The 57,671-nt window shown below is 70.8% G+C and carries 45 protein-coding genes, 3 tRNA genes and 1 pseudogene; 14 read left to right on the plus strand and 35 right to left on the minus strand.

What is annotated here, in order from left to right:
- Positions 1-321: 321 nt before the first annotated feature.
- Positions 322-397, minus strand: a tRNA-Ala gene (locus tag AB0B72_RS32340).
- A 112-nt stretch (positions 398-509) separates the two neighbouring features.
- On the minus strand, positions 510-983 hold the full coding sequence (locus AB0B72_RS32345) for a rhodanese-like domain-containing protein (protein WP_367743168.1): 474 nt from the start codon (positions 981-983) through the stop codon (positions 510-512).
- A 231-nt stretch (positions 984-1,214) separates the two neighbouring features.
- Between AB0B72_RS32345 and ftrA the strand changes: the two genes are divergently transcribed.
- Entirely contained in the window at positions 1,215-2,390 is a 1,176-nt protein-coding gene (gene ftrA, locus AB0B72_RS32350) for a transcriptional regulator FtrA (RefSeq protein WP_367743087.1), read from the plus strand.
- On the opposite strand, the gene AB0B72_RS32355 is transcribed toward ftrA, so the two are convergent.
- Positions 2,380-3,816 carry an MFS transporter gene (locus tag AB0B72_RS32355; RefSeq protein ID WP_367743088.1) on the minus strand — a complete coding sequence of 479 codons (1,437 nt, stop codon included), beginning with the start codon at positions 3,814-3,816 and terminating at the stop codon, positions 2,380-2,382. The genes ftrA and AB0B72_RS32355 overlap by 11 nt on opposite strands.
- A 124-nt stretch (positions 3,817-3,940) precedes the next feature.
- Between AB0B72_RS32355 and AB0B72_RS32360 the strand changes: the two genes are divergently transcribed.
- Positions 3,941-4,651 (plus strand): TetR/AcrR family transcriptional regulator, encoded by a 711-nt coding sequence (locus AB0B72_RS32360; protein WP_367743089.1) that lies wholly within the window; start codon positions 3,941-3,943, stop codon positions 4,649-4,651.
- A gap of 7 nt (positions 4,652-4,658) precedes the next feature.
- On the opposite strand, the gene AB0B72_RS32365 is transcribed toward AB0B72_RS32360, so the two are convergent.
- A complete protein-coding gene (locus AB0B72_RS32365; protein WP_367743090.1) occupies positions 4,659-5,459 on the minus strand; it encodes an SDR family oxidoreductase in 801 nt (266 codons plus the stop codon).
- Positions 5,460-5,647: 188 nt separating this feature from the next.
- Positions 5,648-6,313 carry a class I SAM-dependent methyltransferase gene (locus AB0B72_RS32370; protein WP_367743092.1) on the minus strand — a complete coding sequence of 222 codons (666 nt, stop codon included), beginning with the start codon at positions 6,311-6,313 and terminating at the stop codon, positions 5,648-5,650.
- Positions 6,314-6,516: 203 nt separating this feature from the next.
- On the opposite strand from AB0B72_RS32370, the gene AB0B72_RS32375 reads away from it, so the two are divergent.
- Positions 6,517-7,410 (plus strand): dihydrodipicolinate synthase family protein, encoded by an 894-nt coding sequence (locus tag AB0B72_RS32375; protein ID WP_367743093.1) that lies wholly within the window; start codon positions 6,517-6,519, stop codon positions 7,408-7,410.
- Between the two features lie 96 nt (positions 7,411-7,506).
- On the opposite strand, the gene AB0B72_RS32380 is transcribed toward AB0B72_RS32375, so the two are convergent.
- Positions 7,507-9,204: an IlvD/Edd family dehydratase gene (locus AB0B72_RS32380; RefSeq protein ID WP_367743095.1), complete on the minus strand. Its 1,698-nt coding sequence runs from the start codon at positions 9,202-9,204 to the stop codon at positions 7,507-7,509.
- A gap of 81 nt (positions 9,205-9,285) precedes the next feature.
- Here AB0B72_RS32380 and AB0B72_RS32385 point away from each other — a divergent pair, with 81 nt between their 5' ends.
- The gene (locus tag AB0B72_RS32385) at positions 9,286-10,464 is read left to right on the plus strand and encodes a low temperature requirement protein A (RefSeq protein ID WP_367743097.1); all 1,179 of its coding nucleotides are present in this window, start codon (positions 9,286-9,288) and stop codon (positions 10,462-10,464) included.
- A 32-nt stretch (positions 10,465-10,496) separates the two neighbouring features.
- On the opposite strand, the gene AB0B72_RS32390 is transcribed toward AB0B72_RS32385, so the two are convergent.
- Together AB0B72_RS32390 and AB0B72_RS32395 are read right to left on the minus strand one after the other, a co-directional pair.
- Positions 10,497-12,110: an ABC transporter permease gene (locus AB0B72_RS32390; RefSeq protein ID WP_367743098.1), complete on the minus strand. Its 1,614-nt coding sequence runs from the start codon at positions 12,108-12,110 to the stop codon at positions 10,497-10,499.
- Positions 12,107-13,009: an ATP-binding cassette domain-containing protein gene (locus AB0B72_RS32395; RefSeq protein WP_367743099.1), complete on the minus strand. Its 903-nt coding sequence runs from the start codon at positions 13,007-13,009 to the stop codon at positions 12,107-12,109. Before AB0B72_RS32395 ends, AB0B72_RS32390 begins: the two co-directional genes overlap by 4 nt.
- Positions 13,010-13,094: 85 nt before the next feature.
- Here AB0B72_RS32395 and AB0B72_RS32400 point away from each other — a divergent pair, with 85 nt between their 5' ends.
- The 3 genes from AB0B72_RS32400 to AB0B72_RS32410 all read left to right on the plus strand — a co-directional run bounded on the left by AB0B72_RS32400 (position 13,095) and on the right by AB0B72_RS32410 (position 14,621).
- Positions 13,095-13,583: a GbsR/MarR family transcriptional regulator gene (locus AB0B72_RS32400; RefSeq protein WP_367743100.1), complete on the plus strand. Its 489-nt coding sequence runs from the start codon at positions 13,095-13,097 to the stop codon at positions 13,581-13,583.
- A 190-nt stretch (positions 13,584-13,773) separates the two neighbouring features.
- Entirely contained in the window at positions 13,774-14,139 is a 366-nt protein-coding gene (locus tag AB0B72_RS32405) for a PadR family transcriptional regulator (RefSeq protein WP_367743101.1), read from the plus strand.
- Positions 14,136-14,621: a hypothetical protein gene (locus AB0B72_RS32410; RefSeq protein WP_367743102.1), complete on the plus strand. Its 486-nt coding sequence runs from the start codon at positions 14,136-14,138 to the stop codon at positions 14,619-14,621. Before AB0B72_RS32405 ends, AB0B72_RS32410 begins: the two co-directional genes overlap by 4 nt.
- Before the next feature lie 92 nt (positions 14,622-14,713).
- Here AB0B72_RS32410 and AB0B72_RS32415 read toward each other — a convergent pair.
- Positions 14,714-14,789, minus strand: a tRNA-Ala gene (locus AB0B72_RS32415).
- A 93-nt stretch (positions 14,790-14,882) separates the two neighbouring features.
- On the opposite strand from AB0B72_RS32415, the gene AB0B72_RS32420 reads away from it, so the two are divergent.
- Complete coding sequence (locus AB0B72_RS32420) at positions 14,883-15,797, plus strand: RNA polymerase sigma-70 factor (protein WP_367743104.1); 915 nt, start codon at positions 14,883-14,885, stop codon at positions 15,795-15,797.
- Positions 15,798-15,966: 169 nt separating this feature from the next.
- Here the strand turns inward: AB0B72_RS32420 and araA are convergent, their stop codons facing one another.
- The 12 genes from araA to AB0B72_RS32480 form a co-directional block, all read right to left on the minus strand.
- Positions 15,967-17,448, minus strand: a complete 1,482-nt coding sequence (gene araA, locus AB0B72_RS32425) for an L-arabinose isomerase (protein WP_367743105.1) — start codon at positions 17,446-17,448, stop codon at positions 15,967-15,969.
- Positions 17,445-18,104 carry an L-ribulose-5-phosphate 4-epimerase gene (locus tag AB0B72_RS32430; protein WP_367743106.1) on the minus strand — a complete coding sequence of 220 codons (660 nt, stop codon included), beginning with the start codon at positions 18,102-18,104 and terminating at the stop codon, positions 17,445-17,447. The genes araA and AB0B72_RS32430 overlap by 4 nt, the downstream gene beginning before the upstream one ends.
- Complete coding sequence (gene araB, locus AB0B72_RS32435; RefSeq protein WP_367743107.1) at positions 18,101-19,750, minus strand: ribulokinase; 1,650 nt, start codon at positions 19,748-19,750, stop codon at positions 18,101-18,103. The genes AB0B72_RS32430 and araB overlap by 4 nt, the downstream gene beginning before the upstream one ends.
- Before the next feature lie 123 nt (positions 19,751-19,873).
- Entirely contained in the window at positions 19,874-21,133 is a 1,260-nt protein-coding gene (gene mmsB / locus AB0B72_RS32440) for a multiple monosaccharide ABC transporter permease (protein ID WP_367743108.1), read from the minus strand.
- Between the two features lie 5 nt (positions 21,134-21,138).
- On the minus strand, positions 21,139-22,668 hold the full coding sequence (gene mmsA, locus AB0B72_RS32445) for a multiple monosaccharide ABC transporter ATP-binding protein (protein ID WP_367743109.1): 1,530 nt from the start codon (positions 22,666-22,668) through the stop codon (positions 21,139-21,141).
- A gap of 50 nt (positions 22,669-22,718) precedes the next feature.
- Complete coding sequence (chvE, locus tag AB0B72_RS32450) at positions 22,719-23,834, minus strand: multiple monosaccharide ABC transporter substrate-binding protein (protein WP_367743110.1); 1,116 nt, start codon at positions 23,832-23,834, stop codon at positions 22,719-22,721.
- A 188-nt stretch (positions 23,835-24,022) separates the two neighbouring features.
- A complete protein-coding gene (gene yjfF, locus AB0B72_RS32455) occupies positions 24,023-25,102 on the minus strand; it encodes a galactofuranose ABC transporter, permease protein YjfF (protein WP_367743111.1) in 1,080 nt (359 codons plus the stop codon).
- Positions 25,099-26,142 (minus strand): ABC transporter permease, encoded by a 1,044-nt coding sequence (locus AB0B72_RS32460; RefSeq protein WP_367743113.1) that lies wholly within the window; start codon positions 26,140-26,142, stop codon positions 25,099-25,101. The genes yjfF and AB0B72_RS32460 overlap by 4 nt, the downstream gene beginning before the upstream one ends.
- Positions 26,139-27,650, minus strand: a complete 1,512-nt coding sequence (locus tag AB0B72_RS32465; RefSeq protein ID WP_367743114.1) for a sugar ABC transporter ATP-binding protein — start codon at positions 27,648-27,650, stop codon at positions 26,139-26,141. Before AB0B72_RS32465 ends, AB0B72_RS32460 begins: the two co-directional genes overlap by 4 nt.
- Before the next feature lie 173 nt (positions 27,651-27,823).
- Positions 27,824-28,816, minus strand: a complete 993-nt coding sequence (locus AB0B72_RS32470) for an ABC transporter substrate-binding protein (RefSeq protein ID WP_367743116.1) — start codon at positions 28,814-28,816, stop codon at positions 27,824-27,826.
- A 73-nt stretch (positions 28,817-28,889) separates the two neighbouring features.
- Positions 28,890-29,879 carry a LacI family DNA-binding transcriptional regulator gene (locus tag AB0B72_RS32475; RefSeq protein WP_367743169.1) on the minus strand — a complete coding sequence of 330 codons (990 nt, stop codon included), beginning with the start codon at positions 29,877-29,879 and terminating at the stop codon, positions 28,890-28,892.
- A gap of 265 nt (positions 29,880-30,144) precedes the next feature.
- On the minus strand, positions 30,145-31,191 hold the full coding sequence (locus tag AB0B72_RS32480; RefSeq protein WP_367743117.1) for a LacI family DNA-binding transcriptional regulator: 1,047 nt from the start codon (positions 31,189-31,191) through the stop codon (positions 30,145-30,147).
- A gap of 217 nt (positions 31,192-31,408) precedes the next feature.
- Here AB0B72_RS32480 and AB0B72_RS32485 point away from each other — a divergent pair, with 217 nt between their 5' ends.
- A complete protein-coding gene (locus AB0B72_RS32485; RefSeq protein WP_367743170.1) occupies positions 31,409-32,923 on the plus strand; it encodes an alpha-N-arabinofuranosidase in 1,515 nt (504 codons plus the stop codon).
- Here AB0B72_RS32485 and AB0B72_RS32490 read toward each other — a convergent pair.
- The 5 genes from AB0B72_RS32490 to AB0B72_RS32510 form a co-directional block, all read right to left on the minus strand.
- Positions 32,904-34,010 (minus strand): DMT family transporter, encoded by a 1,107-nt coding sequence (locus AB0B72_RS32490; RefSeq protein ID WP_367743119.1) that lies wholly within the window; start codon positions 34,008-34,010, stop codon positions 32,904-32,906. The genes AB0B72_RS32485 and AB0B72_RS32490 overlap by 20 nt on opposite strands.
- Before the next feature lie 296 nt (positions 34,011-34,306).
- Entirely contained in the window at positions 34,307-35,101 is a 795-nt protein-coding gene (locus AB0B72_RS32495) for a dienelactone hydrolase family protein (RefSeq protein ID WP_367743120.1), read from the minus strand.
- Positions 35,102-35,364: 263 nt separating this feature from the next.
- Positions 35,365-36,051, minus strand: a complete 687-nt coding sequence (locus tag AB0B72_RS32500) for an SRPBCC family protein (RefSeq protein WP_367743121.1) — start codon at positions 36,049-36,051, stop codon at positions 35,365-35,367.
- A gap of 83 nt (positions 36,052-36,134) precedes the next feature.
- Complete coding sequence (locus AB0B72_RS32505) at positions 36,135-37,604, minus strand: CynX/NimT family MFS transporter (protein WP_367743123.1); 1,470 nt, start codon at positions 37,602-37,604, stop codon at positions 36,135-36,137.
- Between the two features lie 94 nt (positions 37,605-37,698).
- Positions 37,699-41,391 (minus strand): tetratricopeptide repeat protein, encoded by a 3,693-nt coding sequence (locus AB0B72_RS32510; RefSeq protein ID WP_367743124.1) that lies wholly within the window; start codon positions 41,389-41,391, stop codon positions 37,699-37,701.
- Between the two features lie 311 nt (positions 41,392-41,702).
- Here AB0B72_RS32510 and AB0B72_RS32515 point away from each other — a divergent pair.
- Positions 41,703-42,629: pseudogene (locus AB0B72_RS32515) on the plus strand (helix-turn-helix domain-containing protein); the annotation flags it as partial.
- A 78-nt stretch (positions 42,630-42,707) separates the two neighbouring features.
- On the opposite strand, the gene AB0B72_RS32520 reads toward AB0B72_RS32515, so the two are convergent.
- From AB0B72_RS32520 to AB0B72_RS32535, 4 genes are all read right to left on the minus strand, one after another.
- Positions 42,708-43,949, minus strand: a complete 1,242-nt coding sequence (locus AB0B72_RS32520; RefSeq protein ID WP_367743125.1) for an MFS transporter — start codon at positions 43,947-43,949, stop codon at positions 42,708-42,710.
- Positions 43,950-44,574: 625 nt separating this feature from the next.
- Positions 44,575-44,970, minus strand: a complete 396-nt coding sequence (locus AB0B72_RS32525; protein ID WP_367743127.1) for a hypothetical protein — start codon at positions 44,968-44,970, stop codon at positions 44,575-44,577.
- Positions 44,967-45,320: a hypothetical protein gene (locus tag AB0B72_RS32530; RefSeq protein ID WP_367743128.1), complete on the minus strand. Its 354-nt coding sequence runs from the start codon at positions 45,318-45,320 to the stop codon at positions 44,967-44,969. The genes AB0B72_RS32525 and AB0B72_RS32530 overlap by 4 nt, the downstream gene beginning before the upstream one ends.
- Before the next feature lie 84 nt (positions 45,321-45,404).
- Positions 45,405-46,499 (minus strand): glutamate--cysteine ligase, encoded by a 1,095-nt coding sequence (locus AB0B72_RS32535; protein WP_367743129.1) that lies wholly within the window; start codon positions 46,497-46,499, stop codon positions 45,405-45,407.
- Positions 46,500-46,684: 185 nt separating this feature from the next.
- Here AB0B72_RS32535 and AB0B72_RS32540 point away from each other — a divergent pair, with 185 nt between their 5' ends.
- Positions 46,685-48,070, plus strand: coding sequence for a Dyp-type peroxidase (locus AB0B72_RS32540; RefSeq protein ID WP_367743131.1), 1,386 nt, complete (start codon positions 46,685-46,687; stop codon positions 48,068-48,070).
- Between the two features lie 93 nt (positions 48,071-48,163).
- Here AB0B72_RS32540 and AB0B72_RS32545 read toward each other — a convergent pair whose 3' ends face one another.
- Complete coding sequence (locus AB0B72_RS32545) at positions 48,164-52,207, minus strand: CHAT domain-containing protein (RefSeq protein WP_367743132.1); 4,044 nt, start codon at positions 52,205-52,207, stop codon at positions 48,164-48,166.
- Positions 52,208-52,311: 104 nt separating this feature from the next.
- Between AB0B72_RS32545 and AB0B72_RS32550 the strand changes: the two genes are divergently transcribed.
- Positions 52,312-52,794, plus strand: a complete 483-nt coding sequence (locus AB0B72_RS32550; RefSeq protein ID WP_367743133.1) for a hypothetical protein — start codon at positions 52,312-52,314, stop codon at positions 52,792-52,794.
- A complete protein-coding gene (locus AB0B72_RS32555) occupies positions 52,794-54,392 on the plus strand; it encodes a hypothetical protein (RefSeq protein WP_367743135.1) in 1,599 nt (532 codons plus the stop codon). Before AB0B72_RS32550 ends, AB0B72_RS32555 begins: the two co-directional genes overlap by 1 nt.
- Before the next feature lie 29 nt (positions 54,393-54,421).
- Here the strand turns inward: AB0B72_RS32555 and AB0B72_RS32560 are convergent.
- The 3 genes from AB0B72_RS32560 to rsfS all read right to left on the minus strand — a co-directional run bounded on the left by AB0B72_RS32560 (position 54,422) and on the right by rsfS (position 55,659).
- A tRNA-Ala gene (locus AB0B72_RS32560) sits at positions 54,422-54,494 on the minus strand.
- A 99-nt stretch (positions 54,495-54,593) separates the two neighbouring features.
- Complete coding sequence (locus AB0B72_RS32565; RefSeq protein ID WP_367743137.1) at positions 54,594-55,232, minus strand: histidine phosphatase family protein; 639 nt, start codon at positions 55,230-55,232, stop codon at positions 54,594-54,596.
- 22 nt (positions 55,233-55,254) lie between these two features.
- Positions 55,255-55,659, minus strand: coding sequence for a ribosome silencing factor (gene rsfS, locus AB0B72_RS32570; RefSeq protein WP_367743138.1), 405 nt, complete (start codon positions 55,657-55,659; stop codon positions 55,255-55,257).
- Positions 55,660-55,938: 279 nt separating this feature from the next.
- Between rsfS and AB0B72_RS32575 the strand changes: the two genes are divergently transcribed.
- On the plus strand, positions 55,939-56,577 hold the full coding sequence (locus tag AB0B72_RS32575; protein WP_367743139.1) for a hypothetical protein: 639 nt from the start codon (positions 55,939-55,941) through the stop codon (positions 56,575-56,577).
- A 189-nt stretch (positions 56,578-56,766) separates the two neighbouring features.
- On the opposite strand, the gene AB0B72_RS32580 is transcribed toward AB0B72_RS32575, so the two are convergent.
- A complete protein-coding gene (locus tag AB0B72_RS32580) occupies positions 56,767-57,498 on the minus strand; it encodes a dienelactone hydrolase family protein (protein WP_367743140.1) in 732 nt (243 codons plus the stop codon).
- Positions 57,499-57,671 lie beyond the last annotated feature (173 nt).

The following is a 57,671-nucleotide window of genomic DNA, read 5'->3' on the forward strand; positions in this document are numbered from 1 at the left end:
CCCCACCCCCAGATCACCACCCGACGATGGGACACGACCTTGACGTCCCCCCGTTCTGATCCAGCCGACGGATCTCCGGAAAGCGCCCTATGGGACCTCTGCCGAGCCGATGAATAACCATGAACACGGCGACAACACGGCGAGGCGCCACCAGGCGACCACAGCAGACTTGAAGATCCAAAAGGCTGAAGATCTAAGCACGACTCAAGTCGGCCCAATGCCGAGCGCGACCCGCCCAGGTGTGAGGCGCCGGGGCCATAACAAGCCGGGATGCCCACATAAAAGGAGCCCCGCCCACGAAACCGTGGACAGGGCTCCTGATGGTGGAGCTATGGGGATTCGAACCCCAGACCCCCTCCATGCCATGGAGGTGCGCTACCAGCTGCGCTATAGCCCCTTGGTGACACCGCGACATCGAAGGCTTCGCGGCGCCACGCCAGTGTATAGGACCTCCAGGGGATCGTCGTACCGGAACGCCGTAGGGCATCGATTGTGCTCGGGCCGCCTGATCAGCAGCCGCACATCACGCCGGCGGCCGATGGGGCGAGTGGGGCCGTGAGGGGATCAACTGGCCGTGTCTCGGCACCGGCTGCGGTCACGACGGGGAAGCCCTCGCGCGCCCAGTATTCGAAGCCGCCGATCATCTCCTTGACGTGGTAGCCCAGCTTGGCGAATTCCAGGGCCGCCCGGGTGGCGCCGTTGCAGCCCGGCCCCCAGCAGTAGGTGACCACGGTGACGTCCGGGGGGATCAGGGACGCCGCCCGCGAGGCGATCTCCGCCGTAGGCAGGTGGACGGCCCCCTCGATGTGACCTTGCCGCCAGCTCTCCTGGCTACGGGAGTCGACGACGGCGATGCCGGTCTCGCCTGCCAGCAGGTCGGCTCGTACGTCGGAGACGTCGGCCTCGAACGACAGGCGTCCCGCGAAGTGGGCGGCGGCCTCGGCGGGGTGGGCGGCGGGAGTACTGAGAACGGCGGACAACAGGCCTCCAAGTCTGGTTCGGACGGACAATGCCTCCGCCCGACGTGGTGTCCTCGGACGGCAGACAGTTCATGAAGACGGACAGGCAGGCGAATGCCTCCCGCTCGAGACGGACGGCTGGGCGTCCCGGCATGCGTTCCCCTGGTCAGATGTCCCGCCTTGCGCCCCAACAGTGCCCGCCGAAGGCATTCACCCAACAGTGGCAGGAATGCCTAATGACGCTAATATCCGGCCATGCTCCCGGGCCCCGCCGTCCACTCCGCCGTCCAGCCCGCCGTCCACTCCGCCGTCCAGCTCGGCATCCGCACGGACGCCCAGCCCGATACCCACCCCCATGTCCATCCCTATGCCCACCCCCAGATCCAGCCCGACACCCGATCGACCACTCTCGCCGATGTCCGCTTCGAAGGCCGCCGAGGCTCCGGCCGCGACGACAGCGACGACAGCGACGACAGCGACAACCGCCATACCGTGTCGGTGCTCGCCTTCGACGGCATGAGCCCGTTCGAGCTGGGGTGCGTCGTGGAGGTCTTCGGGCTGCCCCGCCCCGAACTGGAGGTGCCCTGGTACGACCTCGTCGTCTGCGCCGAGCGCGACCGTCCGCTCCGCGCGGTGGGCGGCTTCACCGTCCAGGCCGCCCACGGGCTGGACGCGTTCGCGGAGGCGGACACGGTCATCGTGCCGGGGGTGCCCGACGTCCGCGCGGAGGTCTCCCCCGCGCTCGTCTCCGCGTTGCGGCGCGCGAGCGACCGGGGCGCGCGGATCGTGTCGATCTGCTCGGGCGCCTTCGCGCTGGCCGCCGCCGGCCTGCTCGACGACCGGCCGGCGACGACCCACTGGAGGTACGCGGCGCTGCTGCGGCGGCGGTTCCCCCAGGTCCAGGTCGATCCCAGCGTGTTGTACGTGGACGGCGGCGACGTCCTCACCAGCGCCGGCAGCGCGGCGGGGCTCGACCTGCTCATCCATCTCGTACGGCGTGACCACGGCCCGAGCGTCGCCAACGCGGTGGCCCGGCGGCTGGTCGTCCCGCCCCACAGGGAGGGCGGACAGGCCCAGTACGTCGAGGCCCCCGTCCCGGCCCTCGACGACGACGACGCGGTGGGGAGGGCGATGGAGTGGGCGCTGGCCGGCCTGGCCCGCCCGATCACGGTCGCCGCGATGGCCCGGGTGGCCGGGATGTCCCCTCGCAGCTTCGTCCGGCACTTCAACCGGCGCACCGGGACGAGCCCGCTCCGCTGGGTGATCGCGCAGCGGGTCGCGGCGAGCCTGCCCCTGCTTGAGACGACGGCGGTGCCGATCGAGGAGATCGGGGCCGCCGTCGGGTTCGAGAGCCCGGTGACGTTCCGCCACCATTTCAGCCGTTCGATGCACACGTCGCCCTCGGCGTACCGGAGGACGTTCAGCCGGTGACCTCCTCGTGCCGTGCCCGCATCGGCAGCGCGAAGGCGGTGACGAATGTCACCAGCAGCATGCCGACCTCGATCCAGATGACGACCTGCATGGCATCGCCGAAACCGGTGCCGCCGTCCAGCAGGTGGAAGAAGACGGTGCCGAGGACGGCGGTGCCGAGGGCCGCGCCGAGCTGCTGAATCGCGGTGAGCGTCCCGGAGGCCGAGCCGGTCTCCTCCGGCGCGACCCCCGCGAGCACGATGTCGAAGAACGGCGCCATCAGCAGGCCCATGCCGATGCCCGCGACGGCGAGCGTGGGAGCCATCTGCCAGGGCGTGACCCCCACGCCTGCGGAGTGCAGCGTCACGCCGAAGCCGGCCACGCCGGCAGCCATGATCAGCGCGCCGGCGTGCAGGAGCCTGCGGCCGAGCTTCTCGGTGAGCCCGGCGCTCGCCACCACGAAACCGACCATCACACCGATGGCCTGGGGAAGCGCGGCCAGACCCGCCTTGAGGGGCGAGTAGTGCAGGCCCATCTGCGTGTAGAGGGTGAAGACCAGCGAGAAGCCGACCATGCCGGAGAAGAAGACGAGCCCGGCGACGAGACCGCCGGCGAAGGCCCGCTTGCGGAACAGGGTCGGCACCACCAGAGGGTCGCCGCCGGAACGGTGCTTGCGTGACTCGTACCACCCGAAGAACGCGAAAAGGGCGACGGAGGCGGCCATGGAGACGAAGGTCCACGCCGGCCAGCCGTACTCGCGTCCCTGCACGAGCGGGAAGATCAGCAGGGCCGCGGCCGCGGAGGCGAGCCCGGCCCCGGTGAGGTCGAGGCGGGCGGCGTGCTCGGACCGCGACCGAGGCAGGAAGCGGACGCCTCCGGCCAGCGCGAGCAGGCCCAGCGGGAGGTTGATCAGGAAGATCATTCGCCAGCCCGTGCCGAACAGGTCGGCCTCGACCAGCCACCCCGCCAGCACCGGCCCGCCCACGGAGGACAGAGCCATGATGGGCCCGAAGGCGCCGAAGGCGGTGCCCATCTCCTTGGGCGGGAACATCTCCTTGATCATACCGAGTCCCTGCGGTAGCAGGACGGCGCCGAACAGGCCCTGCAGCACTCGGGCCCCGACGAGCATCTCCGGCGACACGGCGAGCCCGCACAGCAGGGAGCCGAGCACGAAGCCGGAAGCCCCGAGGAGGAACATCGGCTTGCGGCCGTAGAGGTCGCCGAGCCGCCCTCCGGTGATCAGGCCGACGGCCATTGCGAGGGTGTAGCCGGCGCCGAGCCACTGGATCAGGCTGGAGCCGCCGCCGATGTCGGCGCGGATGGTCGGCGCGGCGATGTTGGTGACGAGGGCGTCGAGCAGGTCCATCACCTCGGCGGCGAGGATGACGAAGAGGGCGGCCCAGCGCGTGCGATACGCGGAAGGCGCTGCCGGAATTGCGGTGACCACGGGGGAACTCCATTCGTCGGGCGAACACCGTTCGTTGCTCGAACTCCGTTATAAGGTCTGGACTCGCAAGACGTCAAACGCTGTTCGTCGCACGAATGCCGTTCGGCCGGGATACGGTGTTCGCATGGAGGCCGTTCCCCTGCCGCCGTGGCGGACCCCGCCCAAGCACGCACCCCGGCGACCGCTGAGCCAGGAGCTGATCGTCGAGAAGGGGCTGGGCATCCTCGACGCGGAGGGCCTGGACGCCGTCAGCATGCGCCGGATCGCGCAGGAGCTCGGCACCGGCCCCGCCTCGCTGTACGCGCACGTGGCGAACAAGGAGGAGCTCCTGGAGCTCATCTTCGAGCAGGTCATCGGCGAGGTGGAGGTGCCGGCGCCCGAGCCTGAACGGGGGCTCGACCAGCTCAGGGAGATCGCCTGGCGGATGTACCGCGTCCTCCACGCGCACGCCGACATCGCCCGGGTCCCGATGGCCAACATCCCGAGGGGCCCGAACGCGCTGCGCCTCGCCGAGGGGATGCTCGCCATCATGCTGGCTGCCGGGCTGCCCCCACAGGTGGCGGCCTGGGCCCTCGACCGGCTGTACCTCTACGTGATGTCCGATGTCTACGAGGGCTCGCTCTACGCGGCCAAGCTGCGGGCGAGCGGCAAGGACCAGAGCGCGTTCTTCGAAGAGATCCTCCGCCCCCTCCAGGCGTACTACCTGAGCCTGCCCGGGGAGAGCTTCCCGGCGATCAGCGCCAACATCGACTCGCTGATGACCGGCAGCGGCGACGAGAGGTTCGAGTTCGGCCTGGAGATCTTCCTCCGCGGCCTGGAGACCTACCGGTCATAGGGAGCACTCAGGCGCCGCCGGCGTACATCGACTCCACGAATCGCGACATGCCGTCGAGCCAGCGGTCCGGCTCGGCGGCCTTCATGCGGACGAAGTCGGCCACCTCGGGGTGCGGAAGGATGTGGAACCGCTCCGCTTCGAGGCCCTCGACGACGTGGCCGGCGACGTCGGCCGGGTCGAGCACGGCCCCCGAGGCGGCGACCGCCCGTGCCGTGACGTGGTCCTCTCCCAGCCCAAGCGTCATCGGCGTACGAACGCCCTGGGGGCACAGCACGCTGACGCGCACACCCCTGGCCCGGTAGTGGATCGCCACCCACTCCGCGAACGAGATCGCGGCCGCCTTGCTCACGGCGTACGGCGCGTCGCCCGGGCAGCTCACCAGCCCGGCGGCCGAGCAGGTGTTTAGCAGGTAGCCGCCGCCACGTTCGACCATCCGGGGGAGGACGGCTCGCGCCGCGTACACGTGCGCGAGCGTGTTGACCGCGAGCGTCCGGCTCCAGTCGAGGTCGGACGCCTCATCAAGGCCGTGGCCGGTGATGATCCCGGCGTTGGAGCAGAACAGGCCGATCGGTCCCAGCGCCCGCTCGGCGGTGTCGGCCAGCGCCCGGACGTCGGCCTCCACCGACACGTCGGCGCGGACGGCGACCGCGCGGTCCCCGATCTCCTTGGCGACAGCCGACGCCCCGGCCTCGTCGAGGTCGGCCACGAGCACGCCCGCGGCCCCCTCGCCGGCGAAGCGGAGCGCCATGGCCCGGCCGATGCCGCTCGCGGCGCCGGTCACGACGACGACCTTGTCCCGAACCCGCATGAGACCTCCAGACCGACCAGTCGGTATCTGAACCTACGGGCGTGGGCGGCTCCCCGTCAATCCGGCCAAGGACCACCCACGCGACCGCTCCGCGTCACCGGCTCCGCGTCACCGGTCTGCGGCGAACCGGACCGCTTCACCTGACCGCGAGGAACCGGTCTGGAAGGAACCAATCCGGGAGGAACCGCTCAGACGTAATCGCGGCGGCAATTGAGGAAAAGCTGGATTTCGGGCGGCGCCAGAGTGGTCGCCGGGGCGTACGAAACACGGTTCTCCGACAGCACCGTGAAACCGGCGGCCTTCACGACCTCATGCAACTCGTCGCGGAGATATCCGGTGACCCGGACCGGAACGCCGAGAAACTGGAAAGGGATGTCGTCGAGGTCGAGCTCCACCATGCTCAGCGAGAACAGGCCGTCAGGGGCGAGGACGGCGTGCACCTTGGCGAGAGCCGTCACGATCTCGGCGCGCGGCAGCATGAGCAGGCTGAAGAACGCGGTGACCGCGTCGTAGATGCCGAGCGAGCCGTTCAGGTCGAGCACGTCGAGCTCGAAGAACGTGCCGACGGGGACGTTCTTCCTGGCCAGTTGCAGCATGACCGGCGAGATGTCGATGCCGGTGACCTCGCATCCCGCGTCGGCCAGCTGCTCGGCCGTGGGCGACCCGGTGCCGCAGCCCACGTCCAGCACCCGCGATCCCGGCTTGAGCTGCTTGATCATCCATTCGCCGGCGGCGATCTGTCCCTCCTTGCGGGGAAACGCCTCGTCATATCGGCCACCGATGCGATTGAACGCGTCAGCGTGGAGCGCACGGTACTCGCGCCGGAGATTGTCCGGCCCGGAGTCGGTCGTCATCTATGCCGCCATTGGTGATCAGCCGTCTATGCCTTCTCCTAGATAGGGGGCAGCGATCGTTTAAGTCAAGACATTTCGGTACTTATTTGGCATCTTGACGACAGTCAGTCAATGATCGATGTCAACCTCGCGAAGCCCCCTTCGCCGTGGGCCGCGGTCGACGCTGTGGTGTACTGATATACCACGTCACCGGAGGAGGCCCCATGATCGAGGACGTCAGGTGGGCTCTGCGGTCCGTCGTGGCGGTGACGGTCACCCCGTTCGGCGCGGACGACCGGATCGACGAGCGGGCCCTCGGCGCCGCCGTCGAGCGGCTCGTCGGCGGCGGCGTGACGGCCCTCACCCCGAACGGCAACACCGGCGAGTTCTACTCACTCGACGACGACGAGGCGGCCCGGGCGGTGGCGCTGACCCGGGAGGCCGCCCCCGGCGCCGTCCTGATCGCCGGGGTGGGGCACGACGTGCGCCGTGCCGTACGGCTCGCGCATGACGCGGAGCGGCTCGGCTGCCAGGGGGTGATGATCCACCAGCCGGTGCATCCGTACCGGTCCGAGGAGGGCTGGACGGCCTACCACCGCGCGATCGCCGAAGCCGTGCCCGATCTGGGCGTGGTCTGCTACGTCCGCTCCCCCGCCGTGACATCCCGGGCGCTGCGCGAGTTGGTGCGGCGCTGCCCCAACGTCGTGGGCGTGAAGTACGCCGTGGCCGACCCGGTGGCGTTCGCCACCCTGGCCGGCGAGGTGGACGGGCCGGTGTGGGTGTGCGGGCTCGCCGAGGGATGGGCCCCGTTCTTCTGGCCCGGCGGAGCGGAGGGGTTCACCTCGGGCCTGGCCGTGATCACACCACGGCTGTCACTGGAGCTCCTGCGCCTCCTGCGTGAGGGCGACCGGGCCGGCGCGATGGAGGTGTGGCGGCGGCTCAAGCCGATCGAGGACCTGCGGGCCAGGAACGGCGCGGAGCACAACGTCTCGGTCATCAAGGAAGCGCTGGCGCAGCTCGGCGTCTGCGGCCGGGCGGTCCGGCCGCCCATCTCCGAGCTGGCCCCCGACGACCAGAAGAAGGTGGCCGCGATTCTGAGCACCCTGGACGGCACCTGATCGAGGCGCGCCGTCCGCCGCGGCCCGAGCGGCAGGCCCCGCACCATGCCTCGGCCGCCGCCGCCCGCCGCCGGTCAGTCGCCGCTCAGTCGCCGCTCAGTCGACCTCGGGCTCCGGGACGCCGCTGGCTCCCCTCAGGAAGTCGAAGTCGCAGCCCTGATCGGCCTGGAGCACGTGGGCGTCGTAGAGCGCGCCGTACCCACGGGCCTGACGCGGCGCGGGCGGCTCCCACTCACGCCGCCTGCGGGCGAGCTCCTCCTCCGGCACGTCGAGCGTGAGCCTGCGCGCGGGCACGTCCAGCGTGATCAGGTCGCCGTCCCTGACCAGCGCCAGAGGCCCGCCGACGTGGGACTCGGGGGCGACGTGCAGCACGCACGCGCCGTAGCTGGTGCCGCTCATCCTGGCGTCGGAGATCCGCACCATGTCGCGTACGCCCTGCTTGAGCAGGCTTTCGGGGATGGGGAGCATCCCGTGCTCGGGCATCCCCGGGCCGCCTCTCGGGCCGGATCCCCGCAGCACGAGCACGCTGCCGGCGGTGGCGGGCACCTCGTCGATCCGGCGCAGCAGGTCGCGGTGATCCTCGAACACCACGGCCGGGCCCGTGTGCGTGAGCAGGCCCGGGTCCGCCGCGACATGCTTGATGACGGCGCCGTCCGGCGCCAGGTTGCCTCGCAGCACCGCGAGGCCGCCCTCCGCTGACAGCGGGTCGTCCCTGCGCCTGATCACCGCGTCGTCGTAAGGTTCCCGCGTCGCGATGCCCCTCCCGTTCACCGTTGGCCGGTCGAGGTGCAGCAGGTCGGGGATCCGGTGGAGCAGCGCGGGGAGGCCGCCCGCCCGGTGGAAGTCCTCCATCAGGTGCACCCCGCCCGGCCGTACGTCGGCCAGGACGGGCACGCGGCGCGAGACCGCGTCGAAGTCGTCCACCGTCAGCTCGACCCCGCTGCGGCGCGCCATCGCGATCAAATGGACGACCGCGTTGGTGGAGCCCCCGAGGGCCAGCACCGTGGTCAGCGCGTCCTGGTAGGCACGCCCGTCGAGCAACTGCGAGGGCCGCACGCCGTTCCAGGCGAGCCCGACGGCCAGCCGGCCGCTGGCCGCCGCCATCCGGTTGTGCGCGGACAGCACGGCGGGGATCGAGGCCGCGCCGGGCAGCGTCAGCCCGAGCACCTCGGCCACCGATGTCATGGTGGACGCCGTGCCCATCGTCATGCAGTGGCCGGGCGAGCGGGCGATCCCCTCCTCGATCTCGTCCATCTCCTCGCCGGTGACGAGACCCGCGCGCTTGTCCTCCCAGTACTTCCACATGTCGCTGCCGCTGCCGAGTCGCCGGCCCCGCCAGTCGCCCGGCAGCATCGGCCCGCACGGGACGAAGATCGCCGGGATGTCCGCGCTGATCGCGCCCATCACCAGCGCCGGGGTGGTCTTGTCGCACCCGCCCATCAGCACCGCGGCGTCGACCGGGTAGGAGCGCAGGACCTCCTCGGTCTCCATGGCGAGCAGGTTGCGGTAGAGCATCGCGGTCGGCTTCTGGAACGTCTCCCCCACCGCCATGACCGGCAGCTCCACCGGGTAGCCGCCGGCCTGCCACACCCCGCGCCTGACGTCCCCGGCCCGATCGCGCAGATGCATGTGGCAGGGGTTGAGCTCGCTCCAGGTGTTGAGGATCCCGATGACCGGCTTGCCCAGGTGCTCCTCGGCCGACAGGCCGAGCTGGCGGGTGCGCGCGCGGTGACTGAACGACCTCAGGCTGCCGGTGCCGTACCAGCGATGACTGCGCAGCTCTTCCGGCCTCATCTGCCCGAAGATACCAGCGAGTATTGGTATATCAAGATATATCCTTCCCTTCTGTCACGAAGATCCCTAGCGTGGACAGCCGTGACCACCCCGGCGGGGCCACTCCGCTCGCGTGCGGAGGGCCAGCGCGTCACGTTCACCGAGCTGTTCTTCGATCTCGTGTACGTGTTCGCGATCACCCAGCTCTCTCATCTGCTGCTCGGCCACCTGTCCTGGCACGGCGCGGCACAGACCCTGCTCCTGCTGCTCGCGGTGTGGTGGGCGTGGATCTACACGGCCTGGCACACCAACTGGTTCGACCCCGACCGGCCGACGGTCCGGCTCGTGCTGGTCGGGGTCATGCTGGCGAGCCTGATCATGTCCGCGGTGATCCCCGAGGCGTTCGGCGCGCACGGCCCGCTGTTCGCCGCGGCGTACGTCGCCATCCAGGTTGGCCGCACCACGCACTCGGTGCTCCAGGCCCCCGCCGGCCCCTTACGCCGTAACCTGCTGCGGGTGCTCGCCTGGGCCGTGCTGTCCGGCGTCTTCTGGGGCGCGGGCGCCCTCACCGGCGGCGGCGCTAGGGAGCTGCTCTGGGTGGCCGCCGTCGGCACCGACCTCCTGGCGCCCTGGGTCAGGTTCGCCACGCCGGGCCTCGGCCGTTCGGAGACCTCCGACTGGACGATCGACGGCGCCCACCTGGCCGAGCGCTGCCAGCTCTTTGTGATAATCGCGTTCGGCGAGTCCATCGTGGTCACCGGCGCGACCTTCGGGGAGCACCCCTCGGGAGCCCCGGCCGCCGCCTTCGTCGTGGCGTTCCTCGGCAGCGTCGCGCTGTGGTGGGTCTACTTCGGGCGCAGCGCGGAGGCGGGCAGCCGCGTGATCGCCGCCTCGCGGGACCCGGGGCGGCTCGCCCGCTCCGCGTACACCTTCCTGCACCTGCCGATGGTCGCCGGGATCGTGGTGTCGGCCGTGGGTGACGAGCTGGTCATCCACCATCCGCTCGGGCCCACTCCGGCCGAGGTCGCGCTCACCTGTCTCGGCGGCCCGGCGCTGTTCCTCGCCGGGCATGGTCTGTTCAAGCGCACGGTCTGGGGGCGCTTCCCCCTCTCCCACGGAGCGGGGCTGGCGGCGCTGGCCGCGTCCGCCCCGCTGGGGCTCGTCGCGCCGCCCCTGGTCCTGGCCGCCTGCGCGACCGCCGTCGCGGCGGCCGTGGCCGCCTGGGACGCCGTGATTCGTCACCGCCGTGACCCGTCACCGCCGTCGCCCGCTTCCCCCTGACGGCGACGGCGGCGACGGCGGCTGACGAGCCGTCATCCGGCCGGGATGTCACGCCTGCGGACGCCGGCGAGCCCCGCCAGCAGCAGGGCGGCGGCGATCCCGGTCAGCGCGAGCAGGGGCGTCGCGGAGACGGAGCCTCCGGGCACGTGCGGGACGTGCGTGAACGGCGACACGTCCAGGAGCGCGTCGTCCAGTCGTAGCGCCGCCCCGACCTGGCCGAGGAGCAGGCACACCGACAGCGCCACCCAGCCGACGGCGGGGGCGAGCCGGGGCAGCAGCCCGAACACGGCGACGGTGAGCGCGGCGAGCAGCCAGACCGCGGGAAGCTGCACCAGCGCTCCGCCGAGGACGCGTGGCAGCTGCGCGCCCATGTCGCCCGTGGACAGGCCGTACGTCAGCCCGGCCGCCAGGCCGGCGGCCGTCATGGCCACGGCCGGGCCGAGCAGGGCGAAGACCAGGTGACCGGCGGCCCATCGCGCCCGGCTCACCGGCGTCGCCAGCAGCGGCTCGGCGCGCTGACCGGCCTCCTCGCCGCGCATCCGCAGCGCCGCCGAGATCGCGTACGCCGAGACGGCGGTCGCGCCGAGGCCCAGCGTCCCGGCGATGAACACGTCGCTGACCGCGGAGCTGCCTCCCATCCGCTCCATGATCTCCTGGAGCTGCCGGTTGTCCGCCATCAGGTCGGCCGCCGACTTCGCGATGCCCCCGATCAGCAGGCCGTAGACGGCCAGGCCGGCGGTCCAGGCGTACAGCGTGCCCCGATGCAGCCGCCAGGCCAGCGCCAGCGGTGTGCGCAGGCCCGGCGCGGCGGCGGCGGGGCCGAGCCGGGAGGCCAGCAGGCCGGCGCCGATGTCACGGCGGGCCGACAGAGCGAAGGCCACGCGGGCCAGCGCCGCCACCAGCACGGCGATGAGCGCGAACATCCACCACCGGTCGGCCTCGTACGCCTGGACCTGGTAGATCCAGCCGAGCGGCGGCGTCCACGACAGCCATGCCAGGCCGTCGCCGCCGTTCCCGGCGGCGACGTCCCCGACGGCCCGCAGGGCGAAGGCGAGCGCGAGGACCACGATGCCGATGCCGCGGGCCGGGCCGGCGCCCGAGCTGAGCTGCGCGGTGATCGCCCCGACGGCCGCGAACACGATCCCGGCCGCCGCCCACGCCAGGCCCATGGCGAACGCTCCCGCGGCCGGCGTGTCCTGGCTGATCATGCCGAGGGCCACCAGCACGCCGGTGACCAGGCTCGCCCCGGAGGTGGCGGCCAGCGCCGCGGCGAGGCCGGCGTGGCGGCCGACGACGGCCGACCCGACGAGCTCGCGGCGGCCCGCCTCCTCCTCCACCCGTGTGTGGCGGATCACGGTCAGCAGCCCGACGAGCGCCATGACAATCATGCCGGTCGCGGAGCGCCAGAAGATCAGCGCGCCGAGGCTCGGCCCGGGTGTGCGGCCGTAGAACATGCTCAGCAGGGGGGTGCTGCTGAGGTCGTCGATGTATCCCTGGCGCGCCGCGTCGGTCGGGTACAGCCCGGCGGTGCCCGCCGCCATGGCGACGGGGATCAGGGCCAGGCACAGCACCCAGATCGGCATCAGCACCCGGTCACGGCGCAGGATGAGCCGGACCAGGGCCCCGGTCCCGGTGAAGGCGCTCATCGCGACGTCACCACCGGCGTCTCGTAGTGACGCAGGAACAGCTCCTCCAGCGTCGGAGGCCGGCTGGTCAGGCCGCGTACGCCGAACGTCGTGAGGTGGCGGAGCACGGCGTCGAGGTCGCCGGCCTCGACGTGGAACCGCACATGGGTGTCGTCCACGTCGAGGTCGTGCACCCCCGGCAGGCCCGCCAGGCCGTCCGGCGGGCGGGCGAGATCGGCGGAGACGAACGTGCGCGTCAGGTGGCGCAGCTCGGCCAGGCTGCCGGACTCGACGGTCCGGCCGGACCGGATGATGCTCACCCGGTCGCACAGCGCCTCCACCTCGGCGAGGATGTGGCTGGACAGCAGCACGGTCCGCCCGTCGCGCTTGGCCTCCTCCATGACGACCTGGCGAAAGACCTCCTCCATCAGCGGGTCGAGGCCGGAGGTCGGCTCGTCGAGCAGCAGCAGCTCCACGTCGGAGGCGAGCGCCGCGATCAGCCCGACCTTCTGCCGGTTGCCCTTGGAGTAGGCCCGGCCCTTCTTCCTCGGGTCGAGGTCGAACCGTTCGAGCAGCTCCTGGCGGCGCTTGGGGTTCAGCCCGCCCCGCAGCCGGCCGAGCAGGTCGATCGCCTCGCCGCCGGTCAGGTTGGGCCAGAGCGTCACGTCGCCCGGCACGTAGGCCAGACGGCGGTGCAGCGACACCGCGTCGCGCCAGGGATCGCCGCCCAGCAGGGTGACCGTGCCGGCGTCGGCGCGCAGCAGCCCGAGCAGGACACGGATGGTGGTGGTCTTGCCCGCGCCGTTCGGGCCGAGGAAGCCGTGCACCTCGCCCTGAGCGACGGTCAGGTCGAGACCGTCGAGCGCCTTGGTCTGGCCGAAAGTCTTCCTCAGGCCGGACACTGAGATGGCATGTTCCATGCTTCAGAAGCTACACTTGTTTCACATAGTTGTGAATATTCAGAAGCTGCGAATGTATGTGACGTCGACGGGTAGGGAGTGGCACATGTCTCAGGCACCACGGCGCGACGAGGAGGCGATCCGCGACTTCGTCGAGCGCATGGCCATGATGCTCGCCGACTGGGGCGTCCCGCGGATGGCCGCCCGCGTGCTCTTCGTGATCATGTGTGCGGACGAGCGTTCCCTCAGTGCGGGCGAGCTCGCCGAGCGGCTCGGGGTGAGCCCCGCGGCGATCTCCGGGGCCGTGCGCTACCTGATCCAGATCAACATGGTCGCGCGGGAGCCGGTCCCCGGGTCGCGCCGGGACCGCTACCGGCTGGTCGACGACTCGTGGTACGAGGTGACGATCGCCAAGATGACCCTGATCAAGGTGCTCGCCGAGGCCGCGGACCAGGGGGTCGCCGCCGCCGGGGGGCCGGACACCCCCTCAGGGGCACGCCTGGCCGGCATGCGGGACTTCTACGTCTTCGTCCAGGAGGCGATGCCCGACCTCCTCGACCAGTGGGCCAAGCGCAAGGCCGGCCTGGACGGCTGACCCTGACGCTCGCCGTGATGGGCCGCACCCAAGGAGATCGTTCTCGACGGGATACCGGCGACGATCCCGAGCCACCTCACCCCGGCCCTCCAATGGACGCTCCGAGATGCGAATCGAACCGCCTGGACCTGAACGAAGAGCTTACTCGGCAGGCCAGTGACCGCCTGATTGACTTAGGTAAGATAAGAGAATGGCCGAGATCCGACGGATCACGCAACCCACTCTCGACGTCATCGAGGCACTGGTCGACGCGCATCGCCGAGGCGAGGAGCTGCACGGCTGGGCGATCATCAAGGCCGTCGGCCGAACCGGTCCGACGGTCTACAACGTCCTGGACAGGCTTGAGGACGCCAAGTGGATTTCCGGCCGATGGGAGTCCGAGAACCCCGATCCCAGCAGGCCCCGCCGCCGTTTCTACTCCCTCACCGGCGAGGGGGCCCGCCGCGCTCCGGCTCTGCTCGCCGAGCGCCGGCCCGGCGCCGTGTCCGCGCGCCTGGCAGGGGGACACGCCTTCGACCGGCTCTTCGGCAGGCACGTCGCGGGTGAGGCCCGATGACATCGTTTGAGATCCTGATCGGGATCGGCACCGGCCTGCTGATCAACGAGGCGTGCGACGTCTCCCCCTGGGCCGCTCGGAAGCTGGTGCGGATCGCCGCCCGTCTCAGGTACACCGACCCTGTCCGCGCCGCCGTCCGCGCGGAAGAGCTCACCTCGGTGATCGAGGAGCGGCCCGGCAAACTTTTGAAGCTGGCCGGCGCGCTCGCCTTCTGGGCGGCCGCGTGCTGGGTCCGGGCACGCCGAGGCCGCATGTCCACCGTCCCTGGTCCGCTCCACAGAGCCTTATGGATGAGAGCCGCGCGCCACATCGGCTTCGCGATCGCCACCGGGCTCTTGATGGGGTCGTGGCGCGTGGGAGCCACCGCCTTCGTCGTGACGCTCGCCGTCTCATGGAGACGGAGGAGGCGGAAGAGCCGGAGGTGGCCGGCGACGGTTCTTGCCCGCGCCGCCACAGCTGCCGGTCCAGACCATCCGGCATGATGTCCGCAGTCGTCTCGGCGCCCGTCACCTGACTACCGCGACACGCCCTTTTCACCGGCACCTACTGAGCCGGTGGTTCACTGAACCGTCCCTGGTGGAGCTATGGGGACTCGAACCCCAGACCCCCTCCATGCCATGGAGGTGCGCTACCAGCTGCGCTATAGCCCCGTGCGATGCGAGCAAGTGTATAGGAGCCGGTGCGATCGGCGGTAACCGGAGCGGGATGTCACGGCGGGCGTCCCGTGATACGTCTTGTCGTCTATGACCGCCGATGTCTTCACCGAGCACCGGGGACTGCTGACCGGTGTGGCCTACCGCATCCTCGGCAGCGTCGCCGACGCCGAGGACGTGGTCCAGGAGGCCTGGCTGCGCTGGGCGGACGTGGACGCCTCGGCCGTGGCCGACCCCAAGGCGTACCTCGTACGCGTCACCACCAACCTGTCCATCGACCGGCTGCGGCGCGCGCAGGCCAGACGGGAGGCGTACGTCGGGCCGTGGCTGCCCGAGCCGATCGTCACCTCGCCGGACGCCGCCGAACGGGCCGAGCTCGCCGAGACCGTCGAGATGGCCCTCCTCGTCGTGCTGGAGACGCTCTCACCGCTGGAGCGGGCCGTGTTCGTCCTCCGGGAGGCGTTCGGCTTCACCCACGCCGAAATCGCGCAGATCCTGGGCCGGGGCGAGCCCGCCGTACGGCAGCTCGCCAGGCGGGCCCGCGACCACGTGCGGGAGGGCAGGCCGCGCTTCGACGTGGACCGCCGGGAGCGCCGCGAGGTCACCGAGCGGTTCGCCGCCGCCTGCGCCGAGGGCGACATGGAGGGCCTGACGGCCCTGCTGGCCGGGGACGTCCACCTCGTCGGCGACGGCGGGGGCAAGGTGCGGGCTCCGCTGCGCGAGCTGTCCGGGGCCGGGCCGGTCACACGGTTCCTCGCCGCGATCGCGAGCGACGAGGGCCGCCGCCGTTTCATGGTGTCACTGGGCGCGTCCCCGTCGCTGGAGATGGAACTGGAGATCGCCGAGCTGAACGGCGGCCCCGCGATCGTGGCATGGGCCGGAGGCCGGGCGATCACGGTCATCTCGCTCGTGGTCGTCGACGGGGTCATTCAGACGATCTATCTCATCGCCAATCCGGACAAGATGTCGCGGATCGCGGGCCCGGATCCGTCTGGGAGCGCATGAAGAAGCGGCTCCCAGCACTTGGGCCCTTCCCCCGGTCTCCCGGCCGGGGAAAGGGCCCATGCTCCAGGCGCCACACGGGCTCAGCCGAGCGCCGCCCGTGGCCGGCCGTACGGGACCGTGCCCCTCAGGACCCGATCACCACCTCCGCCGGCCGTTCACGCGCTCGGCGTCACATCCCCTTGGCGAGCCGGTAGTACGCCTGGTTCCAGCGCAGCTCCTTGGCGAACTGGCGGGAGGTGGTCTCCGCGTCGATGACGAGCAGCTCCACGCCGAGCATGTCCGACAGGTCGGTCAGCTCCTCCGCCCCGACGGCGGCCGACAGCACGGTGTGGTGCGGCGCGCCCGCCGTCAGCCACGACTCGGTCGAGGTGCGCATGTCCGGCCGCGGCTTCCACACGGCGCGGGCCACGGGCAGGTTGGGCAGCGGCTGGGGCGGCGCCACCACGTCGATCTCGTTGGCGACCAGGCGGAACCGCTCACCCATGTCGGCCAGGCCGATCACCACCGCGGGCCCCGGCTCGGCGTCGAACACCAGGCGCACCGGGTCCTCCCGGCCGCCGATGCCGAGCGGGTGGATCTCGCAGGACGGCGTGCCCGACGCGATCGTGGGGCAGACCTCCAGCATGTGGGCCCCGAGGATCAGCTCCTCGCCCGGCGTGAGGTTGTAGGTGTAGTCCTCCATGAAGGAGGTGCCGCCGGGGACGCCCTCCCCCATCACCTTGAGCGTGCGCAGCAGCACGGAGGTCTTCCAGTCGCCCTCACCGCCGAACCCGTAGCCGTCGGCCATCAGCCGCTGCACGGCGAGCCCGGGGAGCTGCCGCAGGCCGCCCAGATCCTCGAAGTTCGTGGTGAACGCCTTGAAGCCGCCGGCTTCGAGGAAGTGCCGAAGGCCCAGCTCGATGCGCGCGGCGTACCGCAGGGAGTCGTGCCGGTCGCCGCCGGCCTGCAGCTCGGGAGCGACGTGGTAGGCGTCCTCGTACTCCTTGACCAGGGCCGTCACGTCGGCGTCGGCGGCGGCGTCCACGGCCTCCACCAGGTCGTTCACGCCGTAGGTGTTGACCGACACCCCGAACCGCAGCTGCGCCTCGACCTTGTCGCCCTCGGTCACCGCGACGTCCCGCATGTTGTCGCCGAACCGGGCCAGGCGCAACGAGCCGACCTCGGCCCGCCCGGCCGCGGCGCGCGCCCAGGTGGAGATCCGCGCCGCCACCGACGGGTCGCTCACGTGCCCGGCCACGGTCTTGCGTGCCACGCCGAGCCGCGTCTGGACGTAGCCGAACTCACGGTCGCCGTGCGCGGCCTGGTTGAGGTTCATGAAGTCCATGTCGATGGAGCTCCACGGCAGTTCCCGGTTGGCCTGCGTGTGCAGGTGCAGCAGCGGCTTGCGCAGCGCGTCGAGCCCGGCGATCCACATCTTGGCCGGGGAGAACGTGTGCATCCACGCGATCAGGCCGACGCAGTCGTCGTCGCCGTTGGCCTCCAGGCACACCCGCCGGATGGCCCCGGCGTCGGTGAGCACCGGCTTCCACACCAGCTCGACCGGGAGCGCGGCACCCAGCTCCTCGGCGATCCGCCGGGACTGGTCGGCGACCTGCTGCAGCGTCTCGTCGCCGTACAGGCCCTGGCTGCCTGTCAGGAACCAAACCTTCACCGGGCACTCCTCTGTCCATAGACGTTCTGGTAGCGGTCGTACAGGCTGTCGATGTCATGCTGCGGGATCGGCAGCGGCTCGCCGAGCTGACGCGCGACGTGGACGGTGCGGGCGACGTCCTCGCACATCACGGCCGCCTTCACGGCCGCCTTGGGCGAATCGCCGATCGTGAACACCCCGTGGTTCTGCATGAGCACCGCCGGGGAGCGGTGGCCGGTCAGCGTCGCGACGATGCCCTTGCCGATGTCGTCGCCGCCGATCAGCGCGAACGGGCCCACGGGGATCTCGCCGCCGAACTCGTCGGCCATCGCGGTGAGCACGCACGGGATCGCCTCACCGCGCGCCGCCCACGCCGAGGCGTACGTCGAGTGGGTGTGGACGACGCCGCCCACCTCCGGCATGTGCCGGTAGACGTACGCGTGCGCGGCGGTGTCGCTGGACGGGGAGAGATCCCCCTCGACCAGGTTCCCGTCGAGATCGCACACCACGATCGACTCCGGCGTCAGGTCGTCGTACGACACCCCGCTCGGCTTGATGACGAACAGATCCTCTCCAGGCACCCGGCCGGAGACGTTGCCCGCCGTCCACGCCACCAGGTTGTACCGCACCAGCTCGGCGTGGAGCCGGCAGACGGTCTCCCTCAGTCCCGCGATCATGCACTGGCCTCGTTCCTGATCGAGCGGAGCCGGTGGTGCATCCCACCGTCCGCGAAGTGGTCGTGAAGCCGGCGGTACTCGGCGTACAGCCGGTCGTAGGCGTCGGCCCGCTCCTGGTCGGGCCGGTAGGCGGCCGTCTCGCGCTTGCCCATCGCCGCCGCCGCCTCGCCGAGGTCCGCGTACGCGCCCGCCGCGACGGCCGCGTGGATGGCCGATCCAAGAGCGGGGCCCTGGTCGGAGCCGATCACCGACAGCGGGCGGCGCAGGATGTCGGAGTAGACCTGCATGAGGAAGCGGTTCTTCAGCAGGCCGCCCGCGACCACGAACTCCTCGACTGGCACGCCGGCCGCTTCGAACGTCTCGACGATCAGCCGGGCGCCGAACGCGGTCGCCTCGATCAGGGCCCGGTAGACGTCCTCGGGCCGGGTGGCCAGCGTCTGGCCGACGATCACGCCGGAGAGGTTGTGGTCGACCAGCACCGAGCGGTTGCCGCCCTGCCAGTCGAGCGCCACCAGCCCGTGCGCGCCGACCTTCTGTGCCGAGGCCAGCTCGGTCAGGTGCTCGTGGAGGCTCAGCCCCCGCTCCGCGGCCCGCTCGGCGTACGACGCCGGGACCGAGGTGTCGACGAACCAGGCGAAGATGTCGCCGACGGCGGACTGGCCGGCCTCGTAGCCCCACAGGCCGGGCACGATGCCGTCCCGCACGACGCCACACATGCCGGGCACCTCGGCGAGCTGGTCGGAGCACATGACGTGGCAGGTGGAGGTGCCCATGATGGCGACCATCTGGCCGGGCCGGACGGCGTCGGCCGCGGCGACGGTGACGTGGGCGTCGACGTTGCCGACCGCGACGGCGATCCCCTCGGGCAGGCCGGTCCATCCGGCGGCCTCGGCGGTCAGCCGGCCGGCGAGGCCGCCGAGCGGCGCCAGTTCCTGGCCGAGCTTGCCGGTGAAGTCCGCGAAGGCGGGGTTGAGCGCCGCGAGGAAGTCCTTCGACGGGTAGCCGCCGTCCTGGTAGATCGCCTTGTAGCCGGCCGTGCAGACGTTGCGGGTCTCGGCGCCGCACAGCTGCCAGATGATCCAGTCGGCGGCCTCGATCCAGCGGTCGGCCCGGTCGTAGACCTCCGGGTCCTCCTCCAGGACCTGGAGCCCCTTGGCGAAGGCCCACTCGGAGGAGATCTTGCCGCCGTACCGGGGCAGCCACGGCTCGCCGCGCTCGGCGGCCAGCGCGTTGATGCGGTCGGCGTGCGGCTGCGCCGCATGGTGCTTCCACAACTTGGGCCAGGCGTGCGGGCGGTCGGGAAGGGTCTCGCACAACGGCGTGCCGTCGGCCGTGGCCGGGAGGATCGTGCAAGCGGTGAAGTCCGTGCCGATGCCGATCACCTGCTCGGCCGGGACCTGGGCCGCGGCCAGCGCCTTGGGCACGGCGTGGCGCAGCACGTCGACCCAGTCGCGCGGCGACTGCAACGCCCAGTCGGGTCCGAGATGCGTCCCGCCGCCCGGCAGCGCGGTCTCGATCACCCCCTCGGCGTACTCGTGGACGGCGGCGCCCAGCTCCTCGCCGTCACTCACGCGCACCACGACGGCGCGACCAGACAGCGTGCCGAAGTCGACGCCGATCACGTAGCGCTCGTTGTTAACGTTCACTTTGAACTCCAGTGATTCTTGGGGGCATGCACAGCATCCGCACACCGCAACCTCGCCGATCCCTGATCGGCGAGGTCGCGACGGCGTCGATCGGCTTCAGGCCACGACACTGTTGTCATCCGGTCAGCGCGCGGCACCCGCTCTGCGCTTGGTCCACACGTCGAACGCCACGGCGGCGAGCAGGACGGCGCCCTTCACGAGCATGACCCGCTCACTGGGGGAGCCGATCAGGGACATGCCGTTGTTGATGACCGCCATGATCAGGCCACCGGTGATCGCGCCGACCACCTTGCCGACACCGCCCTGCACGGCCGCGCCGCCGATGAAGGCCGCCGCGATGGCGTCCAGCTCGAAGGAGTTGCCCGCGGTGGGGCCCGCCTGGTTGAGGCGGCCGGCGAAGATGATGCCGGCGATGGCCGACAGCACACCCATGTTGACGAAGATCCAGAAGACGACCGACTTGACCTTCACACCGGACATCACCGCCGCCTGCAGGTTGCCGCCGATCGCGTAGATCTGCCGTCCGAACACGGTGCGGTTGGCCATCAGCGAGTACGCGAGCACGAGCACCGCGAGCAGCACCAGCACCCACGGCAGGTTCTTGAAACGCGCGAGCTGCACGACGACGAAGAGGATCAGCGCGGCTCCGGCCGCCATCTTCAGCGCGAACAGCGCGATGGGCTCGACCGCCTGGCCGTAGCCCTTGCGGGCGCCCCGGGTGCGCCACTGCGCGGTGACCATGCCGCCGATCGCGACGATGCCGACCAGCAGGCTGAACAGGTCGGCGCCGCCCAGCGGCCCGAGGCCGATGTTGCCCACATAGCCGTCGGTGAAGCCGTTGGCCAGCGTGCGGACCTGGTCGGGGAACGGGCCGATGCCCTGGTTGCCCAGCACGGTCATGGTCAGCGCCCGGAACAGCAGCATCCCGGCCAGCGTCACGATGAACGCGGGGATGCCGAAGTACGCGATCCAGTACCCCTGCCATGCCCCGACCAGCGCGCCCGCGATGATCGTGATCACGATGGCCAGCGGCCAGGCGATGCCCATGTTCACCATGAGCACGGCGGACAGCGCGCCGGTGACCGCGACCACCGAGCCGACCGACAGGTCGATGTGGCCGGCGATGATGACCAGGATCATCCCGATCGCGAGGATCAGGACGTATGAGTTCTGGACGATGATGTTCGAGATGTTCTGCGGCTCCAGCAGAGCCCCGTCGGTGAGCACCGAGAAGAGCACGATGATCAACGCGAAGGCGATGTAGATACCGCTGGAGCGCAGGTTGAGCGACAGACCGCCGAGCGACACCCGTCCCGGCTGCCGTGGCGCTCCCCCGTCGCCCTTGGCACCGACTTCGACGTCGGCGGGCGTGATGCTGCTCATTGGAGCTACTCCTGTCCCTTGGTCATGAGATGCATGAGGCGTTCCTGCGTGGCTTCCCGGCGCGGCACCTCGCCTGTGATGCGCCCCTCGGAGAGCGTGTAGATGCGGTCGCATATGCCAAGCAGCTCAGGCAGCTCAGAAGAGATCACCAGCACGGCCTTGCCCTGGTCGGCCAGGCGGTTGATGATCGTGTAGATCTCGTACTTGGCGCCGACGTCGATGCCTCTGGTCGGCTCGTCGAGGATGAGGACGTCCGGCTCAGTGAAGATCCACTTGGAGAGGACGACCTTCTGCTGGTTGCCGCCGCTCAGCTTCCCGACGACGCTGTTGACGCTGGGCGCCTTGATGTTCATGCTCCGGCGGAACTGCTCGGCGACCCGGTATTCCTCGTTCTCGTTGACCCACCCGCGCTTGGACAGGCCCTTGAGCCCTGCCGCACTGGTGTTGCGCTTGATGTCCTCGATGAGGTTGAGGCCGTATCTCTTGCGGTCCTCGGTGGCGTAGGCGATGCCGTGCCTGATCGCGTCCTGCACGTTGCGGATCTCGATCGGCTTGCCGTCCTTGAAGACCTTGCCGGAGATGTGCGTCCCGTAGGTCCGCCCGAACACGCTCATCGCCAGCTCGGTCCGCCCGGCGCCCATCAGCCCCGCGAGCCCCACGATCTCGCCGCGGCGCAGCGTCAGCGCGGCCCCGTCGACGACCTTCCTCCCGGGCTGGCTGGGGCTGTAGACCGTCCAGTCCTCGATGCGGAAGACCTCCTCGCCGATCGACTCCTCGTGCGCCGGGAAGCGGTTCTCGAGAGCGCGGCCGACCATGCCGGAGATGATGCGGTCCTCGGTCACATGGTCGGTGGCCATGTTCAGCGTCTCGATCGTGCGGCCGTCACGGATGATCGTGACGGCGTCCGCGATGGCGATCACCTCGTTGAGCTTGTGGGAGATGATCACGCAGGTGATGCCCTGGTCCCTGAGCCCGCGCAGCAGGTCGAGCAGGTGAGCCGAGTCATCGTCGTTGAGCGCCGCGGTCGGCTCGTCGAGGATGAGGAGCTTGACCTCCTTCGACAGGGCCTTGGCGATCTCCACGAGCTGCTGCTTGCCGACGCCGATGTCGAAGATCGGCGTCGTGGGGTTCTCCCGCAACCCGACCCGCTTCATCAGCTCGGCGGCGTCGTAGTTGGTCCGGTTCCAGTCGATGATGCCGCGCTTGGCCCGCTCGTTGCCGAGAAAGATGTTCTCGGCGATCGACAGCTGCGGGCTCAGGGCCAGCTCCTGGTGGATGATGACGATGCCGGCGTGCTCACTGTCGCGGATGCCGCCGAACTCGCAGCGCTTGCCCTCGAAGGTGATCTCGCCTTCGTAGTCGCCGTGCGGGTAGACCCCGGACAGCACCTTCATCAGCGTCGACTTGCCGGCGCCGTTCTCGCCGCAGATCGCGTGGATCTCGCCCCGCCGGACGGACAGGTTGACGTCCTGCAGCGCCTTCACGCCGGGGAACGTCTTGGTGATCCCGCTCATCCGCAAGATGTGCTCGGTCATATGCCCCTCGCTCAGGGAAGGCCCGGGGACACGTCCCCGGGCCTCATTCCCTACTTGAGCTGATCCTCGGTGTAGTAGTTGCTGCCGATGATGATTTCCTTGTAGTTGTCCTTGTCGACGACCACCGGGTCCAGAAGGTACGACGGGACGACCTTGTTGCCGTTGTTGTAGTCCTTGGTGTTGTTCACCTCGGGCTTCTGGCCCTTCAGCACCGCGTCGGCCATCTTCACGGTCTGCTCCGCGAGCTTGCGGGTGTCCTTGAAGATCGTGGAGTACTGCTCACCGGCGATGATCGACTTCACCGACGCGAGCTCGGCGTCCTGGCCGGTCACGACCGGGTACGGCTGGCCGCCGGTGCCGTAGCCGGAGCTCTTGAGCGCCGACAGGATGCCGATGGACAGGCCGTCGTACGGGGAGAGCACGCCGTCGACCTTGGCGCTGCCGTAGGTCTTGGTGAGGATGTCCTCCATGCGCTTCTGCGCGGTGGCGGGGTCCCACCGCAGGATGGCGGCCTGCTTGAAGTCGGTCTGGCCGCTCTTGACCTTCAGCGTGCCGTCGTCGATCTTCGGCTGGAGCACCGACATGGCGCCGTTGAAGAAGAACGTGGCGTTGTTGTCGTCGGGCGAGCCGGCGAACAGCTCGACGTTGAACGGGCCCTTCTTGCCGCTGTCGACGCCGAGGCCCTTCAGCAGCGAGGTCGCCTGCTGCACGCCGACCTTGAAGTTGTCGAACGTGGCGTAGTAGTCGACGTTCGGGCTGTTGCGGATGAGCCGGTCGTAGGCGATGACCGGGATCTTGTTGTCCGCGGCCTCCTGCAGCTGCGAGGTGATCGCGGTGCCGTCGATCGAGGCGATGATCAGAAGCTTGGCGTGCTTGGTGATCTGGTTCTCGATCTGGTTGACCTGGGTGGGGATGTCGTTCTCCGCGTACTGGAGGTCGACCTTGTAGCCCAGGCCCTCGAGCTGCTGCTTCAGGTTGTCGCCGTCGTGGATCCAGCGCTCCGACGACTTCGTGGGCATGGTGACGCCGATCAGGGCGCCGGCGCTGCCGGAGGCGGGGGCCGCGGTGGCCCCGGCGTCGACCGTCTTCTCACTGGAGCCACAGGCCGACATGGTCGCGGCGAGCGCGATGGCCGACACCACGCCCCCGATTCTTCCCAACCTCATGTACATCTCCTTGCGCTGGGGGTCGCAGCAGAGCTGGATGCGACTGCTGCCGGTAAAGTAGCAGATACGTAATAAACATGGCTAAACTAGGACAAACTGCGCCTAACGAGTGTTATCGTTAACAACCCCCATGTCAACGGTTCGGCATAACGTCGCCGAAACTTTCAGGTAACTTTCCGGCGCGTCCTTCACCGGCGTGACCGTGCCGAGAACAGGCGCTGCATGAGGATGAAGGCGAACAGCAGGACGCCGATGAAGATCTTCGTCCACCACGCGCTCAGCGTGCCCTCGAAGCTGATCATCGTCTGGATCAGGCCCAGCACGAGGACACCGAGGACGGTGCCGAGCAGGTAGCCGCTGCCGCCGGTGAGCAGGGTGCCGCCGATCACGACCGCGGCGATCGCGTCGAGTTCGGTGCCGACCAGGTTAAGCCCGTAGCCCGACAGCGTGTAGAACGAGTACAGCAGCCCGCCGAGAGCCGAGCACAGGCCGCTCACCGTGTAGACCATGATCTTCGTACGGGCCACCGGCAGGCCCATGAGCAGGGCCGACTGCTCACTGCCGCCCGTCGCGTACACGTTGCGGCCGAGCCGGGTGTAGTGCAGAACGTACGCCGCGATCAGCGCGACCACACCCGCGATCGCCACGCTCGGCGAAATCCACAGGTCGCCGCCGAGCTGGATCTTGTCCTGGGCGAGGCTGGTGAACGTGGAGTTCTCGATGGGAATCGAGTCGGTGCTGATCGCGAAGCACAGGCCGCGCGCGAGGAACATGCCGGCCAGCGTCACGATGAACGGCTGGATCTCGAAGTACTGGATGATGGCGCCCATCCCCAGCCCGAGGACCGTGCCGATGACGAGCACCGCGAGGATCACCGGCCAGGGAGACCAGCCCGCCTTGATGAGCGTCCCCGCGACCATCGTCGCCAGCGCGGCCACGGCACCGACGGACAGGTCGATGCCGCCGGTCAGGATGACGAAGGTCATGCCGATGGCGAGGACCAGCAGGTAGGCGTTGTCGACGAAGACGTTGAGGATGACCTGCCCGCTCGCGAAGCCCTCGTAGCGGATCCCGCCGGTGACGAACATCACCACCAGCAGGACCGCGGTCACCAGGACGGGGATGTGCCTGTTCGGGACCCGGTCGCCCACCACGGCGAGACCCTTGCGGACGGGGCCGAGGGCCTGGTGTGCCAGCCGGGACAGTACGCCGGGGCCCGCGTCAGGCGGGGCGCCGGGAGGGGCGCCCGAAGGAGCGGTTGTCGTCATGCCGGCACCTTCACCTTCTCTTCGGCCACCGGGCCCGGGGCGTTGGGGCGCCTGCGGCGGTGGAACACCTTCTCGCGGAATGCGGGGGACTGGATGAGGCACACCACTGTGACGACGAGGGCCTTGAACAGCAGCGTGGTCTCCGGCGGCACGCCGATCGAGTAGATCGTCGTGCTCAGCGTCTGGATGATGAGCGCACCCAGCACCGTACCGCTCAGGGAGAACCGGCCCCCTGCCAGGGGGGTGCCGCCGATGACGACGGCCAGGATGGCGTCGAGCTCGATCCACAACCCCGCGCTGTTGCCGTCGGCGCTGGAGACGTTCGAGCTGATCATCAGCCCGGCGACCCCCGCGCACAGCGCGCAGAACGTGTAGACCATCATGATGACGCCGCGCGAGCTGATGCCCGCCAGCCGGCTCGCCTCGGCGTTGCCGCCCACCGACTCGATGAGCAGCCCCAGGGCCAGCCGCCGCGTGAGGAACGCGGTCAGCGTGAGCACCGCGGCCACGATGATGATCCCGAACGGCAGCGTCAGCCAGTAGCCGCCGCCGATCAGCTTGTACGGCGAGCTGTTGATCGTGATGATCTGCCCGTCGGTGATGAGCTGGGCGAGGCCGCGCCCCGCGACCATCAAGATCAGCGTCGCGATGATCGGCTGGATGCCGGCGGCGACGAGGAACCCGTTCCATGCGCCGAGGATCATCGACAGGACCAGCGCGACGCCGATGGCCCCGAGCACTCCGCCGGTCGAGTTCTGATCGCCGAGATCGCTGATCTGCAGGCAGGCCAGCGCCCCCGTGATCGCCACGACGGACCCCACGGACAGGTCGATGCCGCTGGTGGCGATCACCAGCGTCATGCCGAGCGAGACGAGGATCAGCGGCGCGCCGAAGCGGACGATGTCGATGAGGCTGCCGTAGAGGTGGTCCTCCTTCATCTGGATCCTGAAGAAGTTGTCCGTGAACACCAGGTTGAGCAGCAGCAACAGCGCCAGGATGACCACGGGCCAGAAAAGGCGGTGTCTGAGGAACCGGCTCATGATCGAGCTCCGCTCGCGATCGTCTCCGTGAGGATGTCGGTGGTCAGCTCGTCGTCGTTGTCCAGCTCGGCGACGAGCTTGCGGTCCCGCAGCACGCCGACCTTGTGGCTGAGCCGCAGCACCTCCTCCAGCTCGGCGGAGATGAACAGCACGGCCATGCCTCCGTCGGAGAGCTCGGCCACCAGGCGCTGGATCTCGGCCTTGGCCCCCACGTCGATGCCGCGGGTGGGCTCGTCGAGGAGCAGAAGACGAGGCTCCAGGATGAGCCAGCGGGCCAGCAGCACCTTCTGCTGGTTGCCGCCGCTGAGGTTCCGGATGAGCTGCTCCGGGTCGGCCGGGCGGATGTTCAGCGCGGTGATGTACTTGTCGACCAGCTCGTCCTGCCTGCGCCGGGGGATCGGGCGGGTCCAGCCGCGTGCCGCCTGCAGGGCCAGCACGATGTTCTCGCGGACGGTCAGTTCGGGGATGAGCCCCTCGGCCCGCCGGTTCTCCGAGCTGAAGGCGATCTTGTGGTTGACCGCGGCGCGCGGGGTGCGCAGCGTGACCGGCTTCCCGCCCATCCGTACGGTTCCCGAGCTCGCGTGGTCGGCGCCGAACAGCAGCCGGGCGATCTCCGTGCGGCCGGAGCCGAGCAGCCCGGCCAGGCCGACCACCTCGCCCTCGTGGATCGTGAGGGTGAACGGCTCGATCGCCCCCGTGCGTCCCACGTCCTGCGCCTCGACGAGGGCCGCGTTCTCCCGGGCGAGCGGCTTGCCCTCCAGCTTCTCCAGCTCGGCGAGCTCTCGTCCGATCATCTTGCCGACCAGCTCGACCTGGCTCAGCTCGGCCGTGAGGTGCTCCCCCACGAGCCTGCCGTTGCGCAGGATCGTCATGCGGTCGGAGATCTCGTAGACCTGGTCGAGGAAGTGGGAGACGAACAGGATCGCGATGCCCTGCTCCTTCAGCCGCCGCATCACCCGGAAGAGCTGGGCGACCTCCCCCGCGTCCAGGCTGGAGGTCGGCTCGTCGAGGATGAGCACCTTGGCGTCGACGTCCACGGCCCGCGCGATGGCCACCATCTGCTGGATGGCCAGCGAGTAGGTCGACAGCGTGGCCCCCACGTCGATGTCGAGGTCGAGCCGGCCCAGCAGCTCCTCCGCCGCGTCGCGCATCGCGCTCCACCGGATCGCGCCGAAGCGGCGGGGCTCGCGGCCGATGAAGATGTTCTCCGCCACCGACAGGTTCGCGCAGAGGTTGACCTCTTGGTAGACCGTGCTGATCCCCGCGTGCTGCGCGGCGAGCGGGCTCGCGAAGGCGACGGGGCGCCCCTCAAGCTCGATCTCGCCGGCGTCGATGCCGTACACACCGGTCAGCACCTTGATCAGCGTTGACTTGCCCGCGCCGTTCTCGCCCATCAGGGCGTGGATCTCGCCCGGCAGCAGCCGGAAGTCGACGCCGTCGAGCGCCTTGACTCCGGGAAATTCTTTGCCGATCCCCCTCATCCGGAGGATCGGCTCGGGTACGGCCATGTGGCGCCCCTCTCATCGCCTCGTGGCCGGGCCGCCTCCGGGGAGGCGGCCCGGCCGCCGGGCCTCACGGCCCCTCATGGTGGCCGCCCTGGGGGGGGGCGGCCGCTGTCCAGGGCCTGCGCGGCCCCTGCTCCGGTTCCGGGCCGTCCACGGGGGGACGGCCCGGGGTCCGGTCAGTACTTGCGGTTGGGGAGGGCTTCCTTGGCCTGGTCCTGGGTGAAGGTGGTCTCCTCGGTCACCACACGGGCCGGCACCTGCTCGCCCTTCACGACCTTCTTGGCGAGGTCCATGAGCTGGGGGCCAAGCAGCGGGCTGCACTCGACGATGTAGTTGATCTTCCCGTCGGCCAGCGCCTGCATGCCGTCGTGGACGGCGTCCACGGTGATGATCTTGATGTCCTTGCCCGGAACCTTGCCGGCGCCCTCGATCGCCTCGATGGCTCCGAGACCCATGTCGTCATTGTGGGCGTAGAGCACGTCGATGTCCGGGTTGGACTTGAGGAACGCCTCCATGACCTCCTTGCCCTTCGCCCGGGTGAAGTCGCCGCTCTGCGAGGCGATCACCTTGAACTTGGGGTCGGCGGAGATGACCCCCTGGAAGCCCGACTTGCGGTCGTTCGCGGGCGCCGAGCCGGTCGTGCCCTGCAGCTCGACGATGTTGACGGTGTCCTTGCTGTCCTTGTACTCGTCGACCAGCCACTGGCCGGCCTTCTTGCCCTCCTCGACGAAGTCGGAGCCGAGGAAGGTCTTGTAGAGGCTGGTGTCCTTGGAGTCGACGGCCCGGTCGGTCAGGATGACCGGGATCTTGGCGCTCTGCGCCTCCTTGAGCACGGTGTCCCAGCCCGACTCCACCACCGGCGAGAAGGCGATGACGTCCACCTTCTGCTGGATGAAGGAGCGGATGGCCTTGATCTGGTTCTCCTGCTTCTGCTGCGCGTCGGAGAACTTCAGGTCGATGCCCGCGTCCTTCGCCGACTCCTGCACCGACTTGGTGTTCGCCGTACGCCAGCCGCTTTCCGCACCGACCTGGGAGAAGCCCATGGTGATCTTGCTATCGCCACCGCCGCTGGTCGCGGTGGAGTCGCCCGAACCGCCACCGCTCCCACATCCGGCCATCGTCAACGCCGTGGCGCCGGCCAAGACCAGCACCGAGATCTTTCTGAACACAGGGGGTGTCCTTTCTACCTGATAGCGCTAACACCCCGAACCCGGGGTGCGCTGCTCAATGTGTCTTGTACAGCTAGCGCGGGGACGAGGTGCTCGCCCTGGAGACGAAGCGGGGAGGCACGACGTGGCACTCGGGCCCGATCGGCTCCCCCCTCTCGATCTCCTGGAGGAGCACCTTGATGCTGTGCCTGCCCACAGCCCCGAAGTCCTGTCTGATCGTGGTGAGAGGAGGGGAGAAGAACTCCGACTCCGGAATGTCGTCGAAGCCCACGATGCTGATCTGCCCGGGGACCCTCACTCCCTCCTCGGTGAACGCCCGCAGCACGCCGAGCGCCATCTGGTCGTTGGCCACGAACACCGCCGTGACCTCGCCCGCCATGGCCGCCAGCCGCCTGCCCGCCCGATACCCCGAACGCGGGCTCCAGTCGCCGGCCAGGGCCTCGGGCACGGGCCGGCCGGCGGCGGTCAGGACCGCCCTCCAGCCCTCGATGCGCCCTTCGGCCTCCAGCCAGTCGGTGGGCCCGCTGACGTGCCAGACGGTCTCGTGCCCCTGATCGAGCAGGTGCTCGGTGGCCAGCCGGGCGCCCTTGACCTGATCCACGCTGACGACGGGGACGTCGCCCGCGTGGCCGCCCTCGACCGCCACCGCGGGCATCCCCATCGGCAGGCTCTCGAGTGCCTGCGCCGCCGATCGCTGCGGGGCGACCACCACTATGCCGTCCACGCCCTGCTCGGCCAGATAGTCGATCGCGTCGTCCACACCGGCCTTGTCGATGGTGCGCAGGCTGACGATGCTCACGAAGTAACCGGCGTCCCTGGCCGCCTGCTCGATGCCGTAGACGGTGCTCGCCGGGCCGTACAGCGTGCTGTCGAAACTGATCACACCCAGCGTGCGGGAGTGCCTGGTGACCAGCGCGCGGGCGACCAGGTTGCGGCGGTAGCCCAACTGGTCGATCGCCCGCAGGACCCGGGTGCGGGTCTCAGACCGGACGTTGGGATGGTCGTTGAGAACCCGCGAGACCGTCTGGTGCGACACGCCCGCCACCTTGGCCACGTCGGCCATGACGGGGGGACGACGCCCCGGATTCGATCCCACCGGCTTGCTCCTCTCTACGACCTGGGAAGACTGTGAGCGTTAACACAACCTGTCGTCAAGGAGGTTGCCGGTCACGGTCCGATCACACCGAAACACTGTGGTAACACCCTGTTGACGCCTCCTGCCCGCCTGTGGACGGCGCCCTCCTGAAGGCATGGCTGCGCCACGGCGCGGCGCCCCGGGGGCCGGGAGAAGGCGTCGCGCGACGCGCCGGTGACTTTCCGTCAGAACGTCAGGGACTCATGCCGGTGCTCTCCCTCACGACGAGCTCCGGCTCCACCAGTCGCCGGGCGTCGCCCTCCGTCCCCCCGATCCGGTCGAGCAGCAACTGGAACGCCCGCCTGCCGACCTCGCCGAAGTTCTGCCGGACCGTGGTCAGGGGCGGCCAGAAGTACGCCGACTCGGGGACGTCGTCGAACCCCACGACGCTCACGTCCTCCGGGACGCGCCTTCCCGACTCGCGAAGCGCGCGGAGCAGGCCCATCGCCATGTGGTCGTTGGCGACGAACATCGCGGTGATCTCCCGCCCCCGCGCCAGCCGCTTGCCGATCTCGTATCCGGAGTGCGCGCTCCAGTCGCCCACCAGGGGCTCAGGGACCTCGCGGCCCTCCGCTTCCAGCGCCGACCGCCAGCCCGCGACCCGGCCGCTCGAATCGATCCAGTTCGGCGGGCCGGACAGGTGCCACACGGTGCGGTGTCCCAGGCTCAGCAGGTGGCGGGTCGCCCGCGCGGCGCCGGCCTGCTGGTCCACGGCCGCGACCGGCACCGGCAGGTCGTCGCCGCCGCCCACGTCGACCACCGGGAGGCCCGGCGGCAGGTGCCGCAGCCCCTCGGCCGCCGACTCGTGCGGCGCGACGATGATGATCCCGTCCACCGACTGCGACCTCAGACGGTCGACGCCCTCCTCGATCGACCTGCGGTTGAGCGCCGGGAGGCTGGCGATGCTGACCAGGTAGTCGTTCTCCCTCGCCGCCTGCTCGATGCCGTAGAGGGTCGAGGCGGGGCCGTACAGGGTGGTGTCGAAGGAGACCACCCCCAGCACGCCCGAGCGGCCCGTCACGAGCACCCGCGCCGCCGAGTTGGGACGGTAGTCAAGCTCCCGGACGGCGGCCAGAACGCGAGCCCGGGTCTCGGGCCGCACCTTCTGCGGGGTGTTCAGCACACGCGAGACCGTCATGGCCGACACTCCGGCCAGCTCCGCGACGTCCTCCATGACGGCCGCCCTGTGCCGCTCGCTCAGGCGTGCGGCCGGGCTCTCGCCTGGCTGGAGTGTCGTCATCCGCCCGTCCCCGCTGATGTTCCGACTCAGTTCCCGAGTGTTTGCGATAACACAAACAGTGTCAAGGCTCGTGCCGTCACCGTTGCGTCACGGCCGAAACGACGGACGACGGGCCTGCTGAAGCCCGATCATCGGTCTTCCGCTCCCTTGACGCAAGGAGTGATAACGCAAACAATCACACACACTTGACGGTTCTGTACCAAGGAGTCGCGTGAACATCCCCGCTCCCGGCCCGGAAGTCCCCACAGCACGTCTGACGCTCGACCCCGCCTTCCGTGTCGCCCCGGTGCGGCGCCGGACGTTCGGCACGTTCGTCGAGCATCTGGGGCGCTGCGTCTACACGGGCGTCTACGAGCCCGGCCACCCCACCGCCGACGAGGACGGCTTCCGCGGCGACGTTCTGGAGCTGGCGCGCGAGCTTGGCGTCTCCACGGTCCGCTATCCCGGCGGCAACTTCGTCTCCGGCTACCGCTGGGAGGACGGCGTCGGGCCGGTGGAGAGCCGCCCGAGACGGCTTGACCTCGCATGGCACAGCACCGAGCCCAATCTCTTCGGCGTCGACGAGTTCATGCGCTGGGCCCGTAAGGCGGGGGTCGAGCCGATGATGGCGGTCAACCTCGGCACCCGGGGCGTCGCGGAGGCGCTCGACCTGCTGGAGTACTGCAACGTCCCGTCCGGCACCGCGCTGTCCGACATGCGGGTGGCGAACGGGGCCAAGGAGCCGCACGACATCCGGATGTGGTGCCTGGGCAACGAGATGGACGGGCCGTGGCAGATCGGCCACAAGACCGCCAGGGAGTACGGCAGGCTCGCCGCCGAGACGGCACGGGCCATGCGCATGATCGACCGTGACATCGAGCTGGTCGCGTGCGGCAGCTCCGGCTCGTCGATGCCCACCTTCGGGGCATGGGAGGCCACGGTCCTCGAAGAGACCTACGACCTGGTCGACTTCATCTCCTGCCACGCCTACTACGAGGAGAAGGAAGGCGACCTCGGGAGCTTCCTGGCCTGCGCGACCGACATGGAGCACTTCATCTCCTCCGTCGTGGCGACCGCCGACCACGTGCGGGCGAGGAACGGCTCCAGCAAGCGGATCGACCTGTCGTTCGACGAGTGGAACGTCTGGTACCTGAGCCGGTTCCAGGCGCAGGAGCCCCCACGGGACTGGCCGGTCGCCCCGCCGCTGCTGGAGGACCACTACCACCTGGCCGACGCCGTCGTCCTCGGCAGCCTGCTGATCACTCTGCTGCGGCACAGCGACCGCGTCACCGCGGCATGCCTCGCCCAGCTCGTCAACGTCATCGCGCCGATCATGACCGAGCCCGGAGGGCGGGCGTGGCGGCAGACGACGTTCCACCCCTTCGCGCAGGCGTCCGCCCACGCCAGGGGCGAGGTGCTGCGCGTCGAGCCGTCGGGGCCGCTCTACGAGACGGCGGAGTTCGGCGAGGTGCCCGTCCTCCACGCGGTGGCCACCCACGCGGAGGACGAGACCACGCTGTTCGCCGTCAACCGATCGACCAGTGCGCCCCTCTCGCTGGAGGTGGACACCCGGGCGCTCGGAGCCGTGCGCGTCATCGAGGCCACCACGCTGAGCGGCCCCGACGTCTACGCGCGGAACACGGCGGACAGCCCCGGGCGGGTGGCGCCCCGCCCGAACGCCGACATCCAGCAGGACCCCCTGCGGGTGCTGCTGCCGCCGGTGTCGTGGAACGTCATCCGCCTGGGCCGGTGAGCTCGGCCCGGCCGAGCCAGGCGACGGCGGCCATGAGCGCGAGCCCTCCGCAGACCTGGGCGGGGGTCATCCGCTCGCCCAGGAGCGCGACGCCGATGAGCGCCGCGACCAGCGGTTCGAGCAGGGCGACCACGGCGGCCGTGGTGCCGCCGACCGCCCCGAGCCCCGCGAAGAACAGCCCGTACGCCAGCGCCGTGGGCACCGCGGCGAGGTAGGCCACCAGCATGACGGCCGTGCCCGTCCGGGCGGCCTGCGGCAGCAGCCCGTCCGCCGCGGCGAACGGCAGCAGGCACGCGGCGCCCGCCGCGAAGCCCCACGCCGCCAGCCCCTCCGGACGGGCGCGGCGGGTCATCAGGGTGACCCCCGAGTAGGCCAGGGCGGACAGCAGCGCGTACGCCACTCCCGCCGGAGTCACCCCGGCGGCCGTGGCGTCCTCCCCGGCGCCTGCGCCGGCGCCTCCCCCGGCGAGCAGGAGCAGGCCCGCCACTGCGAGGCCGACGCCCGCGAGGGTCGTACGGCTCAGCCGCTCCCGCAGGAACACCCGCCCGCCGAGGGCCACGAACACGGTGCTCGCCCCCATGGTGATCATCGTCGCGAGCGCGACTCCGGCGGCGGCGATCGCCGCGAAGTAGGCCGCCTGGCACACGGCCAGCGCCGGGCCGACCAGCAGGACGACCCGCCAGACCGGCCGTCCGGAGGCGGAAGCCCGCATCCCGGTGACCGGCCGTGGGCCCGCGCAGTCACCGGAGGGGCCACCGGCTCGGCCACCCGCTTGAGCACCCGTTTGGGCGCCGGTTCGAGCACCTGCTCCGGCACCGGCTTCGGCGCCGCGAAGGACGCTGAGGAGGGCGCCGAAGCGAGCACCGAAGCGAGCACTGAAACGGGCGCTGAGTCGGACGCTGAGGGGTGCTCCGGCGAGCAGGAGCAGCGCCCCGCAGGCGAACCGCCAGAACGACACGGCCACCGGGCTCAGGTGGCCGGTGTGGTTCAGCATCGCCCCGGCCGCGCCGCCGGTTCCCCAGGCGATCGCGGCCATGGACAGATAGGTGAGGCCCCGCCGTACGGGCAGGGCCGGGACATGCGTCATCGACGTCTCTCCAGGTGAGTGGTCTGCCGTTGCCCTGATGCGGGCGGCGGCCACCGGCCGGGCCACTCGGGGCCCGGCTCACCGGAGGGATCCGCCCGCTATCGGGCGGGCGGAGGAGAGATGATCGATCGCATGGGGGAACGGTATCGCTCTCACGCGGCCCCCCGCACCGGCTTTTCCCGGCCGGGGGGCGCACGCGTGCGCCCGGCCCCCTGGCGGAGGGGCATTCGGAAGAGCTCTTTCCCCTGTTCCGGGCGTTTTCCGGGGGGTGGGGCGCACGCCGGGGGGAGCAGGGCTTAGTCTTGCTTGGTGACAGCCCGAGGCGAGGTCAGGTCGCCTCGGGCTGTCATCTCGCCGAGGAAGGCCAGGACGCGCGACCAGGCGTCCGCCGACGCCTCCGCGTAGTCCGGCTTGTCCAACTCGAAGAAGCTGTGCGGCGCGCCCGGATAGATGACGATCTCGTGTTCGACCCCGGCGCCCTCCAGCGCCGCGCCGAACTCGGCGATCACCTCAGGGGAGATGCCCTCGTCCGCCCCGCCGAACATGCCGAGGATCGGCCCGGTGAGATCCGGCGCCATCTGCGTGGGCCCGTCGCTCCCGAACAGGACGCCCGGGTACCCGTACAGCCCGATCGCGCCGTCGAGGCGGAACCGGGACAGCGCCGACATGAACGCGAGCCGTCCGCCGAAGCAGAAGCCGAGTGAGACGACGGCGTCGCATCCCTCCGCCCGCAGGCGCCCGGCCCCGGCCTCGATGTCGGCGTACAGGCCGGCCCTGGTCACCTTTCCCAGGTGCTCCATCGACGGGAAGCCCGGCCCCCGGCTCTCCGTTCCCGCCGTACGGCCGAAGTAGTCGATGGCGAGCGCCGGATGGCCCTGCTCGGCCAGGCGCTCGGTGAGCCGCTCATAGAAGGCCGACAGCCCTCTGTTGTCCGGAAGGACGAGGACGCCGGCTCCGGTCGTACGGCCCGGCCTGGACAGGAAGGCGGCGAACCGCGTGCCGTCGGCCGAGGTGAGAACGGCACGCTCGGAGGACGTCGTGGTGATCGGAGAGCCGTACAGGGGCGGGGCGGCGTCGGCGTCATGGCACATGGGCGGGGGAAATCCCTTCGGTCGAACTCCGGAAAGAAAGGAGACGACCGAAATGCTAAAGCATACAATTGGCAGTATAACAGGTGAAAATAAATTTTCGATTTCCCGTTGATAACCGCATGATATCAATATGCGAGTCGCCGGGCGGGCCGCGAACGGATCACCATCACGGCTTGTGCCGTCCACGCGATGGCGCAGGCCGAAAGGAGCGAAAAGAGGCCCACCTCCCCCGTACGGGGAAGGTGGGCCACCTGGCGAACGGGTCAGATCACCGATCCGGGAGTGTCACGCGGCGGCAGCGTGCCGCTGCCGGGCGCGGGGCCCGTGCCGGGAACGGGCGGGATGGGGCCGGGGCCCGGTGCGGGCAGCGGCGTCTCCCGCGGGTACTCCGGGTTGACGGGCTGGGGCGGCATCGGCTCACCGATGTCGTACCCGGGGGCGGCACCGGGTGCCGTGCCACCGGTCGTGGAGCCCGTGCCGGCGCCCCCCTGCTGGTGCGGGCCGGGGACCTCACCGCGCCACGCGCCGGTCTCGCCGCCGCGGGACTCGATGAAGGTCTTGAAACGCTCCAGGTCGCCCCGTACGCGCAGGCGGACGATCTGCAGCGCGTCGGCCGCCTTCTCGACGAAGCCCTCGGGGTCGTACTCCATCTGGAGCGTCACGCGAGTGGTGTCGTCGTCGATCCGGTGGAACGTCACGACACCGGCCTGCCTCGGCCGGTCCAGGGACCGCCAGGCCACCCTCTCGTCCGGGTGCTGCTCGGTGATCTCCGCCTCGAACTCACGACGAACTCCGGCGATCTCGACGACCCAGTCGGTGCGCGTGTCGTCGAGCTGCTTGACCGACTCCACGCCCTCCATGAACTCCGGGAAGCTCTCGAACTGGGTCCACTGGTTGTACGCCGTACGGATCGGGACATTGACGTCGATGGACTGTTCGATCGAGCTCATGCCTCCTCCTTCTCTCGTGGTTACAAGACAAGCCCTGCCCCCACTCGGGGAGCTAAACCACGTGAGACGAAGGCGGGACGCGGTCAGCGCGAAGGAGCCCCGCGGCGCCTCCCGTGCCGCGCGGCCGGCCGGGCCGGCGCCGCGCCGGAGCCGCGCCGGGCTCGGTGAACGCCCTTCCCGGCTCGGGAACGGCCGGTGACCCGGTCGCGGACGCCACGGGAGGCGTGATCATCGCCGCCGGCATTCCCCGCGGCGTCACCGCCGGCGTTCCCGGCGGCATCTCCGTCCGCATCCCCTCCGGCGTTCCCGGCGGGGTCTTCAGCCGCATCTCCCTCGGCTCTCCCGGCGTGGACCGCCCCATCCTCGTCTTCCAGCGTCCGGTTCGCTCCCGCGTACCAGCCCGTCACGAGGTGCGCCGCCGTCGCGGCGAACAGCAGCCCGAACGGCAGCGCCCAGCCGCCGCTCACCTGGTGGAGCAGGCCGAACGTGATCGGGCCCGCGCCCGCGATGAGGTAGCCCGTGCTCTGTCCGAACGCGGACAGCCCCGCCGTCGCGGCGGCGGACCGGGTGCGCAGGGCCAGCATCGACAGAGCGAGCGGGAAGGAGCCCATCCCGACGGCCACCAGCATCGACCACAGCCACAGCGCGTGGCCGGTCAGCAGGCCGGCGAACCCGGCCGCGTAGAGGCCCGCGAAGACGGCCACCATCGGCCGCTGGTCGGGCAGGCGGCCCGCCACGACGGGCACGGCCAGCGAGATGGGGATGCCGATGCCGGTGAAGACGGCGAGGACCAGCCCCGCCTGGCCGGAGGTGTATCCGTTGTCCCGCAGCAGCAGGGGCAGCCAGCCGAACATCACGTAGGCGATGAGCGACTGGGACCCGAAGTATCCCGCCACGGCCCAGGCCAGCCTGCTGCGCAGGAGGCCGCTCTCCCCCGCCCGGGCACGGGTGGTGCGCCGCTCCGGCTCACTGCGCGACAGCGCAAGCCACGGAATGGCGGCCACGGCGGCCAGAGCCGCCCACACCCCCAGTGCCAGGTGCCAGTTGCCGCCCGCCGCCTCCTGGACGGGAACGGTCGCGGCGGCCGCCACCATCGTCCCGGCGGCCAGTGCGGTCGAGTAGACCGTCGTCATCGCGCCGCTCCGCCGGGGGAAGTGCCTTTTGATCAGCGTGGGGATGACGACGTTGCCGATGGCCCCACCGGCGAGGGCCACCACGCTGGCCGCCAGGAACGGCACGGCGGAGTCCGCGAGGGAGCGCGCCGCCTGACCGGCGCCGAGCAGGACGAGCGCGGCCAGCAGCAGGCTGTGCTCGCCCATCCGCCGCGACAGCGCCGGGGTCAGGGCGCCGAAGACGGCGAAGGAGAGCACCGGCAGCGTCGTGAGCAGCCCCGTCGCCGCCCCGGACATCCCCAGGCCGGAGCTGACCTGGTCGAGGATGGTGCCTACGCTGGTCACAGCGGTGCGCAGATTCAGCGCCGCGAGCGTGATCCCGGCCGCGATGAGCCAGGCCATCAGCCCTCGGCGTTCCCTGATCAAGACTGCGGCACCCATGCCGACACAACTCCTTCGCACCCAGCGGTCAAACATCCTATGACCCGATAACCATATCAAGGCCGTCAAAATGCCCGCCGGCAGGCCCGCGGTGTCAGGGCCGGGGAACGCCGGGTGCCGCGTCGCCGCTTCCGCCGATGAGCTCACGGAGGCGGCCGGCCTCGGGCGTGCCGATGTCGGTGAAGAGAGCGAGTGCCTCACCCCAGTGGCACAGGGCGCTCCCGGGCCCGTGCAACCGGTGCGACGCGGTCCCGAGAAGCGTCAGGGCCCTGGCCTCGCCGAGGCGGTGCCCGGTCTCCCGGTGCAGGTCGATCGCGTGCCGGGCATGTTCGGCCGCCTCGGCGTGGTCACCTTCGCGCAGGTGCGTCTCGGCGAGGACGGTCAGCACCTGGCCCTCCCGCACGCGGAAATCCGCCTGCCGGGCGAGAGCCAGGGCGTCGTGGGCGAAGCCTCGGGCCTCGTCGTGGTTCCCGATGCGGGTGTTGACGAGTGCCAAGCCGACGAGAGCCTCCGACTCGGAGTAGCGGATGGCGGCCTCCTGGGCCAGGCGGAGACCGCTCCTGTAGTGATCGATCGCCTCCGCGTGGCGGCCGAGGTCGTGGTAGCACGCGGCGAGAGCGTTGTGGCCGGCGCAGTCCCTGTGGCGGTATGTGAGGTCCTCACTCAACCGGAGGGCGACGCGGGCGCACTCCACCGCCTCGATGAGCCGCCCCGCGTCCCGGTGGATGTAGCTCAGGAAGACCAGGGAGTTGACCCGGTTGGCGTCGTCTCCGATCAGACGGGCGAATCGCAGGGCCCGGTTCAGGTACGCGGCGCTGGAGGCGAGGTGACCGAGGTCGTAGTGGACCTGACCGGTGGTCTCGAGCGTCGTCACCAGGCCCGCGCTCACGCCGAGACGCCGCCCCTTCTCCATGGCGCGGTCGAGATGCCGGGTGGCGGCCCGTAGCCTTCCGCGCATCCGCTCCAGCTCCCCGAGGTTGTTGTGGGTCATGACGTCGCTGCCGTCGTCGCCGCCTTGCCGGCTGAGGTCGAGCGAGGACAGAAGGCTCGCGCCGGCCTCCTCCAGCCGGCCCAGGTCCATCTGCACGGAGCCGGTATTCGTGAGCGCCACGGCCTGGCCCTCCCGCCAGCCCGCCCGCCGGCTCATGTCGAGGGCACGGCCCAGGTGCGCGAGCGCCTCCTGCCGGTTGGCCATGATGTTGTAGGCGTGCGCCGTGCTGAGATGGAGAGCCGCCTGCGCCTGCAGGTCGCTTTCCGCTCGCGCGGCCGCGAGGCCCGCCTCGGCGACCGCGAACCAGTGAACGGAGTGCCGCCGCCGGGCGAAGTATCCCCGCAGGCCGTCGGCGAGCCGCCACGCCGCGGGGCGCTGCCCGTATTCCGCGGCGTGGGTGACGGCTGCCACGAGGTTCGGGTGCTCGGCGTCCAGCCACGCCAGTGCGCCGCCGTGGCCGGCGGGGTCGAGGCCGGCCGCGGGCACCGTCGACGGCAGCCGGATCATGTTCGGGTAGAGCGTGCGCGCGGCCGCGTACGTGGCCTGCACGTAGTGGTCGTACAACCGTTGGGTGGCGGCGGCGCGCTCGGCCTCACCGTCCTCCTCCCGGTTGCGTTCGGCGGCGTACAGGCGCAGCAGGTCGTGAAAGGTGTACCGGCCGGCCACGTGCTCACTGATCAGGTGCGCGCGGGAGAGCTCCGCGAGCAGTGGGCGTACGCGGTCCTCTGTCACGCCGGCCAGGCACACGGCGGCGTTGACGCCGATGTCCGGCCCGGGGTGCAGTGCCAGCAGCCGGAAGAGCCGCGCCGCCTCCGCGCTCAACGTGCGGTAGGACCAGGAGAAGACGGTCCGCACCTGAGTGGCCGGATCGCCACCGTGGAACGCGTCGAGACCGCCCTGCACGGCACGTAGCTCCCCGGCGAGCGAGGCCAGCGAGAATCGGGGATTCATGACCGCGCGAGCGGTCACGACCGCGAGAGCCAGCGGAAGCCCGGCGCACTGGGCGATGATCTCGTCGACCGCCCGGGGCTCGGCCCCGGGCCGCTCGGCGCCGAGGCGGCGGACCACCAGCTCGCGGCCCTCCGATGTGGAGAGCAGGCCGAGGGTCAGCGGACAGCCCCCCTCGATGGCGACGAGTCCGGACATCTGGTCGCGGCTGGTCACCACCACGAGACAGCTCGGCGAGCCCGGCAGCAGCGGGCGGACCTGCTCGACGTCTCTGGCGTTGTCCAGCACCACCAGGATCCGGCGGTTCGCCAGAAGGCTCCGGTAAAGACCCGTCTGGGCCTCGAAGCCCGGTGGAACGCGGTGGGGAGGCACTCCCAGCGCGTCGAGGAAGCTCCGGATCGCCTCCGCCGGCTCTATGGCCGCGGCCGCGGGATCGAACCCCCGGAGGTTGAGGTAGAGCTGCCCGTCGGGAAACCGGTCCCGCACCCTGTGGGCCCAGTGCAACGCCAGCGTGGTCTTGCCGACGCCGGCGGTTCCCGACACGACCAGGATCGTCAACGCGGTGGGCGAGTGGCCCACCGCGGCCAGATGGGCGTCGAGCCGGGCCAGCTCGGCCGTGCGGCCGGCGAAGCCGCGGGCGTCGAGCGGGAGCTGCGCAGGAACGGCTACGGCTTCCGCCCGCGTCTGCGAGGGCGCGGCCGCTGACGGGTGGCCGGTGCCGGTGAGCAGCCCTCCTCCGCGCTCCTGCTCCGCCCCTGGAGCGGTGTGCGCCGCTTCCGGGAGGGCCACGGCGCCGAGGACGGCCGGGAGGGTGTCCGGGGCCGCCGAGCCGGGGACCGGCAGCTCCTGGCGCAGGACTCGCAGATGCGCCGCCCTGAGCTCGGGTCCGGGCTCGACGCCCAGCTCTTCCGCGAGCCTGCGGCGAAGATCGGCGAACAGGCGCAGAGCGCCCGCCTGGTCTCCCCCGCCGGCCATCGCCAGGATGAGGCGGGCATGCAGCCCTTCGTGCAGCGGCTCGTCCGCGGCGAGCCTGCGCAGGTGATCGGCCGCGATGGAGAAGCTCCCGTTCACGAGCGCGCTGTCGGCGAACGCCAGCGCGGCGGCCATGCGGCGCTGGTTGAGCGCCGCCGAGAGCGGGTGGTGACGCAACCGGGATCCGGTGTCGGCGAGCACGGGGCCTCGCCACAGGCGCAGAGCCTGGTCCGACAGGTCCAAGGCGGCCCGCCGGTCCGCCGTGGCCCGCGTGTCGCGGGCCCTCCGTACGAGGTCGTCGAACTCCGCGAGATCGAGCGCTCCCGGAACCGTCTCCAGCATGTACCCACCGCGCTCCAGCGTGACGATCGACGCGGCCGGCCGACGCCGGCGCTCCGGCTGGAGCAGGCCTCGAAGAGCGGCGACGTGCCCCTGCACCATGGCCGCGTATGTCCTGGGCGGTCGATCTCCCCACAGGACGTCGACGAGCTCATCGCGAGGCACCCGCTGCCCCGGCTGCAGCGCGAGCAGGCCCAGAAGGTCACGCCGCGTCGCCGACCGGATCTCGACGGGCCTGTCACCGTCCCGGATCACGAGCGGTCCCAGCACCCCGATGTGGAACGGCACCGCGTCCACCGGCCTGGCCGCGGGCCGTACGGTCTCCAGCAGCGCGCGCAGGTCGTCGCCGGTCAACCCGAGCGCCGACGCCAGCCGGTGCAGCGAAGACGCCCGCGGACGGGCGACCCGGTCCGCCTCGATGTCGCGCAGCGAACGGGCGCTGACACCCGCGAGAATCGCCAACTCCCCCTGGCTGAGGCCCGAGCTCAGACGGCGCTGACGGATCAGGCTTCCCAATGAGTGCCGTGCCGGCTGCATACTCACCAGCCCTTACGCGCGCGATCGCTGCCGATGGCTTTTCTGCCTCTTGATTCTGCCGGTTTCTGCCGATTCTCGCCGTGACCGCGATCTTCCTGCCGCTCCCGCACGTCTGTCCAGGTCGACGGAGGACAGTCGTACGGCGCCGGCACGGCGGCCTCGCCGGCTCCCGCCAGGTCGCGACCCCGGCGTCTCCACGATCCCCTCCTCGTAGCGTGTCGCCGGACGGATCACGGCCCGACGGCGGCGCGTGACTCGGATTCGGCGCCTGACTCGGATCCAGGGGGAGGGGAACCTCGGTGGAGGTGGTGATGTGCACCGGCGAGCTGCCCCCGGCCGAGCGGTTCCCCCGCTGGCTCGATCACATATCGCGGATGGTGGCGCCCGTGAGGGCCGCCTGCGACGATCCCGCACGGTTCCACGGCAGCATCGCGGCGACGGACCTGGGCGCGATCCAGGTCTCCTCGCACATGGTCTCCGGCTGCGAGGGGTTCCGCACCCCGCGGATGATCAGCCGGTCCGACCCGGAGCTGTTCCAGCTCATGCTCGGTCTCAGCGGGCGGACCATCGTGACGCAGGATCAGAGGGTCGCTGAGCTGCGGCCGTCCGAGCTGGTGCTGTGTCACACCTCCCGGCCCTGCCGATGGGTGACGGGAGGGCGTGAGCCCGCGCACGGGCTGATGATGGTCTTCCCCGGCACGCTGCTGGCCCTTCCCCCGCATCAGGTCGAACGGCTCACGGCCACGTCGTTCTCCGCACACGACCACTTCGGCGGGCTGCTGGCGAGCCTCCTCACCACCCTGGCCGCCGACACGGCCGCGTACGCCGGGGCCGACGCCGTCCGGCTCGGCGCCGTGCTCCTGGACCTGGTCACCGCGCTGCTCGCCCATCGTCTCCACGCGGAAGCGGCCGTGCCTCCCGAAGCGCGCGCCCGGACCCTGCTGTTGCGTGTCCAGGAGCACATCCAGCGGAATCTCGCCGACCCCCGGCTCTCTCCGGTGACGATCGCCGCCGCCCACAACATCTCCCTGCGTACGCTGCACCGGTTGTTCGAGGCGCAGGAGACGACCGTCGCCGCGTCGATCCGCGCCCAACGGCTGGAGCGCTGCCGCCGCGACCTGTCCGACCCTTCGCTCGCCGGGCGGCCCATCCACGCCACGGCGTCCCGCTGGGGTTTCTCCGACACCGCCACGTTCGTCCGCGCCTTCCGCGCCGCCTACGGTCAGAGCCCGCTCGACTATCGGCGGCGCGCCGCCGACGCCGACGGCGGCGAAGAGGAGGCGGCGGCCGGGCTGCGGACGACCGGGCGGCTCCTGTCATCCCGCCGGCGCGTACGCCTCGCGCGGGAGCTCCTGCCGGGCGCGACGCCAGCCCAGGGCCGGGGGGATCCCCGCGAGACAGCCCGCCACCCCGGCGATCGCGAGGGTGGGCGAGACCCCCACCCCATCGGCGAGCAGGCCACCGAGGAGCATTCCCGCCCCCTGGCCCGTCACCAGCAGTGACGACGCCAGACCCAGCGCCTCACCACGCCGCTCCCGCGGCACGATCCTGACGAACTCGGTGTTGGCGGTCACCTGGTAGGCGCTCAGGAGGCCCACGAGACCCCACAACAGCAGCGAAGGGACGAACCCCGGGGCCATCGCGGAGAAGACCAGGGGAAGCCCGGAGGCGACGGCGAGCGGCCCCAGCCAGCGCAGCCGCGCGCCTGCGGGAACGAACCGGGTCAGCAGGAAGACCCCCGCCACGTTGCCCACCGGCATGGCGGCCATGAGCAACCCCACCTCCGTCGTGCCCCGTCCCAGCTCGGCGGCGTACGGCGCCGCCAGCACCTCGGGGATCACGTAGAAGCCGGCGAGCAGCGCGAGCGCCAGCAGGCTGCGCAACGGAGGGCTGCCCAGGATGAGCCGGCCTCCTCCGCGAAGGCCCCGTGACCGCTCCTCGTCCCCGGGACCTGATGGGCGGGTCGCCGGCCGGTGGTGGAGGCCGAGCTTCGTGACCGGCGCCATCGCCGCGAAGACGGCGGCGGTGAGCGCCAGCGCGCCGTTCGGCCCGAGCAGTCCCACCAGCACGCCCCCGAGGGGGAACGCGACAAGGCTGACGATCTGCGAGGTGAGGGTGACCGCCGCCACGCCCAGCGAGTGGGTCTCGCCCGTGAGGATGTCGGGGAGCAGGGCCATCTGCGCCGCCTTGGCGGGAGACTCGATCAACTGGACGACGAAGACCAGGCCGCAGAGCACGGGCAGCGGGATCCCGGGTACGGCGATCAGCGCGACCAGGCCGGCCCGCGACCAGGCGCACACGACCAGCAGGTCGCGGCGTGGATAGCGGTCGGCGAGCCTGCCCAGGAACGACCCCCCGACGATCGCCGGGAGCAGCGTCAGCGCGTAGACCAGCGCGGTGACGGCCGGTGAGCCGGTGCGCTGGAAGGCGAGCACGGCCAGGGCCACCCGCGCCAGCTGGCTGCCGCCGCGCGACAGCGCGACCGTGCACCACAACGCCGTGAACTCCCGGACTCGGAAGACGTCCCCGTACGAACCCCGACGAGCGGCGCCGGTCATTCCACTCCTCCCGGAAAAGCGCAGTTCCTCGATGAGCGCAGTGGATCGGTGATGCCGCCAGGCGCCGTCACCGATCCACTGATGGCCCCGGTCACGCCGGATTCATCGGCCCCCGTTCGTCGGCGCCGCGCCGGCGCATGGCGGGACGTGACGCGTCACTGAATCCGCGCCGGGGACGTTCCGGCGGTTCCGCGTGGCCCGCTGCAGGGATCAGGCCCAGTCGATGGTTCGACGGATGCGCATGGGACACCTCCTTCCGAAACGGCGGATCATGGAGCGACGATCGCATTCCGGCGGCCGGATGTCGTGATGCCCGAGTGCCAACCCGTTGACAACGCGTGCCATGTACGGCGGCGGCCTGAGTGGTGTGCGCGAAGGGCGCGGAAAACCCGGCCGCCCCGTACGGGGCGGCCCGCCGTGGGGCTCAGGCCCAGTCGATGATTCGACGGATACGCATGAGACACCCCCTCCCGAAACCGTGGATCACGGTGCGACGATCGCATTCCGGCAGCCGGATGTCGTGATGCCTGAGTGCCAATCCGTTGACAACGCGTGCCATGTTCGGCGGCGGCCAGAGCGGCCAGAGTGGTGTGGGGCCTTCGCACGGCCCGGCCGGCCGTACGGATCAGAAGGAGCGGCGGCGGCGCAGGAGCCAGAAGAGGCCGATGACGGGCAGCACGAGGGGCACGAACCCGTAGCCGCTGCCGAATCCGGACCACACGGTGGCGTGCGGGAAGGCAGCCGGGTCGGCCAGGCTCAGCGTGCCGACGACCAGCACGCCGGCGAGCTCGACCAGGCAGGCGGCCACCGCCACACGACGGGCCCCCCTGGCGAGCGCCACCGTGAGGACGATGTAGACGACGGCCGCCAGCGCCGAGAGCACGTACGCCAGGGGCGCCTCGGCGAACTTCGTGGCGATCTGCACGGCGGCGCGGGAGGTCGCGGCGAGCGCGAAGACTCCGTAGACGGCGACCAGCACCCGCCCCGGGCCGGACCGGACCGCCTCGTCTCCCCCGCTCATGCCCCCGCGTTCCATATCTGCAGCAGCCGTGCGGTCATCACCGCGACCGTGAACGCGGCCACCGCGATGACGCCCGGGCCCCAGCGGGTGCGCTCCGCCCGCCCCCACCAGACGGCGGCGGGCGGAATCACGAGGGTGCCCAGGAGATAACCGATGAATGTGGCCTTCTCCCCCACCTGGCCGATCCTCCCCAGGGCGAGGCCCGCCTGGACCAGCAGCGCCAGCTCAAGCAGACCGAGCCCGGCGAGGAGCACCGCGCCCATGGGCCGGTCCCGGGCGGCGGTGACCACGGCGGCGAGGGCGAGCAGGAGGGCGGCGCCGATCAGCCAGCCCGAGTACGCGCCGGTCATCGCACGGCCGGGTTCGGGGACATGGCGAGTAGGGTATCGGCCCGCCCGTTCCCCCCGGCAATCAGGTGGATCCGCTCGGCCGCTTCACCCCTCGCGGGTCTCGGCGAGCAGCAGGTCGACCGCGTCCTCCGGGCGCCCGTTCATCGCGAGCGCGCCGCGCTGGCGGGACGCCGCGCTGCCCCGGCGCAGCGCCTGGTCCGCAAGCTCGGAGACCATCTCCCAGTCGCCCAGCTCCTCCAGCGTGGGCCGCAGGTCGTCGAGCATCCACGTGATCAGCTGAGGGGCCGGCATGGGCCTGCTGGTCAGCGGGGACAGGAGGTCATCCTCCAGGCCGGAGCGGGCGGCCCGCCAGTTGGCGGCGCGCAGCAGCGCCAGCCGCTCCTCGCCACGCGGCGGCTCTCCCTTCTCCACCGCCTCGCTCTCCCTGATGATCAGCGCCCGGAACAGGCCTGCGAGCAGGACGACGTCGTTCACCAGCGGGCAGGAGTCGCAGATCCGCATCTCGACCGTCGGCACGTGAGCGCTGAGCCGGATGTCGAAGTAGACCATCCCCCGGTCCTCGATGACCCCGGAGGCCACCAGGTCGTCGGCCGTCCGGTCGTACTCGGCCGCGTTCGCGTAGGGGCCCACGGGCCCGGCCGTGGGCCACCGCTGCCAGGCGAGGGCCCGGCTGCTGGCGTAGCCGCTGTCCTCGTTCAGCCAGTACGGCGAGCTGGCGCTGAGCGCGAGCAGCGGCGGAAGCCACGCCTCCACCCGCTGCGCGGCGAGGACGGCGACGTCGCGGTCGTCGATCTCCACGTGCACCTGCGCCCCGCAGATGAGCTGCTCCTGGGCCAGGAACTGGTAGGCGTCCGACAGGTACTGGTAGCGCTCCCCCGGCGTGAACGTGTACCCGTCGACTCCGGTCAGGGGAGTCGTGCCCGCCGCGATCACACCCACGCCCAGCGGCTCCCCGGCCGACACGAGCGCCCGGCGCAGCCGTACGATCTCGGCCCGGACGTCGCGCAGGTCCTCCATCGGAGTGCTGTTGGTCTCGACCACGGAGCGCTGCAGCTCGGCGGCGTACCCCTCGTCCGGCAGCTTGTCCAGCATCGCCTGCGCCAGCGGCGTCAGCCGCCGGCTCTCCAGGTCGACGACGAGGAACTCCTCTTCCACACCCACAGGCCGTCTCTTCGTCATGGCCCGTTGCTACCCTCCGTGCGGGAATTAGGCCTGACCTGGCCGGTTACCTGCGCGCGCCGCGAGCGGCGGTGAAGGTCCGGTCTCATACCTACGAATTCCCTGGCGAAGCGAACCTTTCGCGTGAAACAAGACTCTTAGGGATCGGGGGCCCGTACGACACTGACGACGGGGAAGGACCGCAGATGCCGGTTAATCTGGCCAACGGCAAGCCGCTCGCGTGGGACTCGGCGAATCTTGACGCCGACACGAAGGCGATGCTCGACAACCTGCAGCCGAACATCCTGCAGGCGCACGTGCGGGAGCACCTCAGCCTGTTGCTGGTGAGCTTCGGCGACAAGGCGGACGGCCGCCGCTTCCTGCGCGGCCTCGTCCCGCTGATGAAGTCGGCGCGCAAGCACCTGGAAGAGGTCCGCTCGTTCAACCGGGCGCGGACGCCGGGCACGCCGTACGTCGGCGTCGGGATCAGCAAGGCGGGCTACCTCAAGCTCGGCGAGCCGACCGTGGAGTTCACCGACAACTCCTTCAAGTCCGGGCTCAAGCGGCGCAAGGACACCCTCAGCGACCCGCCGGTGAGCGCCTGGGAGGCGCCGTACCAGCAGGAGATCCACGCGATCGTGCTGATCGGCGACGCCACGCCCGAGCCGGTGGCCGCCACCCGGGCACGGGTCCACGCGCTGCTGCCGAAGACCGCCAAGATCGTCGGCGAGGAGACGGGGTCGGGCCTGCGCGACGGCCAGGGCCGGGGGATCGAGCACTTCGGCTACGTCGACGGGCGCAGCCAGCCGCTGTTCCTCGCCGACCAGGTCGCCGCGGAGAAGGGGACCAACTGGAATCCCTTCTTCCCGCTGAGCCATGTCCTCGTCCCCGACCCCCTCGCCCCCAAGCCGAGCCGCCACTTCGGCAGCTACCTCGTCCTGCGGAAGCTGGAGCAGAACGTCCGCGCGTTCCGGCAGGCCGAGGAGGACCTCGCCGACGCGCTCGGCCTTAAAGGCGCCGACCGGCTGCTCGCGGGGGCCATGCTGGTCGGCCGGTTCCGCAACGGCACCCCGCTGCGGCTGCACGGCAAGCCGAGCTCGGACGGCTTCCCCGTGCAGAACGACTTCAGCTACCGCGACGACGCGGGCTCTCGGTGCCCGGTCAGCGCGCACATCCGCAAGGCCAACCCGCGCGACTCGCGCGACGAGGGCCTCGAACGCCTCCTCGGCGTGATGATGGCCAGGCGCGGCCAGACGTACGGCGTCCGCACCGACCGGCCGTGGGACGACGCTCCGCCGCAGACCCGGCCGACCGGCGGGGTCGGGCTGCTGTTCATGGCGTTCAACGCCAGCCTGCAGCAGCAGTTCGAGTTCACCCAGCAGAGCTGGGCCGACAACCGTGACTTCCCCGCCGAGGGCACCGGTCACGACCCGGTGATCGGCCAGGGGAAGCGGGCGGGCACGGTGCGCTATCCCAAGGCGTGGGGCGGTGCGGCGCTCAGCGCGCCGCAAAAGCAGGCGCCCCAGACGGTGACGATGAAGGGCGGGGAGTACTTCTTCGCGCCGTCGCTCGCCTATCTCAAGAATCTCTGACCCTCCGGACCCCCGGGACGTCCGGCCGGCGCGCGACCCGGCCGGACGCCCCGGGCCTCTCACGTCTCCTGTGCGGGTGCCTGAGAAGGCCGCCTACCCGCGGAGCATCTTGGACGTCCATCCGGTTGGCGGCCCGCCCGGGGCGTTCCGCGCCGGGCCGAAGCCGGCCCAGTGGAGGACCGTGTCCACCACGGCGCGGTCCGGGCCCCGCCGTACCGCGGCCACCCGGCGGTCGCCCGCCTTTCCCTGCGCGATCTGCCGCAGGGCCCGGGTGAGGCGCCGCTGGTCGCGGGTCGCCGCGAGATGACCGAGGTCGTCGACGGCGGCCTCGACCGGATAGTCGCCACGGGCCGCCTGGACGGCGATGTGCAGGAACACGTCGATGGCCGCCGCGTGCCACAATTGCGCAGGCACGGTCACCGCGCCCTCCAGCGAGCGGAGAACGCGCAAGGCGACCACGTGCGCCAGCGTGCCATACGACGCGAGTGCCGCCAGTTCGCGCTCGCCCTCGGTGATCCGGCGCAGGGCTGTGGCCACGTCCCGCAGGTTGCTCTCCTCCTCCCACCGGTCCAGCGTCGCCTCCAGGAGCCGTCGCGCGCTGTCATTGCCCGACTCCGCCTCCAGGACGGCGGCGACGAGCGGCTCGCAGCGCGCCAGGTACGGCGCCAGCCCGTCGAGCACCGGGATCAGGCCCTCGAGCACCCGCTGAAACAGGTCCTCCCCCGCTGCCCCCGTGCCCACGAGGGTCCCTGTCTCCCGCTGCCGCTCCAGCAGCTGGAAGGCGGCGTCGACGTCGCCGCCGCCGGCGCTGAGGAGCTCGTTGAGATCGACCACCTGCATGTCCTCGTCGCCCAGGATGTCGCGGAAGAAGCCGGGCGTTCGCGGGCGGTCGGACATCAGCCTCCGTACGAGAACATCGAGCCGGATGACCGGGTCGGTCATCACCCGCTGGGACAGCGCCGACATCGTGAGGGGGTAGGCGCCGTCGGGCAGCACCAGCAGATCGCAGGCGGCGATCTGGATCGAGTCGTCCGCCGACGGGTGACCGATGGCTGTCCTGATCACGGCCGCCGCGAGGTGCTGGACCAGTGCTCCCGCCGGGTCGCGCATGTCGTGCGACAGCATGTTGCCGAGATTGTTGTGATTCAGCGCGCATGCTTGAGCGTCGCTGTCCAGATAGCTGAAGCGCAGCGCGTCGTGCCGCAGGGTGAGAGCCAGGTCGACGTGGCCACGGTCGTACTCGATCGCCGACAGGAGGTTGAACGCCTCGGCGAGCATCCCGGGATCGCGGTCGGCTTCGAAGATCTCCTTGCATCGCAGCAGGAGGTCGTAGGCCTCGTCGGAGCGGCCCAGGTTGTGCAGTGGCCCGCACATGCTGAGCCAGGTGGTCGCCAGGGCGAGATTGTCGGCGCCCCTGCCCACCTCGCTGTCCGCCACCGCCTGCGCGAACCGCAGCGCGTCGTCCCAGCGGCGCAGCCGCATCGCCGCCCGCCGCCCGGCGGCGAGGAGATGCTCAACGGCGGAGGCGGGCAGCATGCCGCCGTCCGGCGGGGGAAGCGCCGTGGGGGCGGGCAGCTCCGCCCACAGGCGGTCCACCTCGGCGAGCACCTCCTCTGACCTTCCCAGCTCGGCGAGCGCGTCCAGCCGGTCGGCCTCGGCGGCGAGCATCCACCACCGGTCGCCTCGTTCGCCGCGCAGCCGTTCGATGGCTCCCTCCAGTAAGGCGAGCGCCTCCTCCGTCCGCCCCGCGTGCGTCAACGCGGCGAACCGTTCCCTGGCGGACTCCCAGTCTGCGGCCGCCTCCAGATCCGCCTCGGAGGCGAGCTGGGGCGTGGCGCGCCGGGTGAGGTAGGACAGGAGCCGTTCCGCGGCCGGCGCGTCTGGCGTCCCTTGGACCGCGTCGCGGATCCGGCGCGCGAACGGGAGCACCTCGGCCGCGAGCGCGCGGGAGTTGGTGAGCGCCGTGGACAAGACGTAGAGGGCGACGATGTGATCACCCAGCCTGACCATGTACGGCAGGCCGCGGACGGCCGCCGCCGTCCCCTCACCGGTGGGCTCACCGCTGTCGTCCACCCACCCTCCGACCCGCAGCCAGACCGAGTTGCCCAGAATGTCCACGAGGCGGCGCGCGTCCGCGTCGTACCGGTCGCCGACCGCCGCAGCGACGACCGGGTGCACTCGGTACCGCGCCTCGCCGTCGTCGTCCGGTTCCGACATGATCAGCCCCTGGGTCTCCAGCTCCAGGAGCAGCGCGTCCAGCGGCGTCTCGGCCGCCAGAGGGAGCCTCTCGTGGTACGGCCGCCAGATCGCTTCGAGCATCCAGCTCAGGCGGTCCGCCTCCTCCAGTGCGCTCAACAGGAAGAGCAGCCCTCCGGCTGCGGGCTCCAGCCGGTCCAGCGTCCGGCCGGTCCACTTCGTCAGCGCGCGGGCGGTACCGCCGTCGTCGCCGCGCGCCGCCACCAGGGCCGGATGTCCGCCGGCCTTCTCCAGCCAGTCCGCCGCCTCCTCCGTGCTGTCGCGCATGAGGTCGGCGAACCCGGGGATCTCCCGTGCCAGCAGGTACGCCTCGTCCTCCGCCAGCAGGGAGACTCGCTCGACGAGCATGCGCTCACCGAGGTAGAGAGGGCGGTGGGAGGTGAGGATCACACGGCCGGGGCCGTCGTGGGCGGCCAGCCGGGTGATCGCGGCGCCGGCCTGCGGGTCCAGCCAGCGCCCCTCCTCGTCGACCAGGGCGTCCATCCCGTCGATGACGAGGAGCGAGCGCCCGGCAGGAGGCGCGAGGTCGCCGCCTGCCGTGTCGAGCCACCTCACATCGTCGAAGGAGGCGCGGTGGGTGTGCGCGAGCTCAAGGGCACAGGCGGTGGTGCCGATGCCCGGCATGCCGTACAGGAGGACGCCGGAGCGCCCGCTGAGCGGGGCGAGGGCGGCGCTGGCCCTCGTCATGACGCCGACGCGGCCGACGAAGCGCTCCGGTGGCTCCGGCAGCCCAGCCCGCCATGTACGGCGCGCGGCCCTCCCGGAGCCGTCCAGGCCATCTGAGCCGTCCGAGCCGGCCACGGCCACGCCGTCTGAGCTGTCCGGCACCTCAGGGGCGGCTAGGACCAGGTCGGCGGCGCCCGCCCCGAACAGCGCGGGGGCGCCCAGCGACAGCGGCCGATGGTCCCCGGACGACGCCACCTCTCCCAGCGTCCGCGTGAGCGCACGGGGCAGCGGCTCACGCTCGATGATCAGCCTCCGGTACAGGCCGATGGTCAGCGGGGTCACGAAGTCGTCGTCGACGGGGAAGCGCATCGCCGTGACCGCGCAGCCGAGCCGCCTCGCGAGATCCACGGCGAGAGCGCCGGTCGCGGGCGGATGCCCTTCCGGCGCTCCGGCCGCCGACGAGCACGAGGTGACGGTGATCAGCCTGACCACCCCGGCGAGAGGGCTGAGGAGGCGGCTCAGCTCGCCGGAGGTGACGTTCAGCGGCCTGCCGTCGGATCCCTCCATCCGGAACACGTCGCGGCCGCCGTGCCCGGCCAGATGCACGGCGTCCCAGCCTTCGGCGACGACCTCGCTCAGCAACTGGGGCGTCACGCCGTACTGGAGGGCGGTGAACTCGGCGGAGCCGGCCAGCAGCGTGGCGAGCCGGTGACGTTCGCGGCGCATGTTGAGTGCGGAGCCGCCGTCCGGCTGGCTGAACAGGCCGAGCACGCGCGGCGGGCCCGTCCCGCCGCGCGGGGGCGGAGCGTCGCCCGCGTCGAAGACCAAGCTGATCCCGCGGACTCCCAGCGGCACGCCCTCGACCATCGCCAGTTCAAGCGGGAGCAGCATGACCGGGGCCGCATCCTCAGGGACGGCCACCCGGACGGTCGCCGGCGCGTGCCGGGCCATCACCTCGATCAAAGGGCCGAACACCCGGTCGGCGACCCAGCCCCCCAAGTTCGTGAGGATCTCCGTCTCGCGCTGCGCCCGCCGGAACGGCGCCGCGTAGTGGATCAGGTAGGAGTACGGATCCCGGAAGGCGGCGAACTGCCATTCGGCCGGGTCGAGCTCCACCTCATGGAAGGCGACGGCCTCCCCCGTCGGGCCGGCGAGCTCCCATTGCCAGCGAGATAAATCACGAAAATTACGGATTGCCAGGGTAAGAACCGTCATTCCGCCCCGTTCAGACGCGTGGGTCGCCTCCCCCGGACTATGCCACCATTCGCTCGACGCCTGCCAGCCTGGCGGAAATCGGTACGGCACAGAAAGGTGGACTGATGCGGCCAAAGCGGATCAGCGACTTCATTTCAACCACATATGGGATCGCCGGTGACGACTCGGCGGCGCAGGCGATCACCATCGTCCTGGACGAGGGGCAGCCCAGGAGGGTGAGCGGGCCGGGATGGGACGGGCCCGCGTACCTGGTGCCGTCGGACATGGCCGTTGCGGCGATCGACGCGGCCCTGGCGGCCCCTCTGCTCCGCCATCCCGGCCGCGCCGTCCTGGTCGCGATGCGCGGCGGCGACATCGAGGGGGTGGTGGCGCCCGCCACGTTCGTCCGCGTCTACACGACATACGGCCCCGCGTCACGCCCCGAGCATCCCGGATATCGCCGAGACGACGATTTCGCCATTCACGGGCAATTGAGTCCGCTGTCGCCGAGTGTCGCCATCCGCTGCCGGCTTTGCGGGGTGACGAGCGAGCACCTCGCCTATCTCCCCGGCGAGACGCCCTGCCCGTCCTGCGGGCGGGTCTCCTGATGGCCGGCCTGCTCGACACGGCGAGCGGCCTGCTCAGCCGCCGGTCCCTGGCCACGGTATGGCTGCCCGTGCTGGTCTTCGTCGCCGCGGCCGGCGCCCTGGTGATCGGCACGATCGGCTGGACGGAGACCCTCGCGTGGTGGGCCGGGACGGAGTCGGACGTCCGGATCCTCCTCATCGTCCTGGCCGCCGCCGCGACCGCACTGGCCGCCGAGGCGCTCGCGGCGTCCCGCGCCATGCTCGTCCGGGCGCTCGAAGGCTATTGGGAGGGCCACCCCGGGGGAGCCCTCGTACGGAGGCTGCTGGTGACTCGCCATCGGGAGCTGTGGAGCGGGCTCCGGGCCGAGGGCAGGTTCCCCGATCCGGCCTACCCCATAGCCGAGAGCCGGATCATGCCGACCAGGATCGGCAACGTCCTGCGCGCCGCGGAGGAGCACGCCCGCCGCTACCGCATCGACGCCGTCCTCGCGTGGCCGAGGCTGTACGCGATCCTGCCCGATCCGTTTACCCAGGCGTTCGCCGCGGCCGCGGCCCGCTTCGAGCTCCTGGTCGTCGTGACGTGGCTGTCAGCGGCGTTCACGCTTCTCAGCGGGGCCGGCGCCGGGCTGGGCCTTGCCTGGCACGTCGTCGCGATCTGCCTGGTGGCAGGCACGATCAGCACCACCATCGCGTACCGGGCCGCCGGTTATGCCGCGGCCGGCTACGCCGAGCTGATTCGCAGCGCCTTCGACGTGCACCGGCTCCTCCTGCTCGACGCCATGGGCCTGGAACGCCCCGACGACTTCGATTCCGAGCGCGCCCTGTGGGAGCAGGTCGACCAGTTGTGGCGCCGTGGCTCCCCGGCCACCGATCACGCGCACCTGCTCCGCTATCGGCCGTCTCCCCAGGACACTCCACCCGCGGCGCGACAGCCCATCCCCGCCGCGGAGAACATCACCGGCGTTCCGGTGACGCACGGCGAGCCGGACGGCACCCGCGCCATCCCGGACCGGCCCGCCGACGCCCTGGAACGACCCGCCATGACCGACCAGCCCACCCTCGCCCCCGAGCAACCCGCCGCGACCTCGGAGCAGCCCGCCGCCGCTCCGGCGCGACGGCGCCGGACGACCCGGGCGGCGCGGCGCGCCGCCCTGCCACTGGGCCTCGCGGGGACGGCGGGCCTGCTGGCGTTGCTGGGAGCGCTCATGCGACCGGCCGTTCCCGAAGCCCCGTCGACAACGCGGGATCTCCCGGCCTACCACGTGCTCGTCGCCGCCGACCTCGTGGGCGCGCACCCGGATCTTCTCGGCCGTTACACGCTGGTCACGCGGCCGAAGGGCAGGCTCGACGTGGACGAACTGGGGCCGAAGGTCGGCGACCCGGCGCCGGGGCAGGTCGTCACCACTCTCGCGGTGTCCGACGCCTCCGGCGCGGGACGCGGCGACCGGGTGACGCTGCTCTCACCGCATGGCGGCCCGGTTGTCACCGTTCCCGCACTCATTCTCGACGTCGTCAGGGACGATCCAGATCATGCCGTCGTCGCTGTCACGGCGGTGGATCTCAAGAACCTGCTGGCCACGGGTGGCGGCCCATTTCTGATTGCCCGGGATGCCGCCTGATCAGGCGGCGATGGGCGACGTCACTCGGGTGGAGCTATGGGGATTCGAACCCCAGACCCCCTCCATGCCATGGAGGTGCGCTACCAGCTGCGCTATAGCCCCTTGCCACCGCCCCGGGTAATCCCGGCGCGGCGCTTCACGAGCATATAAGGATGCCCCTCCGTTTACCTAATTGTCACCGGCAACGGCAGCCTCAGCTCTTCAGCCGCCCGCTGTGGCGGCCTCCGGGCTGTCGTCGCTGCTCACCGGCTCGGGGAGGGTCCCCGCGTTGTGCTCGAGCAGGCGCCAGCCCTTGCGGCCCTCCTCCAGGACCGACCACGAGCAGTTGCCCAGGCCGCCGAGCACCGGCCACAGCTCCTGCGGCAGTCCCAGCAGCCGGGCCAGGCCCAGCCGGATCGCCGCGCCGTGCGAGGCCACGACCAGCAGGCCGTTCTCGTCGAGGCGGGCCGCCCAGCGCAGGACCGCCTCGGCGACGCGATCGGCGACGTGCGTGACGGTCTCGCCGCCCGGGGCGTCCCACTCCTCGTACTGGACCGGCCATCCCGCCCTGATCTCCGCGCGGGTGAGGCCCTCCCACTCGCCGCCCCCGCGCTCCCGCAGCGCCTTGTCGACGGCCACGTCGAGCCCCGTGAGCCGGGCGAGGGCGGAGGCGGTGTCGAAGGCCCGCCGCAGGTCGGAAGAGACGATCATGGTCGGCCGCAGCGCCGCCAGCAGGGACGCCGCGCGCGCGGCCTGCGCCACCCCGGTCTCGTCGAGCGCGATGTCGGTGTGCCCCTGGAACCGCTTCTCCACGTTCCACAACGTCTGCCCGTGCCGCAGGCAGACGATCCGGCGGCTCACGCCGCCACCCGAGGTCCGTACGTCACTGAGCCGCCCCGCGGGCACGCTGGGCGGCGACCTTCTGAACGCTCTCGGGAAGCTCGATGGACGGGCAGTCCTTCCACAGGCGCTCCAGCGCGTAGAAGGTGCGGTCCTCCTCGTGCTGGACGTGCACGACGATGTCGAGGTAGTCGAGGAGCACCCAGCGGCCCTCCCGCTCACCCTCTCTGCGGACCGGCTTGGCGTCCGCCTCGATCCGCAGCCGATCCTCGATCTCGTCGACGATCGAGCGAACCTGGCGGTCGTTGGAGGCGGAGCAGAGCAGGAACGCGTCGGTGATGACCAGCTGGTCGCTCACGTCGTACGCGATGATGTCGTCGGCCAGCTTGTCGGCGGCGGCCTCGGCCGCGACCCTCACGAGCTGAACGGATCTCTCAGTTGCTGTCACGATGCGGTTCTGTCCTCCGTTGACGGGCTATTCCAGGGTGCACGGTCCGTGTGCTCCGGACAACCGGCTTTTCTGTGCCGACCCTACCGGCGACACCCCGGCGATCCAGAGTTATGCCCCCGGATCAGAATTCCAACGTCCGTCACACGCCGCTGATTCCGGCTAGGAAATCACCTCTGGATGAGTTCACGCAACGGGCCCCTGCAGGACGGCGAAAAGCCCCGCGAGGACCTTCCTCGTGGGGCCGGCGGTATACCGCCTTGATCCGGCACTGCATCTGTGTCGCTACTGCTGCTGCTGTTGCTGCTGCTGGCCTCCTCCGCCGCCGCCCTGCTGTTGCTGTTGCTGCTGCTGCTGCTGTTGTTGCTGCTGCTGTTGCTGCTGCTGTTGCTGCTGCTGCTGCTGTTGTTGTTGCTGCTGTTGCTGCTGCTGGCTCCGGTGATGGCGGCCGTGGTGGCGGTGATGCTTGTGACCGCACTTCCACGCGGGACACGGCTTCGCGTGCGATTGCTGTACGGATTGCGCCGCGACCGCTGCGCTCGCGGGCTGGACCTGCATCGACATGGGGACAAGGACGGCCGAGACCGTCATCGCGCCCGCGGCGATAGCTTCCTTGATCATTACAGACCACTCCGTATCGTGATGATCGCGCCAGGATGGGCCTGGGCCTACGGAGTGCCGGATCAATTTCCGGGACGGGCGCCGGGTCGGCGCGTGTCCTTGCTTCTCACGGTAACCGTGAGAAACGCCATGGTCAGCCATCGCGGCGCAAAGGCTGACTGCCACCCGCTGAACCGGCGGCGCCCCTCGGCGAGAGGCGACGACGTCTTCGCAGGTCAGCCGGTCGGCTCAGGGCAAAGACGGGGAGTCCAGGTAGAGGCCCCGCTCGTCGATGAAGCGCGAACGCCAGGTCCGTGAGCATGGCGTACGTACGGCATCCCTGGTCATGCCATGCATTCGCCCTTCGACGCCTCCCGCTGATCTCCGGGATCACGGTCCAGTGCCCTCGAAGTGCCCTGCCCCGTCGGATACGAGCCCCGGCCAGTGTGCGCTGAACGCGCTGATCGGGCGCGGAACCCGATCAGCGCGTCGCGGGCAACAGGGGCATCAGCTCAGGTGCCGGGTGAAGAACCGCAGCGAACTGTCCAGCTCGAACAACGGGACTTCGGCGTGCTTGCCGGGGTTCGCGTGCAGCGTCTTCTCGGCTGAGGACAAGGCATCGAACAGCGCCAGACTCGCCGCCCGCGGCACCCTCTCGTCGTCCCACTGGACCAGGAACTCAACCGGGACGGTGATCCGCGCGGCCTCCTCGGCCGAGGCCACGGCCCCGCCCAGACCCAGCACCGCCGCACGGACTCGGGGCTCGGCGGCAACAAACGGAACGCCGAGTCCGCACCCCAGCGACACACCCCAGTAACCCACCGGACCGGCACCGACGTGCTCCAGTCGCTGGACCGCGTCCAGGACCGCCTGCCATTCCGGGACCGTCTGACGGGCTACGAGCGCCTGGAAACCGGCTATCAGCGGAGCCAACTCTTCCCCGGCCTCCGCCCGAGCCTGATTCTCGGTCGCGATCCGGTTGTACTCCTCATCCTCGGGCCGGTCGCCATGGCCGGGCACGTCTACCGCCACCACCGCGAAGTCACACTCAGCCACGAAACGGCGCGCATGGGCCACGACGCCGGGGGCCTTCTTGTGCTGACCGCCGCCGTGCCCCATCAGGATCAGGGGTCGGGACCCTGCGGCGCCGTCCGGAGTCCACAGCACGCCGGGGATTTCACCGAGGGTGAAGAGCTGTTCCGTGACGCCGTCGGACGACGCCTGGGAGATAAAGCGCATTTGCGTTGCGAGCCTTTCGGGATGCCTTCCGCGGGCACTCCCTAGCCGATGCAAGGGAGGGAGCCCCGACCTGTCACAGCGTTGATCGGTCTCACCTCCTCAGTTCGCAGCGGCACTTGGCGCCGCCGAACGTACCACGACCGACGTCAGTGGACTGTGCGCGGGCGCGGCAC

The sequence above is a fragment of the Microbispora sp. NPDC049125 genome (assembly GCF_040802045.1).
Taxonomy (GTDB): domain Bacteria; phylum Actinomycetota; class Actinomycetes; order Streptosporangiales; family Streptosporangiaceae; genus Microbispora.

Excerpts from the sequence above, each read along its gene's own strand:
- AB0B72_RS32420 (WP_367743104.1), top strand. The coding sequence starts at position 14,883 with ATGACCGCCGATGTCTTCACCGAGCACCGGGGACTGCTGACCGGTGTG.
- yjfF (WP_367743111.1), bottom strand. The coding sequence starts at position 25,102 with ATGACGACAACCGCTCCTTCGGGCGCCCCTCCCGGCGCCCCGCCTGAC.
- AB0B72_RS32365 (WP_367743090.1), bottom strand. The coding sequence starts at position 5,459 with ATGCGGGTTCGGGACAAGGTCGTCGTCGTGACCGGCGCCGCGAGCGGC.
- AB0B72_RS32580 (WP_367743140.1), bottom strand. The coding sequence starts at position 57,498 with ATGCGCTTTATCTCCCAGGCGTCGTCCGACGGCGTCACGGAACAGCTC.
- mmsB (WP_367743108.1), bottom strand. The coding sequence starts at position 21,133 with ATGAGCAGCATCACGCCCGCCGACGTCGAAGTCGGTGCCAAGGGCGAC.
- AB0B72_RS32400 (WP_367743100.1), top strand. The coding sequence starts at position 13,095 with ATGTCTCAGGCACCACGGCGCGACGAGGAGGCGATCCGCGACTTCGTC.
- AB0B72_RS32545 (WP_367743132.1), bottom strand. The coding sequence starts at position 52,207 with ATGACGGTTCTTACCCTGGCAATCCGTAATTTTCGTGATTTATCTCGC.
- AB0B72_RS32380 (WP_367743095.1), bottom strand. The coding sequence starts at position 9,204 with ATGAGGCCGGAAGAGCTGCGCAGTCATCGCTGGTACGGCACCGGCAGC.
- AB0B72_RS32410 (WP_367743102.1), top strand. The coding sequence starts at position 14,136 with ATGACATCGTTTGAGATCCTGATCGGGATCGGCACCGGCCTGCTGATC.
- AB0B72_RS32510 (WP_367743124.1), bottom strand. The coding sequence starts at position 41,391 with ATGCAGCCGGCACGGCACTCATTGGGAAGCCTGATCCGTCAGCGCCGT.
- AB0B72_RS32475 (WP_367743169.1), bottom strand. The coding sequence starts at position 29,879 with ATGGCCGACGTGGCCAAGGTGGCGGGCGTGTCGCACCAGACGGTCTCG.
- AB0B72_RS32505 (WP_367743123.1), bottom strand. The coding sequence starts at position 37,604 with ATGGGTGCCGCAGTCTTGATCAGGGAACGCCGAGGGCTGATGGCCTGG.
- AB0B72_RS32395 (WP_367743099.1), bottom strand. The coding sequence starts at position 13,009 with ATGGAACATGCCATCTCAGTGTCCGGCCTGAGGAAGACTTTCGGCCAG.
- AB0B72_RS32495 (WP_367743120.1), bottom strand. The coding sequence starts at position 35,101 with ATGTGCCATGACGCCGACGCCGCCCCGCCCCTGTACGGCTCTCCGATC.
- AB0B72_RS32550 (WP_367743133.1), top strand. The coding sequence starts at position 52,312 with ATGCGGCCAAAGCGGATCAGCGACTTCATTTCAACCACATATGGGATC.
- AB0B72_RS32465 (WP_367743114.1), bottom strand. The coding sequence starts at position 27,650 with ATGGCCGTACCCGAGCCGATCCTCCGGATGAGGGGGATCGGCAAAGAA.
- AB0B72_RS32535 (WP_367743129.1), bottom strand. The coding sequence starts at position 46,499 with ATGACGAAGAGACGGCCTGTGGGTGTGGAAGAGGAGTTCCTCGTCGTC.
- AB0B72_RS32430 (WP_367743106.1), bottom strand. The coding sequence starts at position 18,104 with ATGATCGCGGGACTGAGGGAGACCGTCTGCCGGCTCCACGCCGAGCTG.
- AB0B72_RS32520 (WP_367743125.1), bottom strand. The coding sequence starts at position 43,949 with ATGACCGGCGCCGCTCGTCGGGGTTCGTACGGGGACGTCTTCCGAGTC.
- AB0B72_RS32360 (WP_367743089.1), top strand. The coding sequence starts at position 3,941 with ATGGAGGCCGTTCCCCTGCCGCCGTGGCGGACCCCGCCCAAGCACGCA.
- ftrA (WP_367743087.1), top strand. The coding sequence starts at position 1,215 with ATGCTCCCGGGCCCCGCCGTCCACTCCGCCGTCCAGCCCGCCGTCCAC.
- AB0B72_RS32490 (WP_367743119.1), bottom strand. The coding sequence starts at position 34,010 with ATGACGCATGTCCCGGCCCTGCCCGTACGGCGGGGCCTCACCTATCTG.
- AB0B72_RS32405 (WP_367743101.1), top strand. The coding sequence starts at position 13,774 with ATGGCCGAGATCCGACGGATCACGCAACCCACTCTCGACGTCATCGAG.
- AB0B72_RS32370 (WP_367743092.1), bottom strand. The coding sequence starts at position 6,313 with ATGACGACCGACTCCGGGCCGGACAATCTCCGGCGCGAGTACCGTGCG.
- chvE (WP_367743110.1), bottom strand. The coding sequence starts at position 23,834 with ATGAGGTTGGGAAGAATCGGGGGCGTGGTGTCGGCCATCGCGCTCGCC.
- AB0B72_RS32530 (WP_367743128.1), bottom strand. The coding sequence starts at position 45,320 with ATGACCGGCGCGTACTCGGGCTGGCTGATCGGCGCCGCCCTCCTGCTC.
- AB0B72_RS32500 (WP_367743121.1), bottom strand. The coding sequence starts at position 36,051 with ATGAGCTCGATCGAACAGTCCATCGACGTCAATGTCCCGATCCGTACG.
- AB0B72_RS32390 (WP_367743098.1), bottom strand. The coding sequence starts at position 12,110 with ATGAGCGCCTTCACCGGGACCGGGGCCCTGGTCCGGCTCATCCTGCGC.
- mmsA (WP_367743109.1), bottom strand. The coding sequence starts at position 22,668 with ATGACCGAGCACATCTTGCGGATGAGCGGGATCACCAAGACGTTCCCC.
- AB0B72_RS32555 (WP_367743135.1), top strand. The coding sequence starts at position 52,794 with ATGGCCGGCCTGCTCGACACGGCGAGCGGCCTGCTCAGCCGCCGGTCC.
- AB0B72_RS32375 (WP_367743093.1), top strand. The coding sequence starts at position 6,517 with ATGATCGAGGACGTCAGGTGGGCTCTGCGGTCCGTCGTGGCGGTGACG.
- AB0B72_RS32460 (WP_367743113.1), bottom strand. The coding sequence starts at position 26,142 with ATGAGCCGGTTCCTCAGACACCGCCTTTTCTGGCCCGTGGTCATCCTG.
- AB0B72_RS32480 (WP_367743117.1), bottom strand. The coding sequence starts at position 31,191 with ATGACGACACTCCAGCCAGGCGAGAGCCCGGCCGCACGCCTGAGCGAG.
- AB0B72_RS32540 (WP_367743131.1), top strand. The coding sequence starts at position 46,685 with ATGCCGGTTAATCTGGCCAACGGCAAGCCGCTCGCGTGGGACTCGGCG.
- AB0B72_RS32525 (WP_367743127.1), bottom strand. The coding sequence starts at position 44,970 with ATGAGCGGGGGAGACGAGGCGGTCCGGTCCGGCCCGGGGCGGGTGCTG.